This is a genomic window from Larsenimonas rhizosphaerae (genome assembly GCF_026240105.1).
Lineage (GTDB): Bacteria > Pseudomonadota > Gammaproteobacteria > Pseudomonadales > Halomonadaceae > Larsenimonas > Larsenimonas rhizosphaerae.
The window spans coordinates 344,832-395,179 of record NZ_JAPIVE010000004.1; the positions used below are offsets into that span (position 1 = coordinate 344,832).

Consider the following 50,348-nt stretch of genomic DNA (forward strand, 5'->3'; position numbering starts at 1 on the left):
CATACCGATCAGGCACCTGCCGCCATCGGCCCCTACTCCCAGGCCATCAAGGCCGGCAATACGGTTTATCTGTCCGGCCAGATTCCGCTGGATCCCAATACCATGGAGCTGGTCAGTGGTGATATCGAAGCCCAGGCCCGCCAGGTGTTCAAAAATCTTGCGGCAGTCTGCGAGGAAGCCGCGGGCTCATTGAACGAGATAGTGAAACTGAACCTCTATCTCACTGATCTGGACAACTTCGCCACGGTCAACACCGTGATGGAAGAGTTCTTTACAGCGCCCTATCCAGCCCGTGCTGCCGTTGGCGTACGCGCACTTCCGCGTGGCAGTCAGGTTGAAGCCGAAGGGGTCATGGTCATCGGTGACTGATCCGCGTGCCCGGGGCGTGCCCCGGGCCATGCCTGTCAATCAACCCTGCAGGGCAGACCGGCTTCTCGCAGCACATCGCGATAGCCTTCCCGGAAGGTGGGAAACATGAAGGTGTACCCTGCCATTTGAAGGCGTGTACTGTCGCAGCGCTTGCTGGCACGCCGGCGAAGGGGAGACTGGATCGTATTGCTTGGCTCGATGCCCAGCGCGCGTGACAGCCACATCATCACATCATGAATCGGTGCGGCCTCCTGATCACTGCCCAGATAGACCGGATCCAGGGTATCACCGGCCAGTGCCTTCTCGATCAAAAAGACCAGTACACCGGCACAGTCATCACGATGAATTCGATTTGAATACATCGGAGGCGTGGCGGGCGCTACGCGACCTTCCTGAACCTGATTGATCAACCGCTCGCGGCCCGGACCGTAGATGCCGGAAAAGCGAACCGACGTTCCGGGAATCGAGCTCTGCCACAGGCGACTTTCAGCCTTGTGAAGCCACTTCCCGGCAAAGCCGGTAGGCACAATAACGCTGTCTTCAGTGACCGTTTCTCCGTCACACTGACCATACACTGACGTCGACGATACAAAAATCACCTGCTTCGGTGGTTCAGCACGTGCTTCAAAGGTGGTCAATACACGATCAAGGCCTTGATAATAGGCGGATTCATAGGCACTTTCCTCGAACCGATCCGCACTCAGGATATAAATCACGATATCGGCATCAGGCAGCGCAGCCACTGCCTCGTCATCATCAAGGTTCATGGCCAGCGGTTCAATGCCACTGCCTTCCAGCTTTTCAGGGTGACGACGGACCCCGATAACGCGCTGTCCCTGTGCGATCAATTGCTGTCCAAGAAGGGTTCCTACATCACCGCAGCCCAGAATTAAGGTCGTATTATTCACCTTTTCACTACTCCCTGTTACAACGGTATGGATATCATGGTGTTAGTCGCTATCACCGACCCGGTCCGGCATGCCATCCTTGCAGCCGGGCACTATTGAAGGCCAGCTCATGACTCTAACAGAACTTCGATACATCGTAACCTTGGCGCAGGAACGACACTTCGGTCGGGCAGCAGAGCACTGTTTTGTGTCTCAGCCTACGCTGTCGGTGGCCGTCAAGAAACTTGAGGAAGAGCTGGGGGTGGCCCTGTTCGAGCGCAGTAAATCCACCGTTCAGGTTACCCCTCTGGGCGAAAAGATCATCGCTCAGGCCCAGCGCGTCCTGGAGCAGGCCGGCGTTATCAAGGAGCTGGCTTCCGAAGGCAAGGATCAGCTGTCCAGCCCACTGCGGGTGGGTGCGATTTATACCATTGGCCCTTATCTCTTTCCGCATCTGGTGCCCATCCTGTCGCAGCTGGCCCCTAAAATGTCGCTGTACATTGAAGAGAACTTCACCGGCGAACTGCGGCGCAAGCTGCGCAGCGGGGAACTGGACGTCATTGTGGTGGCACTGCCCTTCAACGAGCCCGATGTGCTGACCAAGGTCATGTATGACGAGCCCTTTGAAGTGCTGATTCCAACCGATCACGACTGGGTCAGGCATGAGGCCATCGAGAAGGAGTGGCTGCTCAATGAACGTCTGCTCCTGCTGGGTGAAGGCCACTGCTTCCGGGACCAGATTCTGGAAACCTGCCCTGCGCTCAACGTTCAGCTCACCAACCCGACCAATACACTGATTGCCGAAGGTGGATCGCTTGAAACCATTCGGCACATGGTGGCCTCCGGGCTGGGTATTACCATTCTGCCCAAGTCGGCAACCGGCACCCGGCACTATGAAAGCGGCATGCTCGAAAGCCGGCCGTTTACCGAGCCGGAACCCAGCCGTAGCGTAGCCATCGCCTGGCGCACCAGCTTCCCGCGCCCCAAGGCCATCGATGCCCTGACCAACGCCATACTGAAGTGTCCGCCAGCAAAGGGTGACACAACCTCATGAGTGATGTGGCCACGCTGAGCCACCCGATCAGCGCCCTCAAGGGCGTCGGGCCGGCGCTGTCGGAAAAACTGGCGCGCCTGGGTGTCAGCGTCGTGGCAGACCTGTTGTTTCACTTGCCTCACCGCTATCAGGACCGTACGCATATCACGCCCATTGGTCATCTGCGCAGTGGTCGGGAAGCGGTCATCGAAGGCGAGGTGACCGCCAGCGAGGTTGTCGTGGGGCGACGACGAAGCCTTCTGGTCCGCATGAAGGATGATACCGGCATCGTTTCCCTGCGCTTTTTTCACTTTGGTCAGGCCCAGACCAGCCAGTTCGCTCGTGGGATACGCGTACGCTGCTTTGGCGAGGCACGCGCCGGCAGCACCGGACTGGAGCTTTATCATCCCGAATACCAGCTGGTCGGGCGACATGATGCTCCGATAGAAGAACAGCTGACACCGATTTATCCCACCACCGAAGGCCTGCCCCAGCCACGGCTTCGCGCACTGATGGGTCAGGCGCTGGAAATTTTCGATACCACGCCGTCGGCCCTGCCCGACCTGATTCCCGCCCCCCTGCGCAGCCGCTTCGCGCTGCCGGCCCTTCACGATGCGCTGCACTATATTCACAGACCGCCACCGGAAGCACCGCTGGAACAGTTGATCGAAGGGACTCACCCGATGGTATCGCGGCTGGCGCTGGAGGAAATGCTGGCGCATCAGCTAAGCCTTCGTCAGGTACGTCGCCGCATTCAGCAGGACGCCGCCCCGGCACTGGGCAGTGGGGCCAGCCTGAATGCTCGCTTTCTGGCCGGTCTGCCGTTCGCACTGACCAGCGCCCAGCATCGTGTTCTCAACGAAATAAACGGTGATCTGCAACGGGCGTTGCCCATGCTGCGACTGGTCCAGGGCGATGTTGGTTCGGGCAAGACCGTGGTCGCGGCAATGGCCATGCTCGGCGCCGTGGCGCATGGCTATCAGGCTGCACTGATGGCACCGACCGAACTGCTGGCAGAACAGCACTACCGCACTCTTAAGCAGTGGTTCGAACCGCTGGGCCTCACGGTGGACTGGCTTGCCGGACGCCTGAAGGGCAAATCACGCCTGGACGCCAAGGCGCGTCTGGCCGATGGCACCGCACATGTTGCGGTCGGCACACACGCCCTGTTTCAGGAAGATGTCGCGTTTCACCGCCTGGGACTGGCCGTTATCGATGAACAGCACCGCTTCGGCGTTCATCAGCGTCTTGCACTGCGCGAAAAGGGGGAAGCGGTCGGTATTACGCCTCACCAGCTGGTAATGACGGCAACCCCGATTCCCCGCACGCTGGCCATGAGTGCCTACGCTGACCTTGATGTCTCCGTGATTGACGAACTGCCTCCTGGGCGCACACCGGTAAAAACCGTGGTGGTTCCGGATGAACGCCGTAACGAGATCATTGATCGAATCGAAAACGCCTGCGCCGAGGGGCGCCAGGCCTACTGGGTCTGCACTCTGATCGAGGAATCCGATGCACTGCAGTCCCAGGCCGCTGAAAGCACCCTTGAACGATTGACCGAACACCTGCCGGGGCTGGCCATCGGTCTGGTGCATGGTCGCATGAAGGCTGCCGACAAGGCGGCTGTCATGGCAGCCTTCAAGGACGGCGAGCTGGATCTGCTGGTTGCCACTACCGTGATCGAGGTCGGTGTCGATGTTCCCAATGCCAGCTTGATGATCATCGAAAACCCCGAGCGCCTCGGGCTGGCCCAGCTGCACCAGTTGCGCGGCCGGGTCGGGCGGGGATCGGTCGAAAGCTTCTGTGTCCTGCTCTATCATCCGCCACTGTCAGGCTCGGCCCGCGAACGACTGGGTGTCATGCGCGATACCAATGATGGCTTTCGCATTGCCGAGAAAGACCTTGAACTGCGAGGCCCGGGGGAAGTGCTCGGAACGCGCCAGACCGGGCTGATCGGCATGAAAGTGGCCGATTTGACGCGCGACAGGGGGCTGCTCGACAGTGTTCGCGCCTGTGCCGATGCCGTGGTCGACAACGAGACTGTCAGTGAAGCGCTTATCCAGCGCTGGGTCGGGCGCGAGGCCAATCGGTACGGCCAGGTCTGACCGTTAGCGCCTCAGATAACGCAACAGCGCCTGCAGGGTATCGAGGCGTGCCACATCACCTACTACCCGGAGCCGATGGCTCATCAGCGCTTCACGAAAATGCCGCGGGGAGGGCCGTTTCAGAAAGGCCACCGCTGCATCTGCATCGCGAAAGCGCAGCTCCAGTTGCGTCGATATCGGCAGCCCTTCGCCCGCCTCCACCCCGTCGGCATGAAGATGGTAATGCCGCGCCACGCTTAAATCTTCCAGTCCGATCCCGAAATGCAACGGCCCCTTTTCAGCTACGGCATCGCGAAACTCGGGCTGGCGACGCCAGGCACGCTTGAGCAGCTGCCCAAGCATCCACAAGACAAAACGCAGTTTCATACGGCCTCCGAAGGCAGAGTCATACCTGCATCCTAGGCCAAAAAAAATGCCGGCGATATGGCCGGCATTTACGTTCAGTGGTTCGGTCTTAACCGGCCACGGAATCCTTCAGCTTCTTGCCGGGCTTGAACGCGACAGTCTTGCTTGCCGGAATGTTCAGCGGTGCGCCGGTCTGCGGATTCTTGCCGGTACGTGCGGCACGCTCACGCACGGTAAAGGAACCAAAACCGATCAGGGTAACGTCTTCACCCTTGGCAACCTGGCTCGTAATCTCATCCAGAATCACGTTCAGTACCTGACCGGCCTTGTCCTTGGACAGATCCGCCTGTTCTGCAATCGCAGCAGCAAGTTCGGGCTTACGCATAAAGTCTCCTGAAAAGTGCAATGGCATGGCAATGAGGCCGCGCACTGTTGATTATCAATGGTATCGACCCTCGCCAGCCGATCTGCATTCGGCTGTCCTGGTGCGGCTCCACAGGGGGGCCGTGTGTCGAACACGGCCTAGCCTAGCAATCACGGCCCCCCTGTAGCCAGCATTACGTCACTGGTGGCGACGATTTCCTTCATATGGATACATCTCATCAATCCTGCTGACATATCCTCACCATTGGGTCATGGCAGCTCGCACTTTATACTGCTGCCCCCACCAAGGAGCTGATGGCATGTCCTTTTTTACTCGCTGGCGCCCTGTCACGCCCTGGCCACCCTCCGTCCCTCGGGCCTGGCAGCCATGGCTTGCCTCCACGGATTCGCTGACCGCCCGCCTGAGCAGCGCCATGCCCACCCCCTTGTCAGTTGTGCTGACGCACGAAGGAACAGGGCTGCCTGCCGCCGATGAGCAGCACCGACTGAAACAGTCCGGGCGCCGCTACATGCTGACGCGTGAGGTGCTGCTTTGCTGCGGCCATACGCCCTGGGTAGCGGCGCGCTCCGTGGCGTTGCTTACTCCGAGCGCGCAACAGCTTCTTGCCGGCATGGGCCGTACTCCTCTGGGGCACTGGCTGTTTACTCAGCCAGACACGGTGCGCTCACCGCTCGAGATGACTCTGTCTGCATGCTCTTCGATCGCCAGTCCTGATTTACAGCCTCTCATCGGGCGCCGCTCGGTATTTACCCACCCTCGAATCACCCTGCTGGTACAGGAATTTTTCCTGCCTCCCATGGGGATGGCGCTGGCCCTGCCGCCGCCCGGGCCAATGCGCTAGACTGAGCGACACATTTATTACCCCTACCGGAGTGATACCGCCGCCATGCTGCGATTGCCGCCCCCCTTTCAGCGACTGCCCGACTTTCTGCAACTGATGCGGCTTGACCGGCCCATCGGCACCTGGCTTTTGATGTGGCCGACCATGGCGGCAGTGTTTCTGGCCGCCGATGGCCAGCCGGAACGTGCCAACCTGGTGATCTTCCTGCTGGGGGTATACGTGATGCGCGCCGCCGGCTGCGTGATCAATGATTATGCAGACCGGGATTTCGATGGCCATGTGGAGCGCACCCGTACCCGGCCACTGGCGACCGGGCGCATCAGCGCCCGGGAGGCCCTGACCCTGTTCGTCGCCCTTCTGGCCCTTGCCTTTGCGCTGGTATGCTTGACCAACGCCTTTACCATCTGGCTGTCACTTGGCGGGGCGCTGCTCGCAGCGATTTACCCGTTCATGAAGCGCTACACCCATTTTCCACAGGCCGTGCTGGGTGCTGCCTTCGGGTGGGCCATTCCGATGGCCTTTGGTGCAGCACAGGGCGAGGTACCGGCCATTGCGTGGTGGCTCTTTTTTGCCAATGTGGCCTGGACGCTGGTCTATGACACTCAATACGCCATGGTAGACCGCAACGATGACCTGAAAATCGGCATCAAATCGACGGCGGTGCTGTTCGGCAGGCAGGACCGATTCATCATCGGATTGCTTCAATTGCTGGTACTGGCGCTGCTGTTCATGCTGGGACTGGCCGCGCGTCTTGACGGCTTTTACTGGCTGGGGCTTGTGGGCATGGGAATGACCTTCCTGTATCAGCAGCGCCTGATCTGGACACGTTCACGCGAAGGCTGTTTCAAGGCCTTTCTGAACAATCACTGGACCGGCGTACTCCTGTTTGCAGGCATTGCGCTGTCGGTCTGGCCCTGACACCCCAGGGAACGCGCTGCGGCCATATTCATTGCACGTGTCATACTCCTGTCATGCCAGCGCGTTAAAACTGTCACCACCTTGTCATTATTCGCGCCGTACTGCCCCTGTACAGCGCGACCTCAACGGGAAACAGGTGCATGAAGTCCAGGACCGTACTGATAGTGGATGACGAAGCGGCCATTCGGGAGATGGTCGCCATTGCCCTCGAAATGGCTGACTTTGATGTTATCGAAGCCAGTAATGCGCAGGATGCCCACGCGCTGATTGTCGATCACCAGCCGGACCTGGTGCTGCTGGACTGGATGATGCCGGGCCTCAGTGGTATTGAACTGGCTCGGCGGCTCAAGCGTGACACCACCACCGCGGATATTCCGGTCATTCTGCTGACTGCCAAGGGCGAGGAAGACAACAAGGTGGTCGGCCTTGAAAGCGGCGCCGATGACTATATCGTCAAGCCCTTCTCTCCCCGTGAGCTGATCGCTCGTCTCAAGGCCGTACTGCGTCGTACCACCCCCAAGGGCATGGAAGATGTGGTCGAGGTGGAGGGACTGCGTCTGGACCCGTCCAGCCACCGGGTCAGCGGCAATGGCACTCCGATCGAGATCGGTCCGACCGAGTACCGACTGCTGCAGTTTTTCATGACGCATCAGGAGCGCGCCTATACTCGAGCCCAGCTGCTTGACCAGGTCTGGGGCGGCAATGTGTATGTCGAGGAACGCACGGTCGATGTACATATCCGCAGGCTGCGCAAGGCGCTGGGTGACCCCTGGCAGAACCTTGTTCAAACCGTGCGGGGCACCGGCTACCGCTTTTCGATTCAGGCCTGATCACCCTGCGAGGCACACATGCACTACTGGACCAATGAGCTGTGGCGTTTGGCCTATCTGGTCATCGGGTTCGGCTTGCTGGGGGCCTTGCTCGGCGTCGGCGGATGGGGTGTGGCCCTCGGGCTTGCCGTGCACATGGCCTTTACCCTGGCGCACCTTAAAAAGCTGTATGCCTGGCTCAATGCGCCGGTACACCAAAAGCCTCCCGCAGGGGATGGCGTCTGGGGCGATCTGTTTGATCGCCTTTATCGCTACCAGAAAAGCCAGACGCAACTGCAGGGGCGATTACGCCGGGTACTGACCCGTGTGGAAGAATCTTCCGAGGCAATGCGTGACGGCATCGTAATGCTGGACCCCCAGGGCCATCTTGACTGGTGGAACAGCGCCGCCGAGCAGATGCTCGGGCTGGACGCCAGGCACGACCGGGGTCACCACGTGGCCAATTACCTTCGCGACCCGCACTTCATTTCCTATTTCACCACGGGCGAGTACCAGGAGCCGGTCCTTTTTTCATCACCGGCTCATGACGGTCGCACCATCGAAGCCCGTATCACGTTGTTTGGTGACAATGAACGGCTGGTGCTGGTACGCGACGTCACTCGGCTGCAGCGACTTGAACAGACCCGCCGGGACTTTGTCGCCAACGTCTCCCATGAACTGCGCACGCCGTTGACCGTGCTGTCCGGCTATCTGGAAACCTTTCTTGATCAGGCCTCGAGTCAGCCGGATACCGTGCCACGCCGCCTGACCCGTGCCTTCGGCCAGATGCAGGGGCAGACACACCGGATGCAGAACCTGGTGGATGACCTGCTGACCCTGTCCCGGCTCGAAACCAGCGAGCGTCAGACGGAACGTCAGCCGATCGATATGGCCAGCATGTGCCAGTGGATTCAGGAAGACGGCGAGGCCCTGTCCCAGGGCCGTCATCATTTCCTGGTCGAGGTCGAAGAGCCGCGCGCAATTCTGGGCGAGGAACGCGAAATTCGCAGCGCCCTGTCAAACCTGGTCATCAACGCCGTACGCTACACCCCGGACGGGTCGACCATTACCATCCGCTATGCCACACATGAGCGTGGCGCCATGGTCGAGGTCATTGATGATGGTGATGGTATCTCCGCGACTCACCTGTCACGTCTGACCGAACGCTTCTACCGGGTCGACAAGAGCCGGTCTACCGAAAGCGGCGGTACCGGACTGGGGCTGGCCATCGTCAAACATGTGCTGCTGCGTCACGATGCCCGCCTGGATATCGAAAGCGATATTGGCCAGGGTGCCGTCTTTCGCTGCATCTTCCCCGCCTCCCGGCTGGATGCACCGGCCGGCACAGGCAACTTCCCCCGCTGAAACAGAGCCCCGCCCATGATAGGCTCGAGCCCTGTCATCGATCATTGGAGCCCGGCTCTTCATGACCTTATCTCGCTGGGGGCTGGCCGTGCTGCTAGCGCTCCTTGCCGGCTGCAGCACAGCCCCCATCGCGGTTCATCAACGGCATGACCCAGGCCCCGTGCCACTGCGCGCCAACGGGCCGGCCGATACCTACAGTGACCATCATGCCCTTGACGTCCGTCCAGGCTATCGGGTGGATCACCACTACCCTGCACATGTCAGCAGCCACCGCATACGCTTTCTGGTGCTGCACTTCACCAGTGACGACAATGCCGCCGCCTTTCGAGCGCTTCAGGGTCCGAACGTCAGCGCGCATTACCTGATCACCGCCAACCCGGCCCGATCGGGCAGCGTGCCCGTGGTGCTTCAAATGGTCCCGGAAGCACGCCGCGCCTGGCATGCCGGTGTCAGCGCGTGGCAGGGTCGTCATCACCTGAACGACACCTCGATCGGCGTGGAGATCGTCAATGACGGCCCCGAGGAAGGAACGCTGGCCGGCTGGGCGCCCTATTCCGACACGCAGATTGAAGCCCTCATTGCCCTGGCCCGGGACATCCAGGCGCGATACCACCTGAACCCGACCGAGATCGTCGGTCATTCCGACATCGCACCACGGCGCAAGGTTGATCCAGGCCCCCTGTTCCCGTGGAAACGTCTCTACGAGGCAGGCATCGGCGCCTGGCCAAACGATGATGTAGTAGCCGGTTATCAGCGTCATTTCAACCGGCATCCGCCACCTCTTCATGCCTTTCTGACGGCCCTGGCTGCCTATGGCTATGACGTGACGCCGGTAACACGGCTGGATGATCAGGCTCGTGCAGCCGTTCGCGCCTTCCAGATGCATTTCCGGCCCGCTGATTACTCGGGCGAGCCGGATACACAGACTGCCGCCATCCTGTGGGCGCTGCTGGCCAGATATCACCCCCGAGCCCTGTGCACCGACGAGACCAACGATCACATGCCGTCTTCCTGCCTGCCCTGAGCCCCGATGAGCGAGGGGCAGCGACCTCGGGATGGCGCATGTATACACATGCAAGATCCCCTAGTGCTTTAGGCTAAATTTCTGCCGCAAATATCGCCATTTGGCCGCGATACCGATACATGTGTATACATCTGTTCCACGCTCTCACTGTAAGAGGTGACGCATGCTTTCCCACAGCCATTCTCTGAATATCTGCGCTGCGGTGGTGTCCCTTCGGCATACAACCTGCCCGCCGTCCCACGCGGTACTCCTTCCCGGGGGGCATTCATGCGCCAGTCACTGACAGCTCTGCTGACACTTCGAAGCTGGATACTCGATGGCACCCTGCCGGCCGGCGAGCGCCTGTGGGAAGCCACACTGGCCGCGCGCCTGAATGTGTCGCGCACCCCGCTTCGGGAAGCACTGGTTCATCTTGAGCACGAAGGGCTTGTCGAGGGAGCCGACCGGGGCGGCTATGCGGTACGTGGCTTTTCACCGGCCTATATCAGGCAGACCATCGAGATTCGCGGCACGCTTGAGGGTCTGGCCGCACGCCAGGTGGCAGAGGCAATGCCCTCGGCGCAGCAGCTTGAGCCGCTGCATCAGATTGTCGAGCACATCGATGAAATCGTGACACAGCCCCATCTCGGAGAAGATGCCCTGAGCCGCTATATGGAACTCAACAGCGAGTTTCACCGGCGTCTGCTTGCCCTTGCCGACAACACCGCACTGAGCGAAGCGCTAACGCGCATCGCACACCTGCCCTTTGCATCGCCTGATGCCTTTGTCATGGGCTACGCCCACTCGGCCCCGGCACACCGCCTTCTGTTCATCGCCAACGACCAGCACCGCTGCATGGTAGATGCCCTTTCCAGAGGAGACGGTGCCCGTGCTGAACAGATCGCCCGTGAGCACGCACATATCGCCCGGCGCAATCTGGACAACGCCCTCGAACATCCGGCAAGTCTCGAAGCCATGAGAGGCAGCACACTGATTCGTCACCCGTGAACGTGACGCGGCACTCGGTACTCGGTACTCGGTACTCGGTACTCGGTACTCGGTACTCGGTACTACTACCCACCGGATCACAATAACAATGAGAGATCACCCATGACGTCAGATCAGACCACGCATACCGACCCACGTACCCTGCTCGATGATGCGCCCATGGGGCGGGCACAGATCCTGGCCGTGGCCATCACCGTCGCCCTGAATGCACTTGATGGCTTCGATGTGCTGGCCATCAGCTTCGCTGCTCCCGGTATCGTGGCCGAGTGGAACATCAACCGGGCCGAGCTCGGAGTGGTGCTGGCAATGGAACTGATCGGCATGTCGCTGGGATCCATCATGCTGGGCGGCCTGACAGACCGCTTCGGGCGCCGACCGGCCAACCTTGGCTGCCTGATGCTGATGACCGTGGGCATGCTGCTGTCGGCCACGGCCGGCAGTGTGATCGAACTGGGCATGTGGCGGGTACTCACCGGCATCGGAATCGGCGGAATGCTCGCCTCGATCAATGCCACGGCAGCCGAGTATGCCAACCGCAAGAGCCGCAATCTGTGCGTATCGCTGATGGCGATCGGTTATCCGCTGGGGGCTATTGTCGGTGGCACCATCGCCGCCCAGTTACTGCGGCTGTTTGACTGGCGGGCGGTCTTTTTCTTCGGTGCCGGCATGACGGCACTGATGATTCCGCTGACCTTCATTCTGCTCAAGGAAACCGTGCCCTATCTGTGCCAGCGACGGCCGGCCCATGCACTGGAGAAGGTCAACCGTGAACTGAGGCGTTTGGGACACCCGACCGTGGACCGGCTGCCGGAGGTGTCTACCGACCATGACGAGACATCGCCGCTGGCCATTTTCAACCCGGCCATGCTCCGCACCACACTGATGCTGACGCTGGCCTACTTCATGCACATCGCCACCTTTTATTTTCTGCTGAAATGGATACCGGAAATTGTCGTAGGCATGGGATTTACGCCCGCCCATGCTGCTGGAGTGCTCATCTGGGCCAATATCGGCGGTGCCTCGGGCGGCATCCTGCTGGGGCTTCTGGGCCGGTACCTGCCAATACGCCAGATCACCATGGCCGCACTATGCCTGTCGGTCGTCACGGTGATCTGGTTCGGTCAGGGCGCCAATTCGCTGGCACACATGTCTCTGGTGGCCGGCCTTACCGGGTTTTGCACCAATGCCGGCGTGGTGGGCCTGTATGCCCTGTTTGCCCAGCGCTTTCCTACCGCGCACCGAGCTTCCGGCACCGGCTTTGCCATTGGTGTTGGACGGGGCGGAGCCGCGCTGTCACCGATCGTGGTGGGGGTGCTTTTCACCATGGGCCTGGGACTGCAAGGCGTGGCGGTAATCATGGCTCTCGGCGCGGCCATTGCCGTGGCAGCCCTGCTGATACTGGGCAAATCACCCGCGGAAATGAACAAACAGGCAACTCGACCGGACGGCAGGACATGACAGACGTTCACGCCAGTTTGCCGGCGTGAACGTGCAAAGGCTTAGCTGGATGCCAAAGCGTCCCAGTTGAAGGGTTTCGGTGGCCGATCACCCTTGAGGCCGGCCACCATGTTCTGCACGGCAAGCTCGGCCATGGCATAACGGGTCTCATGCGTGGCAGAGCCGATGTGGGGCAGGGTTACGGCATTATCGAGCCGGGTCAGTGGCGACGTTGCCGGCAACGGCTCGACCTCGAACACATCAAGCCCTGCGGCACGAATCGTGCCCTGCTCCAGCGCCGTGATCAGTGCGGCCTCATCGACGACACCACCTCGGGCAATATTGATGAAAAGAGCATCCGGGCCCATCGCTTCGAACTGAGGCTGGCCGAACATGTGCCGGGTCTGCTCAGACAGCGGCACGGTGACACAGATGATGTCGGACGTGGCCAGCAGCTCATCAAGGGGCTTCCACTCGACACCAATATCCTTCTCGACCGTCTCATGGCGTGATCGGTTGTGGTAATTGACGGTCATCTCGAAGCCGAATTTCGCCCGACGGGCAATGGCCTGACCGATCCGCCCCATACCGACGATCCCCAGTGTCTTGTGATGCACATCAACGCCGAATTGAGGCTCATCAAGGCTTGCGTTCCACTCGCCATTCTTGACCATGGTGGCAAGTTCAACGGCGCGCCGCGCCGTGGCCAGTACCAGCAGGAAGGCGGTATCCGCGGTGGTCTCGGTCAGCACATCCGGAGTGTGGCACAGCACAATCCCGCGACTGGACAGATAGTCGATATCGTAATTATCCACCCCGACCGACACGCTCGACACCACTTCAAGGTGCTCGGCACGCTCAAGCAGGGCCCTGTCCAGCCTGACACTGGCGCCCAGCAGCCCGTGGGCCTTTGGCAGAGCAGCCAGAAACTCCTCGTCCCGGGTCAGATTCGACCGGCCGGTGAAGTCCAGCACGTGGCAGGCCTGCTCCAGCCGCGCCATCAGATCGGGCTTGAGCGGACGCTGGTACACGATGACGGTTTTTTTATCTGACATAACATTCCCCTGACTCTGAACAAGCATGCAAGAAGGTGGTGGTTCAGCGAGACGCCGCTGCCGCGACGGCTTCGCCCCTGGGTGCCTTTTCCGTGGCAGGCCTGACGCACAGTATCAGTGCCGCCGAGACTAGAAGTGCAGACCCCATGGCAATATAGGACGCCGAGGAGCTGCCGGTCATGCCGTTCAGATAACCCACACCATAGGCACCCAGAAATCCGCCCAGCGCGCCACAGGAGTTGACCAGTGCCATGGCCCCGCCCGCCACGTTGCTTGGCAGCAGCTCGGGAATGATGGCAAAAAACGGACCATAGGGCGCATAAAGACCAAAGCCGGCCACGATCAACAGCGCATAAGACCACCAGAAATGATCGGCACCAAGGATCCAGGAGCCCATGAACGCCAGCCCCGCGACACACAACGGTGGCCAGACAAAGTGTCGTCGATTCAGGTATTTATCGGACCCCCATGAGACCAGCAGCATGCCGATGACTGCCGCCAGATATGGCGCAGAGGACAACCAGCCGGTGGAAACGATATCCAGGCTGCCAGCCTTCGACAGCATCGACGGCAGCCACAGGACAAAGCCGTAGACACCGATACTCCAGCAGAAGTATTGCAGGCATAGCAGCAGTACCTGCGGCGTCTTGAAGGCACTCATGTAATTCTTGACCGGCTTCAGATCGCGCTGCTCCTCAGCCAGCGACTGACGAATGGCAGTCTTTTCATCATCATTGAGCCAGGTGGCCTGTTCCGGCTTGTCGACCACCAGGAACCACCAGAAAACGGCCCAGATCAGCCCGGGCACCCCTTCAATGATGAACATCCAGCGCCAGTCGGTGTGCTCGATCAGGTACCCTGACAGCACTGACATCCAAAGAATGGTGACCGGGTTGCCCATGATCAGGAAGGTATTGGCTCGTGACCGCTCGGCCCGGGTAAACCAGTGACTCAGATACACCAGCATCGCCGGCATGACGGCCGCCTCGGTCACGCCCAGCAGGAAGCGAATAACGATCAGCGCATTGACGTTCGGAATGATGCCAGTGAGCGTCGCCAGCGCACTCCAGGCAATCAGGCACCAGAAGATCAGTACCTTGGCGCTGCGCTTTTCCGCATAAATCGCCCCGGGTACCTGACAAAAGAAGTAGCCGAGAAAAAACAGTGACCCCAGCAGCGAGGACACCGCCGGCGTGATGTTCAGGTCATCAGCCATGCCACCCGCCACGGCAAATCCGTAGTTGGCACGGTCTACATAGGCCAGTGAGTAGGTGATGAATACTATCGGCATCAAATACCACCAGCGCCGAACGGGCAGATGTCTCATCGTGATGCTCCTTTTGCCGGACCTTCCGACGATGGGTGAGTGATCCTATACGGGGCGATGGGCCGCCAGCGCCCGCTCAAGTTCGGTTCGGGTGGGCAGGCCTTCCATGTCACCCCGGGTCTGTACCGCCAGCGCGCCGATCTGATTGGCACGCTGCAGGCAGGCGCGGGGCGACTCGCCATCCAGCCGAGCGCTGATATAGCCTGTGGCAAAGCCGTCACCGGCGCCCACGGTATCGATTACCCGGTCGACCCTGACGCCGGGAACCATGAATGCCTCAGTGGCGCTCTGATACCAGGCGCCTTCCGGCCCGAGCTTGATCACCACCTCCTTGACGCCCTGCTCCAGATAAAATGCCGCGATGCCCTCGGCGGTGGTTTCGCCGGTCAGGATTTCACCTTCCGCCAGGCCCGGCAGCACCCAGTCTGCATCGAAGGCCAGCGCATTGATGGCGCGCCGCATGGTGTCAGTATCCGGCCACAGGCCCGGCCTCAGGTTGGGATCAAAGGAAATGGACCCGCCACGTGCACGCATGGTCGCCATGGCGTGGCGCGTCAGGTCGTGAACCGAGGCCCCCAGGGCTGGCGGAATCCCGGTGCAGTGCAGGTGACGGGCACTCGCGATCAGGTCGTCCGGCAGGTCGTTCGGGGCCATGTGGCTGGCGGCTGAGCCGCGACGGAAGTACTCGACTTCCGGGTCACCGCCATCGTCACGTCGGGACTTGAACTGAAAACCGGTCGGGTAACGCGGGTCTACCTGAACCCGGGATACGTCGATTCCCTCAGCCGCCAGCGCATCAATGATGAATTGTCCCAGACTGTCCTGTCCTACCCGGCTGACCCAGCTGACATCCAGCCCTAGCCGGGCAAGCCCGATGGCGACATTGCTGTCAGCGCCGGCGATGCGCTTGTGAAAGCGCATGACCGAAGCCAGAGACCCTTCGGTCTCGGCCACCATCATGGCCATGGTTTCGCCAAAGGCGATCACATCACAGGAAGGAAGGGACATGCTCATGCACAGTGCTCCTTGGGTAACTCGTTCAACGTTTCAATCCAGTGCGCCAGAGTGATGACATCCTCGGCCGGCACAGGAAACTCGATGGCACGGGGCAACGTCTCCGGCAGGGTTTTCCAGAGCGATGACCAGTGCGCTCGCGTTACGACATTCGGGACGCAGGCCTCCCAGCCACCATTGCGAAACACTGCAGCCTTGCAATGCACGTAATCGATCCAGGGCGCCATTCGGGTCACGCTCCCGGCGATGTCATGGTCGGTCCAGTGCCCGTTGCCAAGATCCAGTGTTGCCCCGGGCCGGCGATCCATGGGCAGCCGTTCGGCCAGCGCCTTGTGAAGCGCCTCGTGACGCGCCGGATTGGCCCCATCCCGGGTTTGATCATTTTCGATCGTCAGCGGCATGGTGGAGCTTGACAGCCAGCGTGCCAGTGCATCTGCACCGGCCTCGACACCTGCAGCGGGCAGATGACCCAGCCCGCATTTCAATCGGCCGGCTCCGCATTTGAGCGCTCGGTCAGCGGCGCGCCGCAGCGCGGGCATATCCAGCGTGCCGGACTGATCAAACAGGGGCGCCGCGGCGGAATAAACCACCAGCAGGTGGCGATCAATGGCCAGTGCTGCCAGCTTTTCAAGCTCGGCATCCGTGCCGCCCAGCAGTTCCTCCCTGATCTCAACACCGGCCGCGCCGGCGTCTGCAATCCAGCTCAGCACGGCCGGCTGCCCCAGCCGGCGAACGGTATCGCTTCCAAACGCAGACGTGCAGACAAATACGGGACCCATCGATATTTCCTTGTAGTTACAAACCATCATTCTCAGTCTTTGGTAACGTTCCCAAAGCGGGGCGAGGTGACCGCCTAGTCCACCCGTGCGGTACTGCCACGCACATTCAGCGTGGCCTCGAACGTACGGTGTACGGGCGCTTCGGCATCACCCTCTATACGGGTAAGAAGCCGTATGATGGCTTCCTCGCCCATGGCCCCCACCGGCTGTTCAACCGTGGAGATCCCCGGGCCGACCAGTGCACACCATTCCAGCTCATCAATGCCCAGAAGGCCGGTTCGCTCAAGCGGCGCGGGCATCAGCTGATGCAGCGCCTGGCAGACCGCCAGGTTGACCACGCCATTACCGGTCAGAATCGCGCCTCGGCAGGCCGGAGCCTCATCCAGCCAGCCGGCCAGACGCTCGCCGAGTCGTGCCGGTTCGTTGTCCAGGTCCACTTCGAACAACTCACTCTCAAGCCCTGACAGCAGTGCTTCCGATTCAAAGCAGGCTGTACGCTCCTCGCGTGAGCTGATGCCCGGTATCGGCGGCGTTACCATCAGTACCTTTCGATATCCCTGCTCCGCCAGGTGCGTCATCGCCAGATGCATGGCCTGCGCGTTGTCCAGTCCCACCATGTCACAGGCAAGCCCGGGCAGGTGGCGATCCACCATCACCATCGGCAGACCGGCTTCGAACCGGGCCACCAGTGGCGCCACGCTGTGTCCTCGCGTATTGACGACCAGGCCTTCCACGTTATAGCCCTGAAGCACGTCGAGGTGACGCTGTTCGAGCAGATCATCACTGTCGGTATTGCACACCACCAGCGAGTATCCGCGAGCCCGGCAGGCCTGTTCGGCACCATGAATCATGGCCACGGTAAACGGGTTGCGCATGTCGGCGACCAGCATGCCGATCAGTCCGGTGCGTCGACCACGCAGGCTGCTGGCAATCCGGTCGGGGTAAAAGCCCAGCCGGGAGATGGAGGCCTCGATGCGAGTCCGCATCGATTCGGACAGCAACGACCGTTCCGGTCCGAAATAACGCGACACGCTGGTTTTGGAAACGCCGGCGTCCCGGGCGACATCCAGAATGGTCAAGCGTGGACGCGCAGGTGGTCGGGGCATGGACGATATACTCCTCGCGGATTTCCCTGAGAAAATTAATGGGAACGGTTCCAATAATGGATATAGTGCCGGTTATTCACCGGCACTGAAATGAGACTATCTGCGTAAATCGGTGAGCTTTGACTACATACACCTGGACCAATGTTCAAGTCAGCGGCGAGGCAATCCGGGCATCCTCGACCACGCACCGGTCACGTATACAATCGTTTTCATGAGACATTTCGCGATCAGGTTCAGCTATGCCCTCGGCGATCCAGACAGCGACCGAAGGATGCTCAAGCAATCGAGCGGCATACGCCATCGCCTGCTCTCCCAGATGCAGCTGGTATCCCTTGAGACGCACCGCCACCGGCGCATAGAACGCATCTGCCGCAGTAAAGGCTTCTCCGGCAAGCCAGGGGCCGCCAAACCGGTCCAGGCCCTCGCACCAGAGTGACTCGAGTCGCTTGAGGTCCTGCTCCAGCGCGTCGCCGGGAGTGCCCATGTCAATGGTCAGACTGCAGTTCATCGAACACTCGTTACGCAGCGCCGGAAAGCCGGAGTGCATTTCGGCCGCCGCACAGCGAGCAAAGGCCCGGGCTGTTGGCGCCTCCGGCCAGACACCCGGGGTGCCTTCGGCGAGGTATTCACAGATGGCCAGCGAGTCCCAGACGGTTACCTCACCGTCCACCAGGCAAGGCACCTTTCCGGTAGGCGAGAAGGCATCAAACTGTGGCTGCCGATCCCCATGAACAAACGGAACCATGATCTCGTTGAAGGGGATATCCAGTGCGTGCATCAATACCCAGGGACGCATGGACCAGGAGGAGTAGTTTCTGTTGGCAATATAAAGATGGCGTGACACGGACACTTCCTTGAGAATCATGGGGTTGGGCGCTGATACATACATCCGACGGCGTAATGGGGAAAGCACCCCGAACAAAGGTACCGCAGAATATGACATTGCCTGTGCCATGCAGTAAAAACCAGGGACAGGTTCGGCGCGGCACTGATACCGGACAACCAGGTCAGCGCCAGGCAGGCAAAACACCGTAAAGTCCTGGTGCCGGGTGTTTTCGATCCCGGTTAAACTACACCGGACAAACCGGCAGCGTACCTGCCGTGCCGTCTCGGGCACCATGGTGGCGCAGGTACGGCCTGTCCCCCTGGATACGCACTAGAAAAACAAGAATGTTCGCTCATGGGCCGGAGCCTGTTTCATGCCGCCAGACGTTTACGCCTCACCCAAAGTTCCGTTGTCAGTGGGATTTGTGCTGCTCCAGCGCTTTACCATGCTGCCGTTTTCGGCATTCGTGGACTGCCTCAGGCTGGCAGCCGACGATGGAGACAGAAGCCGCCAGGTACACTGTAAATGGCGCTTCATGACATCAGATGGCAAGGATGTGACCTCCAGCAATGGCGCCATCATGACCGGCTGCGAGCCGCTGGCGGAGCCGGAGCGCTTTGACTACATCGTGGTCATCGGCGGCGTGTTGTCCGAAGACGACCAGCAGGATCAGCAGGCCCTCGATTATCTGCGTCTGGCTGCCACCCGGCAGGTGCCGCTGATCGGGGTGTGTACCGGTGTATTTTCCCTGATTCAGGCCGGGCTGATGGAGGGACGCCGGTGCTGCGTCAGCTGGTACCACCACCGGGATCTAGCCTCTCGCTACCCGGCCATCGAGCCGGTAGCAGACCGGCTTTACCTTGATGACGGCGATCGACTGACCTGCGCCGGCGGCATTGCCTCGGCCGACCTGGCCTCCTATCTCGTCGAGCGTCACCTTGGCCGCTCCTGGGCCCGTAAAAGCCTGCACATCATGCTGATTGATGAACCGCGGGAAGGTGCACATCCGCAGCCTCAACCAGTGGTATTCAACCGGGTAGCCGACCCGATGGTACGGCGTGCCATTTCCATGTTCGAGCAACACCTGGGCACGATTCTGACCGTGGATGAACTGGCAGGACGGCTTGGCACCTCACGAAGAAGTCTGGAGCGTCGCTTCAAGGAACAGCTGGGCATCAGTCCTCAGAAGTTTGCCCGCGATCTGCGACTTCGTTATGGGTACTGGTTGCTGAGCTACACACAGTCCAGTGTGACCGATATCGGCGACCGCTGCGGATTTTCGGACACAGCCCATTTTTCCCGTCATTTCCGTGACGCCTTTGGCGTGTCCCCATCGGAAATACGCAAGCTGCCCAAAAGCGCCCGCTCCCCGCTGGTCGACCCTTTCTTCCTTCATATCGGTGATGACACCGCCCGGTAGGTTCCGTCCTGCCACGTGCTGTTGCCCATTCCTCCCGCCATGTCGGCGCATCTGTCCTTCTGCGCCAGATTCAAAAATAAATACGTTTAAAAATCAGCGATATAAGCGAATTGAAGGCTTTCTACAAAAGATTTGTCGCAAACGTTCAATCATTTCACCTCACACAAGGCCAATGATGAGCGACAGACACTCCGAGCGGCCTGAGATGAGCCACCAGGTTCACAGGGGCTTACAACCACAAGACACCAAGCCGGGTTATCTCCATGAACCATGAAGATCTGAACATCTGCGATCCCCTGATCACGTCCGCCATCGCTGAAGAAGTCGAGCGTCAGGAAGCTCATATCGAGCTGATTGCCTCGGAAAACTACACCAGCCGTGCTGTCATGCAGGCGCAAGGGTCACAGCTGACCAACAAGTACGCGGAAGGTTATCCCGGCAAGCGTTACTACGGTGGCTGCGAGTTCGTTGACAAGGTCGAACAGCTGGCCATCGACCGTGCCTGCGACCTGTTCGGCGCCGATTACGCCAACGTACAGCCACACTCTGGTGCTCAGGCCAACGCAGCCGTCTTCATGGCACTGGTCAAACCCGGTGACACCATTCTGGGCATGAGCCTGGCCCATGGTGGCCACCTGACTCACGGTGCCGCGCCCAACTTCTCCGGCAAGCATTACAACGCAGTTCAGTACGGTATCAATACCGAAACCGGCGAAATCGATTACGACGAAGTCGAGCAGCTGGCCAACGAACACAAGCCCAAAATGATCATTGCCGGCTTCTCTGCCTACTCCCGTGTGATCGACTGGCGCCGGTTCCGCACCATTGCCGATAACGTTGGTGCGTGGCTGATGGTCGATATGGCGCATATCGCCGGTCTGGTCGCAGCAGACCTCTACCCGAGCCCGCTGCCTCATGCCCACGTCGTGACCACCACGACTCACAAGACCCTGCGCGGGCCTCGTGGCGGCATGATCCTGTCCGCACATGGCGATGCCGACCTGTACAAGAAACTCAATGGCGCGGTTTTCCCCGGTCAGCAGGGCGGCCCCCTGATGCATGTCATCGCCGCCAAGGCCGTGGCCTTCAAGGAAGCGATGAGCCAGGAGTTTGTCAGCTATCAGCGTCAGGTACTGACCAATGCCAGCATGATGGCAAATACCTTTATCGAGCGCGGCTACGATGTCGTGTCCAACGGTACGGAAGATCACCTGTTTCTGGTATCACTGATCAAGCAGGGCGTGACCGGCAAGGATGCAGACGCCGCACTGGGCCGTGCCTGCATTACCGTCAACAAGAATACCGTGCCCAATGACCCCCAGAGCCCGTTTGTGACCTCCGGCCTTCGTATCGGCACTCCGGCCATTACCTCACGCGGGTTTGGCGAAGATGACTGCAGGGAACTTGCAGGCTGGATCTGTGATCTGCTCGACGTACTGGCCACCCAGGAATCCACCGACAAGGTAGAAGCGCAGGTACGTGACAAGGTGGCGACACTGTGCTCCCGCTACCCGGTCTATGGCCAAAAAGACACTGCAGCAGTCGGCGAACACGCCGCTGCCATCTGATCCACGCCGATCGAGATCGGACAGTATCTTCCGGAGAAAAACATGAAACGTTATTCTGGATTCGGGCTCGTCAAACACGCGATGAGCCACCATGAAAACTGGGAGCGCCAATGGCGCAACCCCACCCCCAAGAAACAGTACGATGTCATCATCGTTGGCGGGGGTGGTCACGGTCTTGCCACTGCCTATTATCTGGCCAAGGTACACGGCATCACCAACGTGGCCGTGATCGAGAAGGGCTGGCTGGGCGGCGGTAACACCGCACGTAATACCACCATCGTGCGCTCGAATTACCTGTGGGACGAAGCTGCAGCCCTGTTTGAGCACTCGATGAAGCTGTGGGAAGGCCTCTCACAGGACCTGAACTATAACGTCATGTTTTCCCAGCGCGGTGTGCTCAACCTCGGGCACACCCTGCAGGACATGCGTGATATCCAGCGTCGCGTCAACGCCAACCGTCTGAACGGCATTGATGGTGAAGTGCTTGATGCCAAGGGTGTTCAGGACATCGTTCCGATTCTGGACTGCTCGAAGAATGCCCGCTATCCGGTCATGGGTGCCTCCTGGCAGCCACGCGCCGGTGTGGCACGTCACGATGCCGTTGCCTGGGGCTATGCGCGTGCTGCCGACTCGATGGGCGTCGATCTGCTTCAGAATACCGAAGTGACCGGCTTCAAGATTCGTGATGGTCGCGTCCATGGCGTGCACACCAATCGCGGTGACATCGAAGCCAAAACCGTTGGCTGTGTCGCGGCAGGGAACTCGGGCGTTCTGGCCAAGATGGCCGGCTTCAAGCTACCGCTTGAATCACACCCGCTGCAGGCACTGGTATCCGAACCGCTGAAGCCGATCCTGGATACCGTGGTCATGTCCAACCACGTTCATGGCTACGTCAGCCAGTCCGACAAGGGTGACCTGGTCATCGGTGCCGGCATCGACGGCTACGTCGGCTACGGTCAGCGCGGCAGCTATACCACCATCGAGCACACCCTGCAGGCCATCGTGGAAATGTTCCCGATCTTCTCCCGTGTCCGCATGAACCGCCAGTGGGGCGGCATTGTGGATACGTGCCCGGACGCCAGCCCGATCATCTCGGCAACCCCGGTCAAGGGCATGTTCTTCAACTGTGGCTGGGGCACCGGCGGATTCAAGGCCATCCCGGGTTCCGGGCATGTCTTTGCCGCCACGCTTGCCAAAAACGAAGCCCACCCCATCGCCGCGCCGTTTTCGATTGATCGCTTTAATTCAGGCGCGCTGGTCGATGAACACGGTGCCGCAGGCGTAGCTCACTGAGGAGATTGCAGCATGTTCCATATTCACTGCCCGTACTGTGACGAATACCGCGAAGAAGAAGAGTTTCATCCCCGTGGTCAGGCACACCTGGCGCGTCCGGCAACGCCGGACACCACCACTGATGACGAATGGGGCGGTTACCTGTTCTTCCGTGACAACGAGCGCGGCATCCACCACGAACTGTGGGTGCACTCGGTGGGGTGCCGCAAGTTTTTCAACATTACTCGCAACACGGCCACCTACGAAATTCATGAAACCTACAAGATGGGTGAACGACCGTCCGTAACGGCCGAGAACCTGCCTGATTCCCAACACCAGTCCGGTGTTCAGGCAGCGACCAGCGGCTGGCAAACCGTTGGCGCACGCCCCGAGAGCGCGTCCCTGAATCAGGAGGAACAGGTATGACACAGCAAAATCGTCTTGCCAATGGCGGCCTTATCGATCGCAAGCGGCAGTTGACGTTTACCTACAACGGCAAGCGTTATACCGGTTACGAAGGGGATACCCTTGCTTCTGCGCTGCTCGCCAATGGCGTTGATATCGTCAACCGCAGCTTCAAGTACTCGCGTCCGCGCGGGGTGGTGGCCGCTGGTGCCGAAGAGCCCAATGCACTGGTACAGCTCGGCGCAACCGAATCCACTCAGGTTCCCAACGTGCGTGCGACGCAGCAGGCACTTTACGAAGGTCTGGTCGCCAAAAGCACCAACGGCTGGCCCAACGTTCAGCGCGACCTGATGGGCATGGTCGGCAAGATGGGCGGCAGCTTCATGCCCCCGGGCTTTTACTACAAGACCTTCATGGCCCCGGCCTCCATGTGGATGACGTATGAAAAATACATCCGCAAGGGCGCGGGACTGGGTCGCAGCCCCACCGAAAACGATCCGGATACCTACGATCATCTGCACCAGCATTGTGATGTGCTGGTTATCGGTGCCGGGCCATCCGGCCTGATGGCAGCCCTGAGCGCCGGCCGTCGTGGTGTTCGTGTCATTCTGTGTGATGAGCAGGAAGAAATGGGTGGCTCACTGCTCGACAGCCGTGAACTCATCAACAGCCAGCCTGCCACGCGCTGGGTCAGCGATACCCTGGATGAGCTCAACCAGCTTGATAACGTGACCGTACTGTCCCGCACGACAGCCCACGGCTATCACGACCATAACTTCGTCACCCTGCATGAGCGTCGCACCGAGCATATCTGGGACCGCGCCACCCCGGCCAACGGTCGCCCTCAGGTACGTTCACGGCTTCACCGCGTACGTGCCAAGCGCGTTATTCTGGCCACCGGAACGCACGAACGTCCGCTGGTCTATGCCAATAACGATGTTCCAGGCAACATGATTGCCGGTGCGATTTCAAGCTACATCCGTCGCTATGGCGTTGTTCCGGGCAATAGCCTGGTGCTGTCCACCAACAATGACCATGCCTATCGTACGGCCTTGAACTGGCATGAAGCCGGCCGCAAGGTGGTCGCCATCGTGGATGCCAGACCGTCGCCGAAAGGAACCCTGGTCGACCAGGCACGTGCGCTCGATATTCGCATCATCTCCGGCAGCGCCGTTATTGAGGGCAAGGGCACCAACCGAGTTTCCGGAGCATGTGTTGCCGCCATTGATCCGGCTGCCTTCAAGGTCACAGGAAAGGTCGAAGAGCTGGAGTGCGACACGATCGCGAGTTCCGGCGGCTACAGCCCGGTCGTGCACCTGTCGTCACATACCGGTACGCGTCCGCAGTGGAATAGTGAAATACCCGCCTTTGTACCGGGTGAAGTCAAGGGCATGACGCCGGTTGGCAGTGTCACGGGCGTGTTTGATCTGAAAACCGCGTTCGATACCGCTCTGTCCGCGATCGATCATGCGCTTGAAGAAGCCGGCGATACGAGCAGCAGCAAGGTCACCGAGGCACCGCAGGTTGATGCCATTCAGGAAGGCCCCTGCTGCGCGCTCTATCAGGTACCGCATACCAAAACCACTCTGCGGGCCCCGAAACAGTTCGTTGACTTCCAGAATGACGTGACGGCTTCAGCCATCGAAATCGCGACACGCGAGGGCTTCGAATCCATCGAGCACGTCAAGCGGTATACCGCACTGGGCTTCGGTACCGACCAAGGCAAGCTGGGTAACATCAACGGTATGGCGATTGCCGCGCGCATCCTCAATCGCAGCATTCCCGAAGTCGGGACGACCGTATTCCGCCCCAACTACACACCGGTGACCTTTGGTGCCATCGCCGGTCGTCATTGCCGTGACCTGTTCGACCCCGAGCGTTATACCGCCCTGCATCAGTGGCATGTCGAGCACGGCGCGGAGTTCGAGGACGTCGGCCAGTGGAAGCGTCCGTGGTACTTCCCGAAAACCGTCAACGGCAAGAAGGAAACACTGGACGAAGCTGTAGCACGTGAGTGCCTGGCCGTTCGTGAGAAGATCGGCATTCTCGATGCCTCGACGCTTGGCAAGATCGACATCCAGGGCCCGGATGCACGTGAATTCCTCAACCGCGTTTACACCAACAAGTGGGCCAAGCTGGCACCGGGTCGCGTTCGTTACGGCCTGATGTGCAAGGACGACGGCATGCTGATGGATGATGGTACGACCAGCTGCCTGGCCGAAAACCACTTCCTGATGACCACCACCACGGGCGGTGCTGCAGGCGTTCTGGAATGGCTGGAAGTATGGCACCAGACCGAATGGCCGGAACTCGACGTCTACTTCACCTCCGTGACCGATCACTGGGCCACCATGACCGTAACCGGTCCGGATGCTCGGAAGCTGATGGAAGAAGTAACCACCGACGTGGATCTTGACCGTGAATCGTTCAAGTTCATGGACTGGAAGGAAGGCACCGTCGCCGGCGTTCCGGCGCGCATCTTCCGTATTTCCTTCACCGGTGAGCTGGCCTACGAGATCAATATACAGGCTAACTACGCCATGAAGGTCTGGCTCGAGCTGTTCGACAAGGGCGAGAAATACGGCCTGACCCCGTACGGCACTGAAACCATGCACGTACTGCGTGCCGAGAAGGGCCTGATCATTGCCGGTCAGGACACCGACGGCTCGGTAACTCCGGAAGACCTCGGGCTTCAGTGGGCCGTCGGCTACGACAAGCCCTTCGAGTGGATCGGCAAACGCGCCCTGACGCGCCCCGACACCTCACGCAAGGACCGCAAGCAGTTTGTGGGCCTGAAGCCGAAGGATGCCAATGTCGTGCTTGAAGAAGGGGCTCAGATCGTACTGGATCCCAACCAGTCCATTCCGATGGCCATGGTCGGTCACGTTACGTCAAGCTACTACAGCGCCCATTTGAAGCGTGGTATTGCACTGGCCGTGGTGAAGGGTGGTCATGAGCGCATGGGCGAAACCGTCTATCTGCCGATGGCAGATGGCAAGGTGCATGAAGCAGAAATCGTCAGCCCGGTATTTCTTGATCCCAAGTGGGAGCGTCAAAATGTCTAATATTCAGGAATTCGATTGCCGTCCGGACAGTCAGCAGGGTGCCGAATCCTCACTCCACTGGAGCTATCAGAACCAGAAGCCACGTTCGCCGGGGCAAAACCCCGGCGTGCAGATCAGTGAACATGCCCTGCTGGGTCACCTGACCCTGCGCGGCGGCGCCATTGTTCTGGATGAAGCGGTACGTGATGTGCTTGGCACTACCCTGCCCTCACGCCCTCACGCCATCAACCAGAACGATGCGGGGACCCACTCGATCCAGTGGATCTCTCCCGATGAGTGGCTGGTGATCGTGCCCGGTGGAGAGGAATTTTCTATCGAGGCTCGACTTCGCAAGGCGCTGGGCGATGCCCACTTCAGTATCGTCAATGTCAGCGGCGGGCAGACCGTTCTGACCCTGTCCGGCGAGAAGGCGCTTGAGGTGCTGATGAAATCAACATCCTACGATGTTCACCCCCTCGCCTTCCCGGTGGGCAAGGGCGTTACCACCACCTTCGGCAAGGCAACCGCCATTATCCGCCGCCCGGCGGAAGATCACTGGGAGCTGGTTATACGTCGCAGCTTTGCAGACTACATCTATCGCTGGCTGCTTGATGCATCGGCGGAATATGGCGTCACCACCTCCTGACCGGCCGAGGTCGGCCTGAACGGGCCGACCTTTCCTCTCGATTTCCCACGAACATGGACACGTCATGACTACGATGGCCACTACCTGGATATTGTCTGCCCAGTGCGAAAGTCGTCTGGGTTCTGTGGATGTGCTGACGCGCTTTTTAAAGGAGCAGCACTGCTATATCACGGAAGTCAGTTCGTTCGATGATTACCGAGCAGGCCAGTTTTTCATTCGCGCCGCCTTTCGCCCTGAAGCCACCGGCGACTTTGATCCAAGTGCCTTCGAGGCTGATTTTCAGGAGCGGGCCTCGGCGTTCAACATGACATTTGAACTGACGCCTGCCAGCAAGCGCGTCAAGACCATCATCATGGTATCCAAGGCCGATCACTGCCTGAACGACCTGCTGTATCGCCACAGGACCGGACAGCTTCCTCTGGATATCCAGGCGATCGTTTCCAATCACCCGGACCTTGAGCCGCTGGCGCAATGGCATGGGCTACCGTATTACCACTTCCCGGTCACAGCCGGAACCAAGTCGAGTCAGGAAGCGAAGATACGACAGGTGATCGAGGAGACCGAGGCTGAACTGGTCGTGCTGGCCCGCTACATGCAGGTGCTTTCACCGGCAATGTGCAACCTTCTGACCGGCCGGGCCATCAATATTCACCACTCCCTGCTGCCTGGCTTCAGGGGAGCAAGACCCTATCATCAGGCGTACGAAAAAGGCGTCAAGATGGTCGGCGCTACCGCTCATTACATCAATGACGACCTTGATGAAGGCCCCATTATCGCCCAGGGCATCGAGCCAGTTGATCATGCCCACTATCCGGAAGACCTCGTCATCAAGGGTCGGGATATCGAGTGCCTGACGCTGGCACGCGCCATCCAGTTACATATAGAGCGTCGCGTCTTCATGCATTCAGGCCGAACGGTGATTCTCAAACACTAGCACCGGGACAACACCGCGCCCTCCTGAACCCTCTCATATTCAGCCTGCTACTCCTTCTGCGAGCACTGTAGCGGGTCATAACAATAAAGGAGCCGCTTACAATGCCTATAAGCGTGTTTGAGCTATTCAAGATCGGTGTCGGGCCATCCAGCTCTCATACCGTTGGGCCGATGCAGGCCGCCCATGACTATCTGCAGGAGCTGAGGGACAGGCATCTTGTCGGAGACGTTGCCCGAATCACCGTCAAGCTGTTTGGTTCACTGTCCTCCACCGGCATCGGACACGGCACCGACCGGGCCGTGATCATGGGGCTGATGGGTGAGCGCCCTGACTCGATCAACCCGGAGGTCATCGCCGGAGATATCGATACCCTGCTGGAAACCCGCCAGCTGCTGCTGGGGCGTGAACAGCCCGTCAGATACATCTGGGACGAGGATATGCAGTTCCACGACGAGCGGCTGGAATATCATCCCAATGCCATGTCGATTCACGCCTTTTCCCAGAACGGCGAGATGCTGTACGAAAACACCTATTACTCGATCGGTGGCGGCTTTGTAGTGGACCATGTTCAGGCCACCTCGGGGCTACCGCCCGTCGATGATGTCGCGCTGCCCTACAACTTCGATACAGCCGTGGAACTGCTGAGCCTGTGCAAGCAGCACAACATGCGCATCAGCGAGCTGATGATGGCCAACGAACTGGTCTGGCGCAGTGAGCAGGATGTGCGGGACAGGCTGTGGAATATCTGGAAGGCCATGTGTGACTGCATCGATCAGGGGCTTACCAATGAGGGCATCCTGCCGGGCGGCCTGAACGTAAAACGACGTGCACGCAAGCTGCATCAACGTCTTCAACAGGTGGAACAGGACCCCTGCCTGATTGCCTCGACCTTCTCGGCGATGGAATGGGTCAATATCTTTGCCCTGGCCGTGAATGAGGAAAATGCCGCGGGCGGGCGCATGGTGACAGCACCGACCAATGGCGCGGCCGGCATTATACCGGCGGTACTGCATTACTACATGAAGTTCCAGCCCGGCGCCTGCGAGCGCGATGCGGTCGATTTCCTGCTGACGGCTGGCGCCATCGGGATCCTGTGCAAGAAAAACGCCTCGATTTCAGGCGCCGAAGTCGGCTGTCAGGGCGAAGTCGGTTCGGCCTGCGCCATGGCAGCAGCCGGTCTGGCTGAAGTCATGGGCGGCACGCCTGAACAGGTCGAGAACGCTGCGGAAATCGGCCTTGAGCATAACCTGGGGCTGACCTGCGACCCGGTCGGCGGGCTCGTACAGGTGCCCTGCATCGAACGCAACGCCATTGCCACCGTCAAGGCCATCAATGCCGCCCAGCTGGGCCTGCGTGGTGACGGCCAGCACTTCATCTCGCTGGACAAGGTCATTCGTACCATGCGCGATACCGGCCGCGACATGCAGGACAAGTACAAGGAAACCTCCAAGGGAGGGCTGGCCGTCAATACCATCGAGTGTTGATGATCTGACGTCAGGACAAGCCTCCGGTGGGCATCCACTGCCCACCCTCTGATGCCATCATCTGCTGCGCCGGCCTTCGCCGGGCAGCTTCCGCTATCACTCCGCCAGATAATCGCCTAGACGCTGCATGAAGGCAGCGCCCAGGTCGAGCTGTTCCACGGAAATAAACTCGTCCGGCTGATGAGCCTGCCCAATGCTGCCGGGACCACAGATAATCGCTTCGAGTCCGGCTTCCTGAAACTGTCCGGCTTCGGTAGCGTAAGCTACTGCCTCCGGGACCTGCTCACCCATCAATGCCTGACATATCCCGAGCGCGGCCCTGTTATCACGATCTGCCAATGCCGGCACCGTGGCAGTTATGGGCGTAGTCGTGATGGCCACACGCGTATCGCGGTAGCTCATTTCACGCTCAAGCTGATCACTGAAGGCGACAAAGCGGGCATGGACGGCTTCAAACCCATCCTCGGGCAGATGACGAATCTCCCACTCGAAGGTACATTCCCGTGCCATGATGTTGACCGCTGTCCCCCCCTGGATCTTCCCGACATGCAGGCTTGAGTGCTCGACATTGAAGGCCTGATTGCAGCAGCCCTCGTCCTTCAGCTCCCCCATGATGTCCTCGATTTTCGCCACCAGTCTCGCTGCCACATGGATTGCCGAGATTCCCTGATACACCTGGCTTGAATGTGCCTCCACGCCGGTCACTGTCGTGCTGAGCGTAGTAATGCCCTTTTGCTGCGTCACCGGTTGCATCAGCGTGGGTTCACCCACAATCACGGCAGCAGGACGTGGGCAGTCAGCCACCAGCCGCTCGATCATGCGTGGCGCGCCCTGACAGCCGATCTCTTCATCATAGGAAAAGGCCAGCCAGATCGGCCGCGTCAGAGGCATTTCGACCCACCGGGGAACCTCGGCCAGCGTACAGGCGATAAACCCTTTCATGTCGCAGCTGCCTCGCCCGTACAGCAGGCCGTCTCGCTCGGTCAGGGTAAACGGATCCGTTGTCCAGGGCTGACCATCGACCGGCACCACATCCGTATGACCAGACAACACCACACCGCCTTCAACATTCGGCCCGATGCGGGCCAGCAGATTGGCCTTGCGGCCATCATCGCTCTCGATCCGGCGGCTCTCTATGCCATACCCGGCCAGATACCGTTCCACGAATGCGATCAGTTCGAGATTGGATTCACGCGTGACGGTATTAAACCCCACCAGGTGGGTCAGCAGCTCCACAGCAGTCATGACACGTCCTCAGGAGAAAAGAAACAGGATTTCATGCAGGCCCCCAGCCAGTCAGCACGGCGATGGTCAACATCACCCAGCCCAGCAGAAAAGCCTTGATCAGCATGGGGAAGAAAAAACGCACCCAACGGTCATAGGGCACGCGGGCAATGGCCAGCATGGCCAGTGTGCCGCCCGAGGTCGGCACCACCATATTGGTCAATCCGTCGCCAAGCTGGAATGCCAGAATAGCCGTCTGACGCGTCATGCCGATCAGGTCCGACAGGGGGATCATGATCGGCATGGTAGCCATGGCCTGCCCGCTGCCGGAAGGAATGAAGAAATTGATCAGGCCATGAACCAGCGTCATCGCCAGTGTTGAAACCAGTACCGGTAGCGAGGCCAGCGGCTCCGACAGCGCATGGACGAGGGTATCACCGATATGCCCCTTTTCCAGCAGTACCTGAAGGGCGCGCGCCAGGCCCACCAGCAGGGCACCGGTAGTGACCGAGGCTGCGCCCTCGAAAAAATGCCGATTGATCTGTTCGGCCGGCATCCGGGCCATTATTCCAGCCGCAATGGCCATGGCGATGAAGGCTCCGGCAATTTCATTGATGTACCAGCCATAGACAAACACCCCGTACAGCATGACAGCCATTCCCACGATAAAGCTGCCCAGTACGCGGAGATCCCGCCCACTCAGATGGTAGTCCGCCAGCGGCCTGTCCAGAGCATCGCTGCCTTCATCCACCGGGACATCGGCCAACAGGGAAGCCTCGGTATTTCGGGTAATTCGGCGCATGTAACGACTGGTATGATGTGCCATCAGCATCAGTGTGCCAATACACAGCACGCTGCGAAGCCCGGCACCGGAGAACATGGGAAGCTGGGCCAGCTGATCCGACACACCCACGGTGTATACATTGATGGGCGAGGTCGCAAACCCGATGCCTACCCCACCGATGGCAATACCCGCGCCCACCATGCGATCCCCACCCAGAGCCAGCCCCAGCAGTATTGCGATAGGCACCAGGGCGATATTGTTCTCATATCCGACCGCCACGCCCAGCGCACCAAATACAAGGGTCATCACCCAGATCAGAAGCGTCGGATGCGTGCGCCCGACACGACGCACCAGCGTGCCGACCATGTTTTCCAGCGCGCCGGTCGCTTCCAGCACACGAAACAGGCCGCCACCAACAAACACGGCCACAATGATGCTGGCCGACTCCACCATACCCAGAGGTATGGACTGAAATATTGCCAGAAAGGAGGGTGGTGGCTGTTCAATCAGGTGAAAGGTGCCCGGTATTACGGCCTGCCGACCGTTCACCTGGTGATAGTCGAAGCTGCCTGCCGGTATAACCCAGGTCAGCCCCCAGACCACCACCAGCAGACCAAGGATCAGAATGGCCGGATGAGGCACGCGTTGATACCAGGGCACGGTTGCCTTTGTCATGACGTCTCCCTTGTTATTGTTCTGGTCGCCAGTAGTGCTCGGTCACAGCGATGCGGCCTGCTTCAACACGAGTCGTCCTTCAGCATGGAAAGGCCGTGGCGCACTGTCAATGCAACGGCCGCGAACACGCCATGGGCACGGCCGGGCCGGTACGAGGCATGGCCCGAACCTACGACAGTGGTATCAGCCTTCGCCACACGGTAAGCTCACGCCCGCCTTTCAACGCCTGCCTGATTTCGAGACATGCCGACATGCTGCTTCAGTACATCGATATCATAGGCACGTTTGCCTTTGCCCTCAGTGGTACCAGTGCGGGGATTCGACGCGGGTTCGATATCTTCGGCATTCTGGTACTGGCGATGTCGACTGCAGTGGGTGGCGGTATCGTGCGAGACCTGTGCATCAACGCCACACCACCGTCCGGCCTGGTTCATCCGGTCTATCTGATCACGGTCATCGTGGCCGTCTTTGTCGGCGTTTTCTTTCAACGACTGATCATTCGCATGGAAAAGCCGACCCTGTGGCTCGACGCCCTGGGGCTCGGGTTCTTCTCGGCATTCGGTGCCCATAAAACCTATGAATACACCGGCGAGATATTGTTGTCGTTGATTCTGGGCTGTGTCAGTGCCGTGGGGGGCGGTGTCATTCGCGACATACTGGCCCATCGGCCACCGCTGGTATTGACCAGGGATATATACGCCAGCGCGGCGCTGATCGGGGCCGGTATCGAACTGCTGGGCGTCACGGGAGTCATCGACAGCCGCTGGAGTATCTGGCTGGCCATTTTCACCTGCACCCTGATTCGCGTGCTGTCACTTAGATACCATATTCACCTGCCGTCAATCACCTCGAAATTCGAGGGATGACACGGCGGCTGCCCGGACGCGCCTGGCCAGATACCAGACATAAAAAGGGCGGCCATACGGCCGCCCCCGGATCAGATGCACTCGCATCAGTGATCTACCGCGCCATGCGCCCCCAGACCCGTTTGAGACCGAACGAACTGGGCATCAAACAGAAGCGCTTCATCCTTCGCTTGCCGGGAGTGGTCTGTCACCGAAAACAGCCAGATACCGATAAAGGCTACAGCCATCGAAAACAGGGCGGGATAATCGTAGGGATACACGGGCTCGGCATGACCCAGTACCTTTACCCATACGGTAGGCCCAAGCACCATCAGCGTGATGGCGGTCAATAGCCCCAGCCCGCCACCCAGCACTGCACCGCGCGTGGTCAGCCGCTTCCAGTACATCGACAACAGAAGTACCGGAAAATTACAGCTGGCCGCAATGGAGAAGGCCAAGCCGACCATAAAGGCCACATTCTGCTGCTCGAAGGCAATGCCCAGCACAATGGCCACGATGCCCAGAATCAGTACCGTGATCTTGGAAATCCTTACTTCCTTCGCTTCATCGGCATTGTCCTTCATGATGACCCCGGCATACAGATCATGCGAAATGGCCGATGCTCCGGCCAGTGCCAGCCCCGCTACAACAGCCAGAATGGTGGCAAACGCCACGGCAGAGATGAAGCCCAGAAAAACACTGCCGCCGACCGCGTCCGCCAGATGCACCGCCACCATGTTGGTGCCACCGATGATCGAGCCATCCACATTCATGAACTCAGGGTTGGTGCTGACCAGAATGATTGCGCCGAAACCGATGATGAAGGTCAGAATATAGAAATAACCAATAAAGCCGGTCGCGACGAAAACGCTTTTACGCGCCTCACGGGCATCACCCACGGTAAAGAAACGCATCAGGATATGTGGCAGACCCGCGGTCCCGAACATCAGGGCCAGCCCCAGCGAAATGGCTGAAATGGGGTCCTTCACCAGCCCACCCGGGCTCATGATCGACGCGCCGTTGTCGTGGACCGCGACCGCCTCGGAGAACAGGGCCTCGGCACTGAAGTCCACGTGCATCAGTACCATGACGGCCATGAAGGTCGCACCGAACAACAATAGGGCCGCCTTGATCATCTGTACCCAGGTCGTCGCCAGCATGCCGCCAAACAGCACATAGCAGACCATCAGTACGCCTACCGCGACTACTGCAATTTCGTAATTCAGGCCGAACAACAACTGAATCAGTTTGCCGGCACCCACCACCTGAGCAATCAGATAAAGCGCCACTACCGCCAGTGAGCCAAAGGCCGAAAGGGTACGCACCGGACGCTTGCCAAGCCGAAATGAGGCGACATCGGCAAAGGTATACCGGCCCAGATTTCGCAGCCGCTCGGCGATCAGGAACATGATGATCGGCCAGCCGACCAGAAAGCCCATCGAATAGATCAGGCCATCATAGCCCGACGTGAATACCAGCGCCGAGATCCCCAGAAAGGATGCCGCCGACATGAAGTCACCCGAAATGGCCAGACCGTTCTGAAAGCCGGTAATCTTGCCGCCAGCTGCATAGTAGTCTGCCGCCGTCTGGTTTTTCTTCGAGGCCCACCAGGTGATGTAGAGGGTAGCGGCGACAAAGAAAAGGAACATGATGATGGCGGGAATGTTGATGTCCCGCTTGCTGACCTCACCGGTAATGGCATCGGCAGCGAGCACCGGGAAGGAAAGGGCCAGCAGTGCCAGGCCCGTCAGGGAACGAGAGGAGCGCCCGAACATCATGACTGCACCTCCTTGAGCACCTGGGCGGTAAGCCGGTCAAATTCACCGTTGGCTCGTCGAACGTATATGCCTGTCAGCACAATGGCCGAAGCAATCAATCCAAGCCCGATAGGGATGCCCCAGGTAGTGGTCATGCCGGGAGCGAGTGGTGTACCCAATACCTGGGGCGCAAAGGCAATCAGAAGAATGAAAGAGAAATAAAGTCCCATCATGATCAGTGACAGCATCATGGCGAACCGACCTCGCTTGGCTACCAGCTCCTTGAAACGAGGGTTTTGTTCAATGTTCTGCCATCGTTGTACATCCCGGTCATCCAGTTTCGCCATAAGACAGCTCCCGCATCGGGTTCATTGTTATTAATATTCTGCTCCTTAAGCGATAGTAGATAATGCCCTGAAAGCGCAGCACACTTTGGTCGCGTATAGACCAAAGGCGCAGGCTATCGGGCCCCGGGCCCACTGCTCTCGCGCAGCCTCAAGTCCCCTTTCGTGGTCGAGCCCCGGGGGTGCCTCAATCAGTAATCATTTCGTCACGCCAAGGCGACGATAGTGCCCGTGCCAGAACGTGACCGAAGCCGCCACGGCAGCCGGCATGATCAACAGGTTCAGCAATGGAATCAGCATGCCAAGTGCTACCACCCCCCCAAAGGTAAGGGACTGCCACCACTTTTTGCGCAGCCGCGCCTTCATGTCGTTAAAGCTCACTCGGTGCAGGTCCATCGGGTAATCCAGATACTGGATTGCCATGCTCCAGGCACTGAACAAGGCCCACAACAATGGACTCAGTATGTTGACTCCTGGAATGAAGCCGATGATGACCAGTATCAGCATGCGGGGAAGAAAGTAGCCAAGCTTTCGACATTCCCGCCCGAGACTATCCAGAGCCTGCTTCGCCAGGCTGCGATCGTCCTCGACGGGTACGCCGCTGACCTGAGCATCCAGCTTTTCCGCCAGAAATCCGTAAAAGGGCGAGGCAATCAATGTCGCGACCAGCGTGAACGAAAAGAAGGCAATGACCAGCAGAGAGAGGACGACCAGTGGCCAGATCAGCCACTCCAGCCAGCTGAGCCAGGAGGGAACCTGCATCATCCAGTAGGCAATCCAGCCCTCGAACCGACCTACCATCCACCAGATGGCCAGCACGTAAATCAGCAGATTAATGACCAGCGGTGCGAACACATACCGACGACACCCCGGCTGAAAGACCATTCGGAGCCCTCGCTCCAGAGAGGCGATAGCACTGACCATGAGACACGTCTCCATATACGGTGAAATAAGTCGGACGCTACCACATTTCGATGCAACTGCCCGGCTCGCTGTGCTCAGGTACGCATCGTATTAGCCATTAGTTGCAAAAGCCTTTCGAAACACTCAAAATATCTTTCGAAATGAAACATCGGGAGTCACACCGTGGCAGAAGTACTTACCAGACGGAATACGCCCCAGCGTCGCCGGCACATCGTTGATTTTGTGCATGCACGGGGTGAAGCCAGTGTGGATGAGCTCGCCCGGGAATTTCATACTTCCGAAGTCACGGTTCGCAAGGATCTGGCCGCGCTTGAAACCAACGGCTTGTTGCTGCGTCGCTATGGCGGCGCAGTTCCCATTCCGAAGGAAATGACGGAAAGTGCCCCCCTGCTTTCACAAAGAAAGAAGGCGATTGCCCGGGAAGCTGCGCGCCATATCCGGGATCACAATCGACTGATCATCGATAGCGGCAGCACCACAGCAGCCTTGATTCCCTGGCTCGAGAAATCAACCGGTCTGGTCGTCATGACCAACTCCCTGTCGGTTGCCAACCAGCTGAGAATGCTGGAGCGGGAACCCACACTGCTGATGACCGGGGGCACCTGGGATCCTCACTCGGAGTCCTTCCAGGGGCAGATTGCGGAACAGGTCCTCAAGGCCTATGACTTTGATCAGCTGTTTATTGGTGCCGATGGTATTGACCTGCACCGCGGGACGACCACATTCAACGAGTTATTGAGCCTGTCGCGGGTCATGGCCGATACCTCACGCGAAGTCATCGTCATGGCGGAGTCCGAAAAGGCCGGCCGCCGGATCCATAATGTCGAATTGCCCTGGGCGGCCATCGACATTCTGGTGACCGATGAAGAACTCGGCGATGACGCCGAAAAAATTATTGCCTCTCACGGGGTCCGTGTCATTCGGGCTGCCATTGACTGACTAATCCAGTTAAACGATTGATAACAAGGAGTGTTTCCATGTGCGGTATTGTCGGCGCGATTGCGCAACGTTCAGTACAGAATATTCTGCTTGAGGGCCTGAAGCGCCTCGAGTACCGGGGTTACGATTCGGCTGGCATGGCCATTTTCGATGCCGAAAACACGTTGCAGCGCAGCCGCGCCATGGGCAAGGTCGCCGCGTTGGAAGAAAAGCTGGAACAGCAGTCCCTGAAGGGGCAGCTGGGCATTGCGCATACGCGCTGGGCAACCCATGGCAAACCGTCCGAACATAATGCCCACCCCCACCAGTCCGGCGACAAGCTGGCAGTAGTACACAACGGCATCATCGAAAACCATGAAGCCCTGCGTGAAGAGCTTGAAGGTCAGGGCTATGTATTTACCTCCGAAACGGATACGGAAGTCATCGCCCACCTGCTGTCTCGTGAATACGACAAGACGCAGGACCTGCTGACCGCTGTACAGAACATTGTCAGTGGCCTGGACGGCGCCTATGCACTGGGCGTTATTCATGCCGACCAGCCCGACACCCTGATCGGTGCTCGCAAGGGCAGCCCGCTGGTCGTTGGCGTGGGGATCGGTGAAGCCTTCCTGGCGTCTGATCCGCTGGCGCTTTTGCAGGTTACCGACCGCTTCATCTACCTGAAGGAAGGTGATGTAGTATGTCTGCGTCCGGAAGGCAGCGTGCAGGTCTTCAGCGAACAGCGTGAAACGGTCTCTCGTGAAGTCATTACCTTCGAACACGGTGACGGTGCCGCATCAAAGGGCAATTATCGCCACTTCATGCTCAAGGAAATTCATGAGCAGGCTTCTGTCATTGCTTCAACACTTGAAGGCCGACTGGGCGAGCGCCACGTTCTGACTCACTGCTTCGGTGCCGATGCCGACAACCTGCTGGGCCAGGTCAAGAACATCCAGATCGTGGCCTGTGGTACCAGTTATCATGCAGGTATGGTGGCACGCTACTGGATCGAGAAGCTGGCCGGCATTCCTACGCAGGTCGAAGTGGCCTCCGAATACCGCTACCGTGAAGTCGTGGTTCCGGAAGGCACACTGTTCGTGACCCTGTCACAGTCCGGTGAAACGGCAGATACTCTGGCCGCCCTGCGCTACGCCGCCAGCAAGGGTGGTTATCTGGCCAGCCTGTCGATCTGTAACGTCCCGGGCAGCTCACTGGTGCGTGAATCCGATCTATGTCTGATGACCCAGGCTGGTCCTGAAATCGGCGTTGCCTCGACCAAGGCCTTCACATCCCAGCTTATCGCCATGATGCTTTTGACCCTGTCACTGCGCATGGTGCGTCAGGGTGACGACCAGGTTCAGGCCGATATCGTCGCGGCACTGCGTGGTCTGCCCGGCCTGTTCGAGAAGGGACTGGCCATGGATAGTGCGATCGAAACCCTGTCGGCCGCCTTTGCCGAAAAGCATCACGCCCTGTTCCTGGGACGTGGGCCGATGTTCCCGATTGCTCTGGAAGGCGCGCTCAAGCTCAAGGAAATTTCCTACATCCACGCAGAGGCCTACCCGGCTGGCGAACTCAAGCATGGCCCGCTGGCCCTGGTCGATAACGACATGCCGGTCATTGCCGTGGCGCCCAATGACGAACTGCTCGAGAAGCTGAAGTCCAACCTGCAGGAAGTACGTGCACGCGGTGGTGAGCTGTTTGTCTTCGCGGACGAAAACGTCCACCTCAAGGAAGGTGAAGGCATCCATATCATGCGGATGCCGGCTGTCGAGGAACATATCGCACCGTTACTGTACACCCTGCCGCTGCAGCTGCTGTCCTATCACGTTGCCGTGCTGAAAGGCACCGACGTTGACCAGCCGCGCAACCTAGCAAAATCCGTAACTGTCGAATAAGACCGTTCAGGCGGTGCCCCTTTCGGGGCACCGCCATCTGCTGTATCGCTTCCCCTCTCTCCCCTCCCGTTCTTCAACGATTGAGCTTCACCCGTTACGGCTTTCAATGCATAGTAGGTGACTCACTTTCAGCCTGACTTGTCCTTATGCCCCATCTTCTGTCGCTTCAAAGCCACGTCGCCTATGGGCACGTAGGCAACCGCGCTGCCGTCTTCCCGCTGCAACGCCACGGTTTCGATGTTACGGCGATTCATACCGTCCAGTTTTCCAATCACACCGGGTATGGTGCGTTTACAGGTGACGTTTTTTCACCGGCCCACCTGATGGATGTACTGAATGGCATTGAAGCCCGCGGTGCCCTGAAGCACATGCAGGCATTGCTGACCGGGTATCTGGGGGATGAGCGCACTGGCGATGTAGCACTTGAGGCATTGACGCGTATACGACGCCATCAGCCTGATGCCCTTTATTGCTGTGACCCGGTCATGGGAGATACAGGGCGCGGCTTTTTCGTCAAACCCGGCCTGCCGGAATGGATTCGTGATCATGCCATTGCCCGTGCCAGCATCATCACGCCCAACCAGTTCGAACTGGGCTTTCTGGCCGACAGAACCATCGCATCACGCGGTGATGCACTGGCCGCGGCCGCAGATCTGCGTGCCAAAGGACCAAAACAGGTAATTGTGACCTCGCTGGATGTGCCCGAACTCCCCGAGCACCATATTGCAATGCTGCTGGACAACGAGGAAGGCAGCTGGGAAGTCATGACGCCAAAGCTTCACTTTGATACCCCCCCCAATGGGGCCGGTGACGTTACATCCGCGCTTTTTCTTGCCCACATGCTGAAAGGGGCCTCTCCGGAGCAGGCGCTGGCGCAAACGGCCTCATCGGTCTTTGCCATTTTCGAGGCGACCTTCGCAGCCGGCGAGCGCGAACTTCAGTTGATCGCAGCCCAGGATCGTTTACTGACCCCGCCTCAGCTTTTCCGCGCCGAGCGTGTGCGCTAGATCATGGCTATCGAGCCCGCTTCGTCCATTCCGCTGTACCTGGGCCTGCCGATGTGGTCTTTCGATGAGTGGAAAGGGTCCTTTCTGGCACGCCATACCCCCATGCAATACGCACTGGAGGAATATGCCAGCGTCTTTACTGCCGTAGAGGGTAATACCACCTTCTATAGTGGGACACCTGCCGAACGGACACTGCAGCAATGGGCGGAGCGCACTCCGGATCACTTTCGGTTCTGTTTCAAGCTTCCGCAGTCCCTGACTCACGAGGAGCGGCTGGCTGTTCCACAACACTGCCTCGACTTTCTGAACGCCATCCGATTGTTGATGCCAAAACTTGGGCCCGTCATGATTCAGCTCCCAAGGGACTTCGGCTGGCAGGAACTCGGGAAACTGGAACGCCTGCTCATTCAATGGCCTCCGGATATTCCCTGTGCCGTAGAAGTACGCACACCGGAATTTTTCCACAAGGGAGAGGCCGAACGTGCTCTCAACCGATTGTTGATAACTTATTCGGTTGATCGAGTGATGCTGGATGTTCGCCCGTTGTTTTCAACACACGATGATACCAACCGAGCCTTGACAAAAGCACAACAGGAAAAACCGAAACGCCCATTACACGTGCTCTCCACGGGAAATTCTCCGATTATCCGCTTTATCGGCCATTTTGAAAGCGAAGCAAATACTCACTTTTTCACCCCCTGGATTGAGCAGCTTGCCCTGTGGATAAATCAGGGGAAAACCCCTTATCTGTTTTTACATACACCTGACAATCGACGTGCGCCCGAGCTGGCCAGAGAATGCTGGAATCGCCTGTCCGAGCATCTTGCGCTGACACCCCTGCCTCGCTTTCCGGCAGAGCAGCAAACCTCGCTGTTCTAGAATGATCTCTACATGACGCGACACGGCCGAGCCTGAACGGCATGGTGTTACGCCCCGAGGATTCGGCCACGGCCTGGAATGTGGTTTACCTCTTAAAGACTGTGGCCCGCTTAACGTATACTCCCCGTGTAGCCTTGCGAACCAGCTCGGAGCAGACCACCTGCTCGCGGGAAGTGCGATCATCATCGCCATCGAAAACGTCGCAAGCGTCGCCGCCCTGTAATCCAGGAGGCATGGCGAGCGGCATAACAACCATAAAAGCCATTGCCGGCTTCGGCAGGCAATACACGCGATTATTCAGGGTGATTCAATGCCTCAAAAATCCCATACCCATGCGCAGTGGTCCTCACGCCTTGCCTTTCTGCTGGCCGCCGTAGGCTCCTCGGTCGGACTGGGCAATATCTGGAAGTTCCCTTACATGACCGGCGAAAGCGGCGGTGGCGCGTTCGTGGTGGTCTATCTCATCTGTATTGCACTGGTCGGACTGCCGATCCTCATGTCGGAGTGGCTGCTGGGCCGGCTGGGTCAGAAAAACCCGATGTCCTCCATGCAGAAGATTGCCGGACGCATGAAGCGCTCCCAGTCCTGGGGACTGGTCGGGTTGGCGGGTATCCTTGGTGCCTATCTGATCCTGTCGTTTTACAGTGTCATCGGTGGCTGGGCCCTGGCGTACATCAAGTACGCGGTCACGGACACCTTCAGTACACTCGACGGTGACAGTGTAGGCAGCCTGTTCGGTAACCTGCTCGGCGATCCGAGCACACTGCTCCTGTGGCATAGCGTCTTCATGATCATGACCGTAGGCGTTGTAATAGGTGGCGTTGCAGGGGGCCTTGAGCGTGCAGCCAAGACATTGATGCCGGCACTGGTGGTTCTTCTGGTGGTCATGGTGGGGTACGCAGCCACTACTGATGGTTTTGCCGAAGGTGTGCGTTATCTGCTGCTGCCTGATTTTTCCAAGTTGACCGCGCAAACAATACTTGCCGCCATGGGGCATGCCTTCTTCACCCTGAGTCTTGGGATGGGCATCATGATGGCATACGGGTCATACCTTTCCGATGACGTCAATATTGGCCGCACCGCGGTCATCGTGGTCTTCATGGATACGATCATTGCCCTGATGGCCGGCATGGCCATCTTCCCCATTGTCTTCAGCAACGGCCTGGATGCCGGCGCAGGCCCCGGTCTGATCTTCCAGACCCTGCCTCTGGCCTTCGGGCACATGTCCGGTGGATGGCTGTTCGGTATCCTGTTCTTTGTACTGCTCGTGTTTGCCGCGTGGACATCATCCATCTCCCTGCTGGAGCCGGTTGTCGAATGGCTTGAAGAGAAAACCTCGATGAACCGCAAGGCTGCCACCATTGCCGCCGGTCTCGCTACCTGGGCGCTGGGGCTCGCCACTGTGCTGTCGTTCAATGTGTGGTCGGATATCCATCCGCTGGGTATTTTCGACAAGTTCAGCGGCATGACCATCTTTGACCTCCTGGATTACGCCACCAGCAAGGTAATGCTGCCGTTGACCGGACTGGCTACCATTATCTTTGTAGGCTGGTTCATGCAGCGTGATGAGCTGAAAAGCCAGCTCAATGTCTCCAGCGGTGCCTTCTCGCTGTGGTACGTAACATCACGGTTCGTGGCCCCGATCGGGGTAGCGGTAGTGTTTGTATTCGGCCTGATCAACTAGTCAGCCGCTCTAAAGGGTTGATGGCAGTGTGCCGATAAGGCCCTGTTGTCGGCCCTTTTTCTTTGCCTTCTCCCTGCCCGTGCCCGAGTACGCTGGTGCCATGATTATCTTCGGTCATCATTTACTGAAGGGGCACGGGCCACCATGTCAACCAACGCTGTAACCTCCTCACTGGCTAGCAGGTTCAAACGGCTGCCACTGAACCCCTCGACACTGATCGGACTGGTAGGCGCTGCGGCCCTGCTGATGGCGGTCCTTACCTTCGGTGCCGAATCACCGCTGGCATTTCTCAATATGCCTGGTCTGATGATTGTGGTCATCGGAACACTGGCAGCCACCTTTTTAAGCTATCCCCTGCGCGAACTCTCGCATGTTGCCAACGTCATCCTGATCGTTTTCCGCAAGGAAAATGATCATGTTCAGGAAGATATCGGCGAGCTGGTCAACCTGTCCCGACAGTGGATGCATGGCCAGGGGCGAAATATTGAAAAAATGCTGGACCAGACCCGTAACCCGTTTCTGAAAACCGGCATCAGCCTGGTCATCGACAATATCAAGGAAGAGGAAATCGTGGATCTGATGCGCTGGCGCATTTCACGATTGAAGGCGCGCGAGCGTGGTGAAGCACAGATCTTTCGAACCATGGCCGCCTATGCACCAGCCTTCGGCATGCTGGGTACCCTGGTGGGGCTTATCAACATGTTGAGTGTGATGAAAACCGGCGATATTGCAGTCATCGGGCCCAGCATGGGTATCGCGCTGCTGACAACGTTCTACGGCATCCTGCTGGCCAACCTGGTATTCAAGCCCATTGCGGTCAAGCTGGAGCGTCGCACGGAACGCCGGGTCATCGCGATGAACATGGTGGTAGAAGGTGTATCAATGATGTGCCGTCGGCGTTTGCCCTCGTTCATTGAAGCCACCCTGCAGTCCTTCATTGAAGAATATCGCGACCAGGATGAACTGGGAGAGCAACGCCGTTCGGGAGAACCCCATGTACGCGAAGCGCGCTGAGGTTCCGGAATCCCTGTCGATCCGAACCCCGGCCAGGCGCCGGGACGAGCTGGCAGAGGACTTTGATGACAGCTCGCTGGATCAGGCAGGCTGGTTGATCAGTTACCTTGATGTGCTGACACTGCTGATCATGCTGTTTGTCATTTTGCTGATGTTCAATCGGCCTGTGCCGGATATCGAACCGGAACCGGTCAGCATGGCGGCTGCCACCGGCGGAATCATGCCGCTTCACAGGGGCATCCAGCCCATGGTGAATGGTGAAATTGTCGGCCCACCCCGCTCGGTCACACCGGTGCAGGGCCCTGCCGTGGCAGCCGAGACTCTCGCAGAGGCCGCCACACCGATGCCGCCGGCACCTGACCTGACGCTCACGCCGGAAGCTCTCATGGCCGTTGGTCGTGTCACTGGCCCCATGCCGGTGGTCGCTTCCTCTGCCCCTGCCACTGACAACAACGATGGCATGCGAGTAATGGACCAGCTCAAGGATGTGCTGCCGGTACTTGATGGCGTAGTCGTGCAGCCAACCCCACAGGGAATCACATTCAGGATTCAGGATCGTCTGCTGTTTTCAAGCGGTGACGTGAGCATTTCACCGGAAGGTGAGCGACTGTTGACGCAACTGGTACCGGCTCTGGAGCGATTCAAGGGATCGATTTCGGTCGAGGGGCATACGGACAGCCAACCCATTTCAACGGAACGTTTTCCGTCCAACTGGGAGCTGTCAACTGCCCGCGCCAGCGCTGTACTGCGCCTGCTTCGAAATCGCAATATTGCAGGCGACCGATTGCGCGCCGTTGGCATGGCATCCACTCGACCGCTGGCAGATAACGACACGCCAGATGGCCGAGCAGAAAATCGACGCGTGGAGCTGGTGCTCAAGGCATTGCCCTGAGATGGAGGGTGTCGTCAGGGTGAGCCGGAATGATGCGTCAGTTCATCACCGCGAATATGGCGCTCTAGTCGTCGCTGTTCGCGGTGAAGCTCGATTCCTCGCCGCGCCTGGTAGTATCGGGTAGCGGCCCTTTTGGCCTTCTGCTGGTGCCGCTCGGCTTCAACTGACATGAAAATGTCGAGAAGCTGCGTCTTGATGGAGGAAAGCTGTTCATCTTTATGCATCATCAATCACTCCCTGAAGGGGCCTAAATCAATGAGTGCCGGCGATGACGGCAGGCTATACAGATCATACCAACGTCCAATCCACATATTAGCCTAACGCTGAGGCCCGATTCGCAGTACCATGCGTCGCATCATCCGGACTTTGCCAACAACTCACATTTGGTGAGGTGCTGCAACATTACTATAGCGTTATTGACACTATAATGACGCCAACGACATTAACGTATGTACTGGGAGTTACCGTGAGTCTTGCCCTGTTTGATGAGCTAAGGGACCGCCTGCCTGACTTCAGGCGTTCAGAACAGAAAGTAGCCCGTTATGTGCTGCGCCATCCCGATGAAGCCATCCACATGCGCATTGCCGACATCGCCAAGAACGCAGGCGTCAGCGAACCGACGGTCATCCGTTTCTGTCGCGCGCTGGGTTGTGACGGCTTTCAGGATTTCAAGCTTCGCCTGGCCCAGATGCTGGCAACCGGTGCGCAATACGCTCAGTTTTCGATGGATGACAGCCATGACGTTGGGCAGTTCACCAATGGCATCTTTGATTCAACCATCGGCATTCTGCTGTCGGTAAGAGACAGAACCGACCCGGAAGCTGTCAGCAAGGCCATTCAGGCACTGACACTGGCCAATCGGGTCGAGTTTTACGGCTTCGGTGCCTCCGGTGCGGTGGCTTCCGATGCCCAGCACAAGTTCTTCCGCCTGCAGGTATCAACCGCAGCCTATGCCGACCCTCATATGCAGAACATGTCAGCGGTCACACTAAGCGCGGGAGACGTCGTGGTGGCTATTTCTCAGACAGGCCGTACCAGCTCACTGTTGAGTAGCGTGGATCTGGCCCGGGAAGCCGGAGCGACGGTGATCGGACTGTGCCCCCGCAACTCGCCGCTGGCCAATGCCGTCAATATTCCGCTGTTCATTGATGTACGCGAGGACAGTGAAGTCTATACCCCTATGACGTCACGCATCGTACATCTGGTGATGATCGATATCCTGGCCGTGGGCGTAGCCAAGTCGAAAGGCTCTCAGCTGGATGACAAGGTACGCGCCGTGAAACGCAGCCTGGCGCCGCTTCGTGTCCCGGAAGGCAACAGCGGCCACTGACGGGTGGGTCACGGCAGGTCACAGGTGGGTATGATAAAGTGGCAATCACATTCCCTCTTCTGCCGATGACCTCTTGCCATGGATTCACAGCCTCTTCTCGACTCGCTTAACCCCGAGCAGCGCCGTGCTGTCAGCGCGCCTCAGGGCAATGTACTGGTACTGGCCGGGGCCGGTTCCGGCAAGACACGTGTACTGGTTCACCGTATCGGCTGGCTGATGCAGCACGAGCGGCTTTCGCCCTATGCCATCATGGCCGTGACCTTTACCAACAAGGCCGCTCGTGAAATGCGAACCCGCCTTGAGGCGCTGCTGGATGTGTCATTGCGCGGGATGTGGGTCGGCACCTTTCACTCCATCTCACATCGTCTGCTGCGCACCCATTGGCAGGATGCCGGCCTGCAGGAACATTTTCAGATCATCGACATGGATGATCAGCTCCGTCTGATCAAGCGTCTTGTGCGTGAGCACAATGTTGATGAGGAGCGTTTCCCTCCCAAACAGGTGATGTACTTCATCAGCGGCTGCAAGGAAGAAGGCATGCGTCCGGCGCAGCTGGATGGCCACGGTGACAGTTACATGCAGCAGATGATCGAGCTTTACGAATTCTATCAGGCCGCCTGTGAGCGCGGTGGTCTAGTGGACTTTGGCGAGCTGCTATTGAGAAGCCTGGAGCTGTTGCGTGATAACCCCCGTCTGCTGGCTCATTACCAGGACCGCTTCGCTCACCTGCTGGTCGATGAGTTTCAGGATACCAATACGCTTCAGTATGCCTGGCTCAAGCTACTGGCAGGTTCGCGTGAGTGCCTGACCGTCGTCGGCGACGATGACCAGTCCATCTACGGCTGGCGCGGTGCCAAAGTTGAAAACCTGGAGCGCTTTCGAGACGAGTTTGCCAATACGGATCTTGTGCGTCTGGAGCGTAACTATCGCTCGACCAACGTGATCCTGGACGCCGCCAACCACCTGATTCGCCACAATGGCGGTCGTATGGGAAAAGAGCTCTGGACGGATGTCGAAGATGGCGAACGCATTTCGGTCTATGCCGGCTTCAATGACCTGGACGAAGCCCGCTTCATCGTTGACAGTATTCAGAAACATGTCAAAAAAGGCATGAGCCGTCATGAAATAGCCGTGCTGTATCGTTCCAACGCTCAGTCCCGCGTTATTGAAGAAGCCATGATCAGAAGTGGCATGCCTTACCGGATTTACGGGGGGCAGCGCTTTTATGAACGTCTGGAAATCAAGAATGCGCTGGCCTATCTACGGCTGCTGGTCAACCGTGAAGATGATGCCTCGCTGGAACGCGTCATTAATGTTCCCGCACGCGGTATTGGCACAAAGACCATCGAGCAGCTGCGTCATGTGGCGCGGGAACAGCAGATTTCCCTGTGGCAGGCGCTCACCAATGCGTCATCGCATGGTGTGCTCAGGGGCCGGGCCGCCAATGCAGTCAGCCAGTTTGCCGATCTGATCGATACCCTCGATAACGACACGGCCGGCATGGCACTGCATGAGCAGATTGATCACGTCATTACCCTGAGTGGCCTGATAGAACACCACCAAGCAGAAAAGGGCGAGAAAGGGCAGGCTCGAGTGGAAAACCTGCAGGAGCTGGTCAGTGCAGCACGCAGCGTAGCCCTGGCGGATCCGTTCTCAACCACGGATGACATGCCCGAAGCCGGTAATGGTCTGGGGCAGTTTCTGTCCGAAGCAGCGCTGGATGCCGGCGACCATGAGGCCGGTGAATTCGAGGACGCAGTCCAGATGATGACCCTGCATTCTGCGAAGGGCCTGGAATTTCCGGTGGTATTTGTCGCGGGTGTAGAAGAAGGGCTTTTCCCGCACAAGATGTCCATGGAAGAGCCAGGGCGCCTCGAGGAAGAGCGTCGTCTGTGCTATGTCGGCATTACTCGGGCCATGTCACATCTTTATCTGACCTACGCTGAAATGCGTCGGCTGCATGGCAAGGAAACCTATCAACGGCCCTCACGTTTCCTGCGAGAGCTGCCGGAAAATCTGCTTGAAGAAGTACGCCTGAGGGGACAGGTATCACGGCCCGTCTCCCAGCGACCTGCCCCGGCACGCCGCAGCATGACATCCGACCCGACCCCTGACAGCGGCCTGAGCCTTGGGCAGCGCGTTCGTCATCCCATGTTTGGCGAAGGCATCATCATTGATGCGGAAGGCAATGGGGATCGAGCGCGCGTTCACGTCAGTTTCGAGGATCATGGCGACAAATGGCTGGTGCTGGGTTTTGCCAGGCTGGAGCCTGTCTAGACTGTCATCATAACGTCACACCTGCCGGGTAGGATCAAGTGTCGCCAGCGTGGCGTCACTTTTTCTACTTCACTCCTTATTCAGTGCACCAGGGAGCGCCATGGACATCACCAGTGGTCATCACAGTCAGCATATTTCGCGTCAGTTCAACAAGGAACTGGATGCTCTGAAAACCCACTTGATGGCCATGGGTGGCCTCGTCGAGAGACAGGTGCAGGATGCCACCACCGCACTGCTCGAGGGGAATGGGCATCTGGCAGAGGAGGTCTGCAACAAGGACCATGACGTCAATGCCATGCAGTTGCAGATTGATGATGAATGCACCCAGATTCTGGCTCGACGTCAGCCCGCCGCATCCGATCTGCGTCTGGTGCTCGCCGTTACCCGTGCCGCTTCCGACATGGAACGTATCGGTGATGAAGCCAACAAGATTGCCCGACATGCCCTGTCATTGATTGATGAAGGTTATCAGACCAACGGGTTCATCGAGGTTCGGCGTATCAGCCAGCAGGTACGTGACATGCTACGCAATGCGTTGACGGCCTTTGCCCGTTTCGATACCTCACTGGCTCTCAATGTGTTGCATACGGATGAGTCGGTAGACAGTGAATATCGAAGCTCCATGCGCGCATTGGTAACCTTCATGATGGAGGACGCCCGCTCGATCGGTCCGATTCTTAATATCATGTGGGTGCTGCGCGCTCTGGAGCGTATTGGTGATCATGCCAATAACCTGGCCGAGTCCGTGATCTACCTGGTCAAGGGGCTGGATATTCGTCATACCGCACTGGATGAACTGGACGAGAAGGAACTGGACAGCTGATCATGCTCGCTGTCTGAATGGACGAATATATACTGCAGACATGAAAAAGCCGGGCATCATGCCCGGCTTTCAGATTGTACTACCTTCCCGGTTTACTTCCTGCTCGGCCGCTGCCAGTCATTTTTCTCAACCTGACGCCCACGAGCAATTGCAAGAGCGTCATCGCTGACGCGTTCGGTGATGGTAGAGCCTGCGGCAACCGTGGCACCCTTTCCAATTGATGCAGGCGCGACCAGCGCAGAGTTGGACCCGATAAAGGCATTATCGCCAATCTCGGTCCGGAACTTGTTTACACCGTCATAGTTACAGGTAATGGTGCCTGCGCCTACATTGACGTTTTCACCCAGTGTCGCATCGCCTACGTAGCTCAGGTGATTGATCTTGCTGCCTTCGCCAACGTATGCATTCTTGGTTTCAACAAAGTTGCCTACTCGTGAACCGTGCTCGAGTACGGTGCCCGGCCGCAGGCGCGCAAAGGGGCCGATGGCAGCCTTGCCATTGACCTGAGCCTGCTCGATGACACTGTGGGCGGCAATGACCGTACCAGCCCCGATACGAGAATTTGAAATCAATGTGTATGGGCCGACTTCAACGCCATCTTCCAATACGACATCACCTTCAAAGATACAACCCACGTCAATCTTGACGTCCTGTCCGATCGAGAGCGAGCCTCGAACATCGATTCTGGACGGATCAGCGAGGCTGGCACCATTGCGCATCAGTTCATCAGCCTGCCCCTTCTGGAAAATACGCTCCAGACCAGCCAGCTGAAGTCGGTCGTTGACCCCTTGTACTTCATGCTCGGAGGCGGGCTCAGCCGTCTCAATGGCAATACCTTCGCTGGCGGCCATCGCAATGATATCCGTCAGGTAATATTCACCCTGAGCATTATCCGAGGACAGCGCCGGCAGCCAGGTTTTCAGCGAGGCAGCCGTGGTTGCGAGAATACCGGTATTACATTCACGAATCGTTTTCTGAGCATCGGAGGCATCCTTTTGCTCCACGATGGCAGTCACGCGATTATTGCTGTCACGTACAATTCGCCCATACCCGGAAGGATTATCCACCGTAACGGTCAAAAGTCCCAGATGCTGATCATCTACCTTGGCCATCAGGGCCTTGAGGGTTTCCGGCTGAATCAGGGGTACATCACCGTAAAGGATCAGAACCTTGCCATCACCCAGCTGGTCCAGCGTCTGGGCCACGGCGTGGCCGGTTCCCTTCTGTTCCCGTTGCAGTGCAAATGTAACCTGTTCTGCTGCCAGGGCCTCTTCAACACGCTCGGCACCATGACCGACTACAACATGCAGGCGGACATCATCCATCGCTTTTGCAGCCGCCACAACATGGCTGACCATGGGCTTGCCGGCGAGAGGGTGAAGTACCTTGGGAAGAGAAGACTTCATACGGCTTCCCTGCCCGGCGGCGAGGATGACAACATCGGTAGTCATTATGAGCAATGCTCCTTGCTTAGTGATTCAATCTAGATGTAGTACCAGTGTATCAGAATGATATGACAGTAGACTTGACAGTGATGAGCACTGCACCGCTGTTTTTTGAGCCATAAAAAAAGCCCCTGGTCGTATGACCGGGGGCTTTGGTATAGATGCCTGACGATGACCTACTCTCGCATGGAGAAGCTCCACACTACCATCGGCGCTAAGCTGTTTCACTTCCGAGTTCGGCAT

General features: G+C 58.7%; 45 protein-coding genes and 1 rRNA gene (1 of these 46 only partly in view). 29 read left to right on the plus strand and 17 right to left on the minus strand.

Annotation, left to right across the window (positions count from 1 at the left end):
• On the plus strand, window positions 1-369 hold the 3' portion of the coding sequence (locus tag OQ287_RS14275; RefSeq protein ID WP_250938161.1) for a RidA family protein. Its footprint begins 21 nt before the window's first position; 369 of the gene's 390 nt are visible here — the last part of the coding sequence; its start codon lies beyond the left edge, outside the window; its stop codon occupies window positions 367-369.
• A 35-nt stretch (window positions 370-404) separates the two neighbouring features.
• On the opposite strand, the gene OQ287_RS14280 is transcribed toward OQ287_RS14275, so the two are convergent.
• Window positions 405-1,277: an SDR family oxidoreductase gene (locus OQ287_RS14280; protein ID WP_250938160.1), complete on the minus strand. Its 873-nt coding sequence runs from the start codon at window positions 1,275-1,277 to the stop codon at window positions 405-407.
• Window positions 1,278-1,386: 109 nt separating this feature from the next.
• Between OQ287_RS14280 and OQ287_RS14285 the strand changes: the two genes are divergently transcribed.
• Together OQ287_RS14285 and recG are read left to right on the plus strand one after the other, a co-directional pair.
• Complete coding sequence (locus OQ287_RS14285) at window positions 1,387-2,310, plus strand: hydrogen peroxide-inducible genes activator (protein WP_250938158.1); 924 nt, start codon at window positions 1,387-1,389, stop codon at window positions 2,308-2,310.
• The gene (gene recG / locus OQ287_RS14290; protein WP_250938156.1) at window positions 2,307-4,394 is read left to right on the plus strand and encodes an ATP-dependent DNA helicase RecG; all 2,088 of its coding nucleotides are present in this window, start codon (window positions 2,307-2,309) and stop codon (window positions 4,392-4,394) included. The genes OQ287_RS14285 and recG overlap by 4 nt, the downstream gene beginning before the upstream one ends.
• A 3-nt stretch (window positions 4,395-4,397) precedes the next feature.
• Here the strand turns inward: recG and OQ287_RS14295 are convergent, their stop codons facing one another.
• Both OQ287_RS14295 and OQ287_RS14300 read right to left on the minus strand, forming a co-directional pair.
• The gene (locus OQ287_RS14295) at window positions 4,398-4,760 is read right to left on the minus strand and encodes a hypothetical protein (RefSeq protein ID WP_265896883.1); all 363 of its coding nucleotides are present in this window, start codon (window positions 4,758-4,760) and stop codon (window positions 4,398-4,400) included.
• 88 nt (window positions 4,761-4,848) lie between these two features.
• On the minus strand, window positions 4,849-5,124 hold the full coding sequence (locus tag OQ287_RS14300; protein ID WP_250938154.1) for an HU family DNA-binding protein: 276 nt from the start codon (window positions 5,122-5,124) through the stop codon (window positions 4,849-4,851).
• Window positions 5,125-5,422: 298 nt separating this feature from the next.
• Here OQ287_RS14300 and OQ287_RS14305 point away from each other — a divergent pair, with 298 nt between their 5' ends.
• The 7 genes from OQ287_RS14305 to OQ287_RS14335 all read left to right on the plus strand — a co-directional run bounded on the left by OQ287_RS14305 (window position 5,423) and on the right by OQ287_RS14335 (window position 12,526).
• A complete protein-coding gene (locus tag OQ287_RS14305) occupies window positions 5,423-5,965 on the plus strand; it encodes a chorismate--pyruvate lyase family protein (protein WP_265896884.1) in 543 nt (180 codons plus the stop codon).
• A gap of 45 nt (window positions 5,966-6,010) precedes the next feature.
• Window positions 6,011-6,883 carry a 4-hydroxybenzoate octaprenyltransferase gene (gene ubiA / locus OQ287_RS14310; RefSeq protein WP_265896886.1) on the plus strand — a complete coding sequence of 291 codons (873 nt, stop codon included), beginning with the start codon at window positions 6,011-6,013 and terminating at the stop codon, window positions 6,881-6,883.
• A gap of 140 nt (window positions 6,884-7,023) precedes the next feature.
• A complete protein-coding gene (gene phoB, locus OQ287_RS14315) occupies window positions 7,024-7,713 on the plus strand; it encodes a phosphate regulon transcriptional regulator PhoB (RefSeq protein WP_250938151.1) in 690 nt (229 codons plus the stop codon).
• A gap of 18 nt (window positions 7,714-7,731) precedes the next feature.
• Window positions 7,732-9,057: a phosphate regulon sensor histidine kinase PhoR gene (phoR, locus tag OQ287_RS14320; RefSeq protein ID WP_265896887.1), complete on the plus strand. Its 1,326-nt coding sequence runs from the start codon at window positions 7,732-7,734 to the stop codon at window positions 9,055-9,057.
• 61 nt (window positions 9,058-9,118) lie between these two features.
• Window positions 9,119-10,081 carry an N-acetylmuramoyl-L-alanine amidase gene (locus tag OQ287_RS14325; protein WP_265896888.1) on the plus strand — a complete coding sequence of 321 codons (963 nt, stop codon included), beginning with the start codon at window positions 9,119-9,121 and terminating at the stop codon, window positions 10,079-10,081.
• 267 nt (window positions 10,082-10,348) lie between these two features.
• A complete protein-coding gene (locus OQ287_RS14330) occupies window positions 10,349-11,068 on the plus strand; it encodes a GntR family transcriptional regulator (protein ID WP_265896889.1) in 720 nt (239 codons plus the stop codon).
• Between the two features lie 102 nt (window positions 11,069-11,170).
• Complete coding sequence (locus OQ287_RS14335; protein ID WP_250938147.1) at window positions 11,171-12,526, plus strand: MFS transporter; 1,356 nt, start codon at window positions 11,171-11,173, stop codon at window positions 12,524-12,526.
• Window positions 12,527-12,567: 41 nt separating this feature from the next.
• Here the strand turns inward: OQ287_RS14335 and OQ287_RS14340 are convergent, their stop codons facing one another.
• The 6 genes from OQ287_RS14340 to OQ287_RS14365 form a co-directional block, all read right to left on the minus strand.
• Complete coding sequence (locus OQ287_RS14340) at window positions 12,568-13,560, minus strand: 2-hydroxyacid dehydrogenase (protein WP_250938146.1); 993 nt, start codon at window positions 13,558-13,560, stop codon at window positions 12,568-12,570.
• Window positions 13,561-13,603: 43 nt separating this feature from the next.
• Window positions 13,604-14,887: an MFS transporter gene (locus OQ287_RS14345; RefSeq protein ID WP_250938145.1), complete on the minus strand. Its 1,284-nt coding sequence runs from the start codon at window positions 14,885-14,887 to the stop codon at window positions 13,604-13,606.
• 45 nt (window positions 14,888-14,932) lie between these two features.
• Entirely contained in the window at window positions 14,933-15,901 is a 969-nt protein-coding gene (locus tag OQ287_RS14350) for a sugar kinase (RefSeq protein WP_322974133.1), read from the minus strand.
• Window positions 15,898-16,680 (minus strand): sugar phosphate isomerase/epimerase family protein, encoded by a 783-nt coding sequence (locus tag OQ287_RS14355; protein WP_250938144.1) that lies wholly within the window; start codon window positions 16,678-16,680, stop codon window positions 15,898-15,900. Before OQ287_RS14355 ends, OQ287_RS14350 begins: the two co-directional genes overlap by 4 nt.
• Before the next feature lie 74 nt (window positions 16,681-16,754).
• Window positions 16,755-17,786: a LacI family DNA-binding transcriptional regulator gene (locus OQ287_RS14360; RefSeq protein ID WP_250938143.1), complete on the minus strand. Its 1,032-nt coding sequence runs from the start codon at window positions 17,784-17,786 to the stop codon at window positions 16,755-16,757.
• Between the two features lie 145 nt (window positions 17,787-17,931).
• The gene (locus OQ287_RS14365; RefSeq protein WP_250938142.1) at window positions 17,932-18,630 is read right to left on the minus strand and encodes a glutathione S-transferase family protein; all 699 of its coding nucleotides are present in this window, start codon (window positions 18,628-18,630) and stop codon (window positions 17,932-17,934) included.
• A 355-nt stretch (window positions 18,631-18,985) separates the two neighbouring features.
• Here OQ287_RS14365 and OQ287_RS14370 point away from each other — a divergent pair, with 355 nt between their 5' ends.
• The 8 genes from OQ287_RS14370 to OQ287_RS14405 all read left to right on the plus strand — a co-directional run bounded on the left by OQ287_RS14370 (window position 18,986) and on the right by OQ287_RS14405 (window position 29,385).
• Window positions 18,986-20,032, plus strand: a complete 1,047-nt coding sequence (locus tag OQ287_RS14370; protein WP_250938141.1) for a GlxA family transcriptional regulator — start codon at window positions 18,986-18,988, stop codon at window positions 20,030-20,032.
• A 263-nt stretch (window positions 20,033-20,295) separates the two neighbouring features.
• The gene (gene glyA / locus OQ287_RS14375; protein ID WP_250938140.1) at window positions 20,296-21,600 is read left to right on the plus strand and encodes a serine hydroxymethyltransferase; all 1,305 of its coding nucleotides are present in this window, start codon (window positions 20,296-20,298) and stop codon (window positions 21,598-21,600) included.
• Between the two features lie 42 nt (window positions 21,601-21,642).
• On the plus strand, window positions 21,643-22,893 hold the full coding sequence (locus OQ287_RS14380) for a sarcosine oxidase subunit beta family protein (RefSeq protein ID WP_250938139.1): 1,251 nt from the start codon (window positions 21,643-21,645) through the stop codon (window positions 22,891-22,893).
• 12 nt (window positions 22,894-22,905) lie between these two features.
• Complete coding sequence (locus OQ287_RS14385) at window positions 22,906-23,298, plus strand: sarcosine oxidase subunit delta (RefSeq protein ID WP_250938138.1); 393 nt, start codon at window positions 22,906-22,908, stop codon at window positions 23,296-23,298.
• Window positions 23,295-26,342 carry a sarcosine oxidase subunit alpha gene (locus tag OQ287_RS14390; RefSeq protein WP_250938137.1) on the plus strand — a complete coding sequence of 1,016 codons (3,048 nt, stop codon included), beginning with the start codon at window positions 23,295-23,297 and terminating at the stop codon, window positions 26,340-26,342. Before OQ287_RS14385 ends, OQ287_RS14390 begins: the two co-directional genes overlap by 4 nt.
• Window positions 26,335-26,967, plus strand: coding sequence for a sarcosine oxidase subunit gamma (locus OQ287_RS14395; protein WP_265896890.1), 633 nt, complete (start codon window positions 26,335-26,337; stop codon window positions 26,965-26,967). Before OQ287_RS14390 ends, OQ287_RS14395 begins: the two co-directional genes overlap by 8 nt.
• Window positions 26,968-27,031: 64 nt before the next feature.
• The gene (gene purU, locus OQ287_RS14400) at window positions 27,032-27,901 is read left to right on the plus strand and encodes a formyltetrahydrofolate deformylase (RefSeq protein ID WP_265896891.1); all 870 of its coding nucleotides are present in this window, start codon (window positions 27,032-27,034) and stop codon (window positions 27,899-27,901) included.
• A gap of 101 nt (window positions 27,902-28,002) precedes the next feature.
• A complete protein-coding gene (locus OQ287_RS14405) occupies window positions 28,003-29,385 on the plus strand; it encodes an L-serine ammonia-lyase (protein WP_250938131.1) in 1,383 nt (460 codons plus the stop codon).
• A gap of 96 nt (window positions 29,386-29,481) precedes the next feature.
• Here the strand turns inward: OQ287_RS14405 and argE are convergent, their stop codons facing one another.
• Together argE and OQ287_RS14415 are read right to left on the minus strand one after the other, a co-directional pair.
• Window positions 29,482-30,630: an acetylornithine deacetylase gene (argE, locus tag OQ287_RS14410; protein ID WP_265896892.1), complete on the minus strand. Its 1,149-nt coding sequence runs from the start codon at window positions 30,628-30,630 to the stop codon at window positions 29,482-29,484.
• 31 nt (window positions 30,631-30,661) lie between these two features.
• Entirely contained in the window at window positions 30,662-32,068 is a 1,407-nt protein-coding gene (locus OQ287_RS14415; protein ID WP_250938127.1) for a YfcC family protein, read from the minus strand.
• Between the two features lie 95 nt (window positions 32,069-32,163).
• Between OQ287_RS14415 and OQ287_RS14420 the strand changes: the two genes are divergently transcribed.
• Complete coding sequence (locus OQ287_RS14420; RefSeq protein ID WP_250938125.1) at window positions 32,164-32,934, plus strand: trimeric intracellular cation channel family protein; 771 nt, start codon at window positions 32,164-32,166, stop codon at window positions 32,932-32,934.
• 86 nt (window positions 32,935-33,020) lie between these two features.
• Here the strand turns inward: OQ287_RS14420 and OQ287_RS14425 are convergent, their stop codons facing one another.
• The 3 genes from OQ287_RS14425 to cysZ all read right to left on the minus strand — a co-directional run bounded on the left by OQ287_RS14425 (window position 33,021) and on the right by cysZ (window position 35,938).
• Entirely contained in the window at window positions 33,021-34,691 is a 1,671-nt protein-coding gene (locus OQ287_RS14425; RefSeq protein WP_265896893.1) for a cation acetate symporter, read from the minus strand.
• Entirely contained in the window at window positions 34,688-35,017 is a 330-nt protein-coding gene (locus tag OQ287_RS14430; protein ID WP_265896894.1) for a DUF485 domain-containing protein, read from the minus strand. The genes OQ287_RS14425 and OQ287_RS14430 overlap by 4 nt, the downstream gene beginning before the upstream one ends.
• Before the next feature lie 195 nt (window positions 35,018-35,212).
• Window positions 35,213-35,938, minus strand: a complete 726-nt coding sequence (gene cysZ / locus OQ287_RS14435) for a sulfate transporter CysZ (RefSeq protein ID WP_250938119.1) — start codon at window positions 35,936-35,938, stop codon at window positions 35,213-35,215.
• Between the two features lie 162 nt (window positions 35,939-36,100).
• On the opposite strand from cysZ, the gene OQ287_RS14440 reads away from it, so the two are divergent.
• The 7 genes from OQ287_RS14440 (at window position 36,101) to OQ287_RS14470 (ending at window position 44,230) form a co-directional block, all read left to right on the plus strand.
• Window positions 36,101-36,877, plus strand: coding sequence for a DeoR/GlpR family DNA-binding transcription regulator (locus OQ287_RS14440; RefSeq protein ID WP_250938117.1), 777 nt, complete (start codon window positions 36,101-36,103; stop codon window positions 36,875-36,877).
• 38 nt (window positions 36,878-36,915) lie between these two features.
• Window positions 36,916-38,754, plus strand: a complete 1,839-nt coding sequence (gene glmS, locus OQ287_RS14445) for a glutamine--fructose-6-phosphate transaminase (isomerizing) (protein WP_250938115.1) — start codon at window positions 36,916-36,918, stop codon at window positions 38,752-38,754.
• Between the two features lie 146 nt (window positions 38,755-38,900).
• Complete coding sequence (gene pdxY, locus OQ287_RS14450; RefSeq protein WP_250938113.1) at window positions 38,901-39,761, plus strand: pyridoxal kinase PdxY; 861 nt, start codon at window positions 38,901-38,903, stop codon at window positions 39,759-39,761.
• A 3-nt stretch (window positions 39,762-39,764) separates the two neighbouring features.
• Complete coding sequence (locus OQ287_RS14455; protein ID WP_250938111.1) at window positions 39,765-40,640, plus strand: DUF72 domain-containing protein; 876 nt, start codon at window positions 39,765-39,767, stop codon at window positions 40,638-40,640.
• Between the two features lie 310 nt (window positions 40,641-40,950).
• Window positions 40,951-42,324, plus strand: coding sequence for a sodium-dependent transporter (locus OQ287_RS14460; RefSeq protein WP_265896895.1), 1,374 nt, complete (start codon window positions 40,951-40,953; stop codon window positions 42,322-42,324).
• 198 nt (window positions 42,325-42,522) lie between these two features.
• Entirely contained in the window at window positions 42,523-43,338 is an 816-nt protein-coding gene (locus OQ287_RS14465) for a motility protein A (protein ID WP_250938758.1), read from the plus strand.
• On the plus strand, window positions 43,319-44,230 hold the full coding sequence (locus OQ287_RS14470) for an OmpA/MotB family protein (RefSeq protein ID WP_265896896.1): 912 nt from the start codon (window positions 43,319-43,321) through the stop codon (window positions 44,228-44,230). The genes OQ287_RS14465 and OQ287_RS14470 overlap by 20 nt, the downstream gene beginning before the upstream one ends.
• A gap of 14 nt (window positions 44,231-44,244) precedes the next feature.
• On the opposite strand, the gene OQ287_RS14475 is transcribed toward OQ287_RS14470, so the two are convergent.
• The gene (locus tag OQ287_RS14475) at window positions 44,245-44,457 is read right to left on the minus strand and encodes a PA3496 family putative envelope integrity protein (protein ID WP_322974134.1); all 213 of its coding nucleotides are present in this window, start codon (window positions 44,455-44,457) and stop codon (window positions 44,245-44,247) included.
• A 239-nt stretch (window positions 44,458-44,696) separates the two neighbouring features.
• On the opposite strand from OQ287_RS14475, the gene hexR reads away from it, so the two are divergent.
• The 3 genes from hexR to phoU all read left to right on the plus strand — a co-directional run bounded on the left by hexR (window position 44,697) and on the right by phoU (window position 48,660).
• Window positions 44,697-45,560 (plus strand): transcriptional regulator HexR, encoded by an 864-nt coding sequence (gene hexR / locus OQ287_RS14480; protein WP_250938105.1) that lies wholly within the window; start codon window positions 44,697-44,699, stop codon window positions 45,558-45,560.
• A 78-nt stretch (window positions 45,561-45,638) separates the two neighbouring features.
• Window positions 45,639-47,837 carry a DNA helicase II gene (uvrD, locus tag OQ287_RS14485; RefSeq protein ID WP_265896897.1) on the plus strand — a complete coding sequence of 733 codons (2,199 nt, stop codon included), beginning with the start codon at window positions 45,639-45,641 and terminating at the stop codon, window positions 47,835-47,837.
• Window positions 47,838-47,937: 100 nt separating this feature from the next.
• Entirely contained in the window at window positions 47,938-48,660 is a 723-nt protein-coding gene (phoU, locus tag OQ287_RS14490) for a phosphate signaling complex protein PhoU (RefSeq protein WP_250938100.1), read from the plus strand.
• Between the two features lie 92 nt (window positions 48,661-48,752).
• Here phoU and glmU read toward each other — a convergent pair whose 3' ends face one another.
• Window positions 48,753-50,111: a bifunctional UDP-N-acetylglucosamine diphosphorylase/glucosamine-1-phosphate N-acetyltransferase GlmU gene (gene glmU / locus OQ287_RS14495; RefSeq protein WP_265896899.1), complete on the minus strand. Its 1,359-nt coding sequence runs from the start codon at window positions 50,109-50,111 to the stop codon at window positions 48,753-48,755.
• A gap of 157 nt (window positions 50,112-50,268) precedes the next feature.
• Window positions 50,269-50,348, minus strand: a 5S ribosomal RNA gene (rrf, locus tag OQ287_RS15405); the annotation flags it as partial.

Bases quoted from the DNA above. Each gene is read 5' to 3' on its own strand.
- OQ287_RS14285 (WP_250938158.1), top strand. From the start codon at position 1,387: ATGACTCTAACAGAACTTCGATACATCGTAACCTTGGCGCAGGAACGA.
- recG (WP_250938156.1), top strand. From the start codon at position 2,307: ATGAGTGATGTGGCCACGCTGAGCCACCCGATCAGCGCCCTCAAGGGC.
- OQ287_RS14295 (WP_265896883.1), bottom strand. From the start codon at position 4,760: ATGAAACTGCGTTTTGTCTTGTGGATGCTTGGGCAGCTGCTCAAGCGT.
- OQ287_RS14300 (WP_250938154.1), bottom strand. From the start codon at position 5,124: ATGCGTAAGCCCGAACTTGCTGCTGCGATTGCAGAACAGGCGGATCTG.
- OQ287_RS14305 (WP_265896884.1), top strand. From the start codon at position 5,423: ATGTCCTTTTTTACTCGCTGGCGCCCTGTCACGCCCTGGCCACCCTCC.
- ubiA (WP_265896886.1), top strand. From the start codon at position 6,011: ATGCTGCGATTGCCGCCCCCCTTTCAGCGACTGCCCGACTTTCTGCAA.
- phoB (WP_250938151.1), top strand. From the start codon at position 7,024: ATGAAGTCCAGGACCGTACTGATAGTGGATGACGAAGCGGCCATTCGG.
- phoR (WP_265896887.1), top strand. From the start codon at position 7,732: ATGCACTACTGGACCAATGAGCTGTGGCGTTTGGCCTATCTGGTCATC.
- OQ287_RS14325 (WP_265896888.1), top strand. From the start codon at position 9,119: ATGACCTTATCTCGCTGGGGGCTGGCCGTGCTGCTAGCGCTCCTTGCC.
- OQ287_RS14330 (WP_265896889.1), top strand. From the start codon at position 10,349: ATGCGCCAGTCACTGACAGCTCTGCTGACACTTCGAAGCTGGATACTC.
- OQ287_RS14335 (WP_250938147.1), top strand. From the start codon at position 11,171: ATGACGTCAGATCAGACCACGCATACCGACCCACGTACCCTGCTCGAT.
- OQ287_RS14340 (WP_250938146.1), bottom strand. From the start codon at position 13,560: ATGTCAGATAAAAAAACCGTCATCGTGTACCAGCGTCCGCTCAAGCCC.
- OQ287_RS14345 (WP_250938145.1), bottom strand. From the start codon at position 14,887: ATGAGACATCTGCCCGTTCGGCGCTGGTGGTATTTGATGCCGATAGTA.
- OQ287_RS14350 (WP_322974133.1), bottom strand. From the start codon at position 15,901: ATGAGCATGTCCCTTCCTTCCTGTGATGTGATCGCCTTTGGCGAAACC.
- OQ287_RS14355 (WP_250938144.1), bottom strand. From the start codon at position 16,680: ATGGGTCCCGTATTTGTCTGCACGTCTGCGTTTGGAAGCGATACCGTT.
- OQ287_RS14360 (WP_250938143.1), bottom strand. From the start codon at position 17,786: ATGCCCCGACCACCTGCGCGTCCACGCTTGACCATTCTGGATGTCGCC.
- OQ287_RS14370 (WP_250938141.1), top strand. From the start codon at position 18,986: ATGCCGCCAGACGTTTACGCCTCACCCAAAGTTCCGTTGTCAGTGGGA.
- glyA (WP_250938140.1), top strand. From the start codon at position 20,296: ATGAACCATGAAGATCTGAACATCTGCGATCCCCTGATCACGTCCGCC.
- OQ287_RS14380 (WP_250938139.1), top strand. From the start codon at position 21,643: ATGAAACGTTATTCTGGATTCGGGCTCGTCAAACACGCGATGAGCCAC.
- OQ287_RS14385 (WP_250938138.1), top strand. From the start codon at position 22,906: ATGTTCCATATTCACTGCCCGTACTGTGACGAATACCGCGAAGAAGAA.
- OQ287_RS14390 (WP_250938137.1), top strand. From the start codon at position 23,295: ATGACACAGCAAAATCGTCTTGCCAATGGCGGCCTTATCGATCGCAAG.
- OQ287_RS14395 (WP_265896890.1), top strand. From the start codon at position 26,335: ATGTCTAATATTCAGGAATTCGATTGCCGTCCGGACAGTCAGCAGGGT.
- purU (WP_265896891.1), top strand. From the start codon at position 27,032: ATGACTACGATGGCCACTACCTGGATATTGTCTGCCCAGTGCGAAAGT.
- OQ287_RS14405 (WP_250938131.1), top strand. From the start codon at position 28,003: ATGCCTATAAGCGTGTTTGAGCTATTCAAGATCGGTGTCGGGCCATCC.
- argE (WP_265896892.1), bottom strand. From the start codon at position 30,630: ATGACTGCTGTGGAGCTGCTGACCCACCTGGTGGGGTTTAATACCGTC.
- OQ287_RS14415 (WP_250938127.1), bottom strand. From the start codon at position 32,068: ATGACAAAGGCAACCGTGCCCTGGTATCAACGCGTGCCTCATCCGGCC.
- OQ287_RS14425 (WP_265896893.1), bottom strand. From the start codon at position 34,691: ATGATGTTCGGGCGCTCCTCTCGTTCCCTGACGGGCCTGGCACTGCTG.
- OQ287_RS14430 (WP_265896894.1), bottom strand. From the start codon at position 35,017: ATGGCGAAACTGGATGACCGGGATGTACAACGATGGCAGAACATTGAA.
- cysZ (WP_250938119.1), bottom strand. From the start codon at position 35,938: ATGGTCAGTGCTATCGCCTCTCTGGAGCGAGGGCTCCGAATGGTCTTT.
- glmS (WP_250938115.1), top strand. From the start codon at position 36,916: ATGTGCGGTATTGTCGGCGCGATTGCGCAACGTTCAGTACAGAATATT.
- pdxY (WP_250938113.1), top strand. From the start codon at position 38,901: ATGCCCCATCTTCTGTCGCTTCAAAGCCACGTCGCCTATGGGCACGTA.
- OQ287_RS14455 (WP_250938111.1), top strand. From the start codon at position 39,765: ATGGCTATCGAGCCCGCTTCGTCCATTCCGCTGTACCTGGGCCTGCCG.
- OQ287_RS14460 (WP_265896895.1), top strand. From the start codon at position 40,951: ATGCCTCAAAAATCCCATACCCATGCGCAGTGGTCCTCACGCCTTGCC.
- OQ287_RS14470 (WP_265896896.1), top strand. From the start codon at position 43,319: ATGTACGCGAAGCGCGCTGAGGTTCCGGAATCCCTGTCGATCCGAACC.
- OQ287_RS14475 (WP_322974134.1), bottom strand. From the start codon at position 44,457: ATGATGCATAAAGATGAACAGCTTTCCTCCATCAAGACGCAGCTTCTC.
- uvrD (WP_265896897.1), top strand. From the start codon at position 45,639: ATGGATTCACAGCCTCTTCTCGACTCGCTTAACCCCGAGCAGCGCCGT.
- phoU (WP_250938100.1), top strand. From the start codon at position 47,938: ATGGACATCACCAGTGGTCATCACAGTCAGCATATTTCGCGTCAGTTC.
- glmU (WP_265896899.1), bottom strand. From the start codon at position 50,111: ATGACTACCGATGTTGTCATCCTCGCCGCCGGGCAGGGAAGCCGTATG.